Below are 57,227 nucleotides of genomic sequence, written 5' to 3'. Positions count from 1 at the left end.
GATGGTCGGCGGCTACGTCGACGCCCTCAACGCGCGCCTGAACCGCTGGGAGACCATCAAGAAGTGGGACGTCCTGGACCACGACCTGACGGTCGAGTCGGGCGAGCTGACCCCGTCGATGAAGGTCAAGCGCAACGTCGTGGAGTCGACCCAGTCGCAGCGGATCGAGGCGCTCTACGCCTCCTGAGGGGCCTGCACGACACTGGAGGCATGAGCAGCGGCGACGGGAGCAGTGCGGGGCTCGGGATCTACGTCCACGTCCCGTTCTGCGCCACCCGCTGCGGCTACTGCGACTTCAACACCTACACCGCCACCGAGCTGGGCGGTGGCGGTGCGCAGGCCCGCTGGGCCGACAGCGCCGTCGCCGAGGTCGGGCTGGCGGCGCGGACCCTGGCCGCCCGGACCGTGGCGGGCCCGCGGTCCGCGTCGGCGGCCGGCCCCCGGCGGGTCGACACCGTCTTCTTCGGCGGGGGCACCCCGACGCTGCTGCCCGCCGCGGACCTGGTGCGGGCGCTGTCCGCGGTCCGCGACGAGCTGGGTCTCGTCGAGGGTGCCGAGGTCACCACGGAGGCCAACCCCGACTCGGTCACGCCGGCCTCGCTCGCCGAGCTCCGCGACGGCGGCTTCACCCGGGTCTCCTTCGGGATGCAGTCGGCGGTGCCCCACGTGCTGGCCGTCCTCGAGCGCACCCACGACCCCGCCAACGTCGCCCGGGCGGTGACGTGGGCGCGCGAGGCGGGCTTCGAGCAGGTCAGCCTCGACCTGATCTACGGCACGGCGGGGGAGTCGCTGGCCGACTGGCGGACCTCCCTGGAGGCCGCGCTGGACTGCCGGCCCGACCACGTCTCGGCGTACTCCCTCATCGTGGAGGGCGGCACCCGTCTGGCCCGGCAGGTGCGCTCCGGGCTCGTCGCCGCCCCCGACGAGGACGACCTGGCCGACAAGTACCTGCTCGCCGACGAGCTGCTGACCGCCGACGGGCTGGAGTGGTACGAGGTGTCCAACTGGGCCCGCACGCCGGCCGCCCGGTGCCGCCACAACGAGCTCTACTGGGCCAGCGCCGACTGGTGGGGCGTCGGCCCCGGCGCCCACTCCCACCTCGACGGCGAGCGCTGGTGGAACCTCAAGCACCCCACCGCCTGGTCCTCCGCGCTCGCCGAGGGTCGTTCGCCGGCCGCGGACCGTGAGGTCCTCACCTCGGACGACCGACACCTGGAGCGGGTGATGCTCGAGGTGCGGCACCGCTCCGGACTGCCGCTCGACCTCGCGCCGACGACGGCCGTCGACGACGTGGTCGCCCGCGGTCTCGCCGTACGACGGGGGGAGCGGCTGGTCCTGACCCGGGACGGGCGACTGCTCGCCGACGCCGTGGTCCGCGACCTCCTGCCCTGACCCACCGGCGCCGTCGCGAGCGACGGCGAGTGACGCCGTGGGCGCCGACCGGCAGGTCGGACTGCGGCTCCGGGTCGGGACTCGGGGGTGTGCAGGACGGTCTCGCTACCGGGGTCGGGTGTCGGTGGTCGCGTCTAGGTTCAGGTCCATGGTCACCAGCGCGGCGCTTGAGGCGAGGTGGGGCGGGGGCTCCCACCCGCTGGTCGGTGGCGTGCAGACCATGATCGCGACGCTGGATGAGATGACCACCGCCCTGGCGGCGGGCTCGGACCCGTCCTGGCTGCCCACGGCCGAGCAGGGCTACTACCTGGCCTCGCTGCAGCAGATCGCCGACCGGGTGACGACGATGAAGCAGGCCGCGCTGGCCGCGCTCGACGCGGCCCATCATGCCGGTGACCCCGATGGGCTCGCGGCCTCCACGGGTGCCCGGTCGGCGGCGGACTGGTTGGCGCATCGCACCTGCGCGGACCCCCGCCGCCTGGCCGCGGAGGCCAGGCTCGGCGCCCGCATCACGAGACGGATCCACCTGTCCGCCGCGATGCTCGACGGGCTGGTGTCCCCCGAGCACGCCCGGGTGGTCGTCGAGTGCCTCGACGCGCTGCCGGTCGACCTCCTCACTACCAACACCGACCCCTCATGCGAGGAGTCCTCGGACGAGGAGTCGTCGGGTGAGGAGTCGTCGTGCGCGGACGCGTTGAGTGCGGATGCGTTGAGTGCGGATGCGTTGAGTGCGGATGCGTTGAGTGCAGACGACCTGGTCGAGGCGGTCGAGCTGCAGCTGATCGAGTACTGCGCTCAGTTCTCCCCGGCCGAGGTGGCGCGTCTGGCGCGTCACGTGCTGGAGGTCGTCGACCCCGACCGGGCCGAGCAGATGGAGGCCGAACGCCTCGCCCGTGCTGAGCGTGAGGCGTGGCGGCGCACCAGGCTCACCACCCGCGGGATCGGGGAGGGGTTCATCCGGGTCACCGCCGACGTCCCCGCCCTGCACGCGAGCATCCTCGACACCGTCCTGGACACCCTCACCCACCACCGCACCACGACCAGCCGGACCAACCCCGACCACGAGAAGGCTGAGGCTGACAAGTCGGACGGTCAGACGTCGGACGGGGAGAAGCCGGACGACGGGCAGTACCTGTCCGGTGCGCAGCGGCGGGGTCAGGCGTTCTGCACGCTGCTGGAGAACCTCGACACCACCACCCTGCCCCAGCGGCACGGCACGTCGGTCGCCGTCACCGTCGTCGTCGACGAGGACCGGCTGCGCCGCGAGGCCGCCGAGAACGGTCTCGCGACCACCACCACCGGGGTCGACCTCTCCCTCGAACAGGCCCGCCGGCTGATGTGTGGCGCCGGGATCTGGCCCGCCGTCATGGGCGGCGCCTCGGTCGTCCTCGACGCCGGACGCACCCGGCGGTTCGTCGACGGCAGGCTCCGCGCCGCCCTCGAGGTCGCCCACACCGTCTGCCAGGCCGTCGGGTGCACCATCCCCGCCGCCTGGTGCGACGGCCACCACCGCACCCCCTGGGCCGCCGGCGGCACCACGACCGTCACCGACGGCGCGCTGCTGTGTCCCCACCACCACCGCCGCGTCCACGACACCCGCTACGACACCCACTGGAGCGCGTCCGGCGAGGCCACCTTCCACCGACGCCAATAGCCAAAAGCACGGCCGTTCACGTCACCGGGTCCCGGAGCCCACCCGCCCGCACCTCGCGGGCTCACGCCTCGACCACCGGTGCTGTCCGCACGTCGACCGGCAGTGCCGTCCGCTTGTCGACCACCGACGGGGCGTGCGCGCGCCCGAGCCCGGCGTCAGTCCTCGGCGGTGACGAAGTCGATGAGCTCCTCGACGCGGCCCAGCAGGGCGGGGTCGAGGTCCTGGAAGCCGCGGACGCCGCCGAGGATGTGCTGCCAGGCACGGGCGATGTCGGCCTGCCCGCGGTGCGGCCAGCCCATCCGCTGGCAGACGCCCTTCTTCCACTCCTCGCCGCGGGGCACGTCGGGCCAGGCGTCCCGGCCGAACCGCTGGGGCTTGACCGCGGCCCAGATGTCGATGAAGGGGTGGCCCACGATCAGGACGTGGGGGCCCACCTCGGAGCGGCGCACGGCGTCGGCGATGCGGCTCTCCTTCGACCCCCGCACGAGGTGGTCGACGAGGACACCGACCCTGCGCCGGGGCCCGGGGCGGAAGTCGCGCAGCTCGGCGGCGAGGTCGTCGACGCCGCCGAGGTACTCCACGACGACGCCCTCGACGCGCAGGTCGTCGCCCCACACCTTCTCGACGAGCTCGGCGTCGTGGCGCCCCTCGACGAAGATGCGGCTGGCCCGAGCCACGCGGGCCGGGGCGTCGTGGACGGCGATCGAGCCCGAGGCGGTGCGCGCGGGGCGCTCGGGTGCCCGCTGCGTGACCGGGGCCGTCAGCACGACCGGCTTGCCCTCCAGCAGGAAGCCGGGGCCGAGCGGGAAGGTCCGCCGGGTGTGCCGGCGGTCCTCGAGCGTCAGGGTGTCGAGGTCGCGGTCGACGGTGACGATCTCGCCGCACCAGCCGGTCGTGACCTCCTCGACGACGAGACCCCTCGTCGCGGGGGTCTCCACCGCGCGGCCGTTGCGCGGCGCGCGCCAGTCGGTCGAGAGGACGTCGGTTCCGTAGCGGTCGGGCACCCGCCCGAGGCTAGGGCCGGGCCCGCGGCCGGGCGGGGCGGCACGCCGGGGTCAGCCCCGGGCGTCGTCCTCGTCGTCGTCCTCGCCGCCGATGTGGTGGTCGGGGTCGGCCAGCGGGTTGTCCTCGGCGGGCCGCACGTCCTCCGGGAGCGCCTCGTCGGGGATGCCGTGCTGGGTCTCGCCGGACGACTGCTCGCTGCTCGACTCGCTCATGGACGTGACGCTAGACCCTCCCGCCGGCACCCGACAGGGGGCGGCGACCCTCAGACGAGGGGGAGCCGCTTCTGCGCGCGGGGCAGCTGCTCGTAGGCCCGTCGTACGGCGTGGGCGAGGTGCTCGGCGGGGAAGGGCCACTCGGCGGCGGCGAGAGCGTCCTCGACCCGCACGCCGCGACCGGCGAGGTCGCGGAGCGTCTCGGCGACGACGCCGAGGTCGGCGCGCTGCTCGAGCACGAAGCCGCGGTCCACCGTCGGCCCGTGCCCGGGCACGACCACCGTGCCGGGTCCGAGCAGCTGCAGCACGAAGTCGAGGGTCAGGGGCCACTCGAGCGGGAACGAGTCCGGCCCCAGCCCGGGGGTGGCGGTGTCCCGGTCGGAGGACTCGACCAGGTCGCCGGCGAGCACGACGTCGGCGTCGGGCACCACGACCACGAGGTCGCCGGCGGTGTGGCCGCGGCCCGGGTGGACGAGCTCGAGCGCGCGGTCGCCGAGGTCGACGACGGCCACCGACGAGAACGTCCGGTCCGGGAGCACGGGCTCGGCGAGCGACGCCAGCAGCTCGTCGCGGTGCGGGGTGTCCGCGGGCGAGGCCGCGACCTCCGCGCGCACGGCCGCGAGCGCGCCGGGCATGGCCGCGGCCGCGGCCTCGTGGGCGTGGACCGGCACGCGGGACCCGGCGGCGCCGGCCAGGACGGCGTTGCCGAGCACGTGGTCGTGGTGCTCGTGGGTGTTGACGACCGCGACGACCTCGCCGGCGGGTCCGTCCGCGAGCGTGCGGACCTCGGCGAGCACCTCCCGGGCCGCGTCCGCCGAGGCGTGGGTGTCGACGACGACCAGGCCGCGGCTCCCGCCGACGACACTCACCGAGACGTCGTACCACTCGTGGCGGCGCACCCAGACGCGGTCGGCGACCTCGGTGAATCCGCGCGCGGGGGTGGGCATCCGCCGACCCTACGGGCCGCGGCGGTCAGACCCGCGCAGCGCCGGATCGGGTCGGCGTCAGATCAGGCCGGCGTGCAGCTCGCGCCGCAGGAGGTTGGACAGCTCGACGGGGGTGCGGGCGACGCGGGAGAACCAGACGGTCCGGGTGTGGGCGCCGTCGAGGTCGATCCAGCAGACCTCGACGCCGGCGGGCGTCAGGTGGTCGAGCGAGGCGGCGATCATCTCCGAGCGGGGAGCGCCCGTCGCGAGCGCGAGCGCCTCCGTGAGCTCGGCGCCGTGGCACTCGTTGGCGTGGCGCAGGGCGCGGCGCAGGTAGCCCTCGTTGAGCCGGTGGGCCGCGTCGCGGTAGCAGTCGAGGGGCACGGTCTGGCGCCGGTCCGCGTCGTCGGGGGCGTGGGGGTCGAGGACCACGACCAGCGACGGTGCCAGGGAGACCACGCGGGCGTCCTCGCAGCAGCCGCCGCTGCGCTCCTCGGTCAGGCGACCGGCGATCACCACGGTCGCGCCCGGGCCGCCGTCCGGGTCGGGCACGCCGCTCGTCACCCGCAGCAGCGCGCTGCGGCCCTCGCGGGCCGCCTGGGCGACCGGGGCCTCGCGGTGGCACCAGAACGTCGGCACGCCGTCGATCTCCGACAGGCTCAGCCCGTCACCGTCGAGCAGGTGCTCGGTGCCCTCCACGACCATGCTGGCCGAGGCCGGGCAGGACAGGGTGCTGCGAGCGATCCCGGCGAGCTCGACCGGGTCGGCGGTGCCGACGGTGATCGACATGGGTACCTCCTGGCGCACGGTGGAGCGACTGCTCCGCGATTTAGGCAAGCCTAACCTATGGTCGCCCCCGGAGGGCAAGGGTCGCACGCCACGCGATGGGTGCAGACCCCACGGAGCGCGTACGATTGGCACTCGGCAGGCACGAGTGCCAGGGTCGTCATCTCCGGACCGCCGGGTCCGGGGAGCGAGGGCCCCGGGCGGCGATCGAGAGGAGGACGGCGTGGTCGAGGACCGCAGGCTCGCCGTGCTGCGGGCGATCGTGGAGGACTACGTGCGCACCGAGGAGCCCGTGGGCTCCCGCGCCGTGGTCGAGCGCCACGGGCTCAACGTCTCGCCCGCCACCGTGCGCAACGACATGGCCGCGCTGGAGGAGGAGGGGCTCATCGCCCAGCCCCACACCAGCGCCGGTCGTGTGCCCACCGACAAGGGCTACCGGATGTTCGTCGACCGGCTGACCACGCTCAAGCCCATGTCGGGCGCGGAGCGACGGGCCATCTCGACCTTCCTCGACGGGGCGGTCGACCTCGACGACGTCGTCCAGCGCAGCGTGCGGCTGCTGTCGCAGCTCACCCGCCAGGTCGCCGTCGTGCAGTACCCGACGCTGACGCGCAGCACGGTCCGCCACGTCGAGCTGGTCACGCTGACGCCCACCCGGCTGCTGGTGGTCCTGATCCTGTCGACGGGACGCGTCGAGCAGCGCGTGGTGGAGCTGTCGCGCTCCGAGCTGCCCGACGCGGACGCGCTGGCCGGCGGGGGAGGCCCCGAGGTGTCGGCCGGCGACGAGCCCGCGCGCGTCGTCGACGCGGTGGTCGCCGACCTGCGCCCGCGCCTGCTCGGCGCCGTGGTCGGCAAGCGCATCGCGGAGGCCGGGGCGGCGCTGGCCGACCTGCCCGCCGCGGTCCCGGACGCCTCCCGCACCCTCGTGCGACGGGTCGCGGAGGTCCTGGGCGAGGCGATGTCCGACCACCACGCCGACGAGCGGATCGCCGTCGGCGGCGCGGCCAACCTGGCGCGCTACGGCGACAGCTTCGACTCCGCCGTCCGACCGCTGCTCGAGGCCCTCGAGGAGCACGTCGTGCTGCTCAAGCTGCTCGGCGAGGCGACCGCGGGCGGGGCCGTCACCGTCCGCATCGGCACCGAGGGCCCCTACCACCAGCTGGCGTCGACGAGCGTCGTCGCCACCGGGTACGGCCCGGCCGAGGCGCCCGCCACGCTGGGCATCGTCGGCCCGACGCGCATGGACTACCCGGGCACGATGGTGGCGGTGCGCAGCGTCGCCCGCTACGTCTCCCGCATCCTCGACGACGCGTGAGCCCCCACCGGTCCGGCCGGACCCCGCGCGGCGCAGGCCACGCGCCCCCCGACCCGGACCTGCACCCCGACCCGCCCCACCACCACGAGAGCCAGGAACCACGTTGAGCCAGGACCTCTACGAGCTGCTGGGAGTGCCGCGCGAGGCGGAGCCCGACCAGATCAAGAAGGCGTACCGCCGCCTCGCCCGTCAGCTGCACCCCGACGTCAACCCCGACGCGACCACGCAGGAGCGCTTCAAGGAGGTGACGCGCGCCTACGAGGTGCTGTCGGACCCCCAGAAGCGCGCGGCGTACGACCGGGGCGGGGACCCGTTCGGCGGGGGCGGCGCGGGCGGCTTCGGCCAGGGCCCGGGCTTCTCCTTCACCGACATCATGGACGCCTTCTTCGGTGGCCAGGGCGGTGGCGCGGGCGGTGCCACCGGGGGCGGTCGCGGACCGCGGCCCCGCACCCGGCGCGGCCAGGACGCCCTGATCGGCCTCGAGGTCGAGCTGGCGGAGGCGGCGTTCGGCGTGACCCGCGAGATCACCGTCGACACGGCGGTCACCTGCGGCACCTGCCACGGCGACGGTGCGGCGGAGGGCTCGTCGCCGAAGACCTGCGAGACCTGCCGCGGCCACGGCGAGGTCGCCCACGTGCAGCGCTCGTTCCTCGGCGAGATCCGCACGCTGCGCCCCTGCGCGGCCTGCCGGGGCTACGGCTCCATCATCCCCGACCCCTGCCGGGAGTGCTCCGGCGACGGGCGCGTGCGCTCACGGCGCTCGCTGACCGTCAAGATCCCCGCCGGGGTCGACGACGGCACGCGCGTCCAGCTCTCCGAGCAGGGTGAGGTCGGTCCGGGCGGGGGACCCGCCGGCGACCTGTACGTCGAGGTGCACGTCGGCTCCCACGACACCTTCGTGCGCCAGGGCCAGGACCTGCACTGCCGGGTCACGGTGCCGATGACCGCGGCCGCCCTCGGCACCACGCTGACGCTGCCGACGCTCGAGGCCGACCTGGTGCGGGGCAAGGCCGAGGCGGACACCGAGCTCGAGACGACCTTCGAGCTCGAGCTGCGGGCCGGCACCCAGTCCGGTGCCGAGCACGTGCTGCGGGGCCGCGGCGTGCCGTCGCTGCGGGGCACCGGGCGCGGCGACCTCGTCGTCAGCGTCGCGGTCGAGACGCCGACCCGCCTCGACGCCCGGCAGGAGGAGCTGCTCCGCGAGCTCGCCGCCCTGCGCGGCGAGGAGGAGCCGGACGGCGCCGTGCGGGCCGAGCACAAGTCGGTCTTCGGGCGCCTGCGCGACGCCTTCAGCTGACGGCAGGACCGGGCCCGCCGCCGGTGGACACCGGTCGGCGGGGCCCGGTCGGGGCCTCACTCGAGGGTGAAGGCCTTGGTGTCGGCGGAGTCGCCGATGCCCTCGGTCCCGCCGGTGGGGTCGTCGTTGCGGACCACGAGGGTGTAGTCGCCCGGCTCGAGGTCGGCGACGTCGACCTCGAAGGACCACGGGTACAGCGCGTCCATCCAGCCCTCGGCGGTGGCGGAGCCCTCCTCGACGACCTCGCCGTCGGCGCCGCCCGCGCGGACCTCCCAGACCACGGTGGCCTCGAACCCGCTGCTGCGGCCGTCGGCGCGCAGCGTGTCGCCGCGGACGACCTGGCCCTCGACCGGGTTGGTGATGTTCATCAGCGCGAGCGCGTCCAGCTCGTCGGCGGCCTCCACGGGGCCGGAGGTGCCGCCCAGCAGCGGGCCGCCCTCGCCGCCGTCGGAGGCCACCAGCTCGATCGGCGGGCGCTCCTGCAGGACCGCCTGCAGCGTGTAGACCAGCTGCTGGCGCATCGTCTCGGCCGTCCCCGGGTCGGTGCCGTCGGGCACGGCGCGCAGGTCGGTCTCGGCGCTGGCGACGGTGACCAGCCAGTCGTCGCTGCGGCGCACGACCTCCACGGACGCGTCCGAGGGCCAGCCGGTGGTGTAGTCGGGGTCGGCCGGGGCGAGCCCCACCGCGGCGTCGAGCGCCGCCGTGGCCCGGTCCTCGGCGCTGTCGCCCGCGGCGCCGACGCGGCGGAACTCCCGCACCAGCCGCGCGCCCTGGGGCGTGTCCACGGTGTAGTACACCGGGACGACGACCTCCACGCCGCCGCCGTCGCCGGTCTCGGCGCCCTGGCTCGGCCCGGGCTCGGGGGCGCTCGACGCGGGCGGCGTCGGGCGGGGCGCGCTGCTGGCCGTCTCGGACGGCCGCTCGCTGGGGCTCGCCGAGCTCGTCGGGTCGCCCGCGGTGGGCGCGGTGTCGTCGTCACCGCCGCCGACCACGGCCAGGGTCACGATGACGGCCGCCGTCGCGATCACGGCGCCGGTGGCGCCGACGAGCCAGGTGCGGGCGTTCTTCTTCATGGGGCCCTCCTCGGGGGAGCCTGAGCGGGGGTCGCTCCGGGTGCGGGTACGGATCCGGTCCAGTCGGTACGACGGCTCGACGTCGGCGACCGCGCGCTGCAGGGCCTCGCGCAGGTCGTCGTCGGCGTCGCGGCGGGGGTCCTCGGGGGTCACGACGCCTCCCCGAGCAGCGTGCGGAGGCGGGCGGCGCCGCGGGAGGCGTGGCTCTTGACGGCGCCGCGGCTCACGCCGAGCACCTCGGCGATCTCGGCCTCGGAGAGCTCGGCGTAGTAGCGGAGCACGAGGACCTCGCGCTGGCGGCGGGGGAGACGTGCGAGGGCGTCGACGACGGTGCGGCGCTGCTCGGTGAGCAGCGCGTGCTGGTCGGGGTCGCCCGGCCTCGCGGTCCCGCCGGGGTCGGGTCGTCCGGCCTCGGAGGCGAGGCGGCGGGCGTGGCGGTCGACGACCACCGCGTGGCGCAGCGACGACCGGGACCGGTTGACGACCGCCTGGCGGAGGTAGGCCAGCGCCGCGTCGGGGTCGCGCAGCCGCGACCAGCGGCCGTGGGTCGCCACGAACGCGTCCTGGACGACCTCCTCCGCCACCCCGGTGTCGCGCACGAGCAGCACCGCCAGGCGCACCAGCGGGCGCCAGTGCACGGCGTACAGCTCCTCGAGCGCGCGGTCGGCGCTCCAGGTCGGGGGCGCGCCCGTCGGGAGGGGACGCCCGCGCTCGTCGCTCGGCGTCACGGTCCTCCTCGGCGCTCGCTGGGACGTGATCACGCTAGTGGGACGCGTGGGGCGGGTGAGCGGTTGACACGACCCCGGGCGCGTCGTCGGCCTAGGGTCGGGGCCATGAGCGACCCGGACTGCCTGTTCTGCTCCATCGTCGCGGGGGACGTGCCCGCCGAGGTCGTGGCGACCTCGGAGCGCAGCGTGGCGTTCCGCGACGTCAACCCCCAGGCCCCCACCCACGTGCTGGTGGTCCCGCGCACGCACCACCGCGACGCCGCGGCGCTCGCGGCCGCCGACCCGGCCGGGACGGCGGACCTCGTCACCCTCGCCGCCGAGGTCGCGGCGGGGGAGGGTCTGTCCGGCTACCGGCTCGTGTTCAACACCGGCGCCGAGGCCGGCCAGACGGTCTTCCACACGCACCTGCACGTCGTGGGCGGCCGGGACCTCGGCTGGCCCCCCGGCTGAGCACTCGCGCCGGGTCGGGCTCCACGGGGCGGGGATACGATGGCGAGCACCACCGTCCCCGTCCCCGGAAGGCCGCAGCAGCCACTCCATGAGCGACTCCCACCGTCCCGACGACGCCGTCCTCGGCGCGGCCGTCGACAGCCCGGACCGTCCTGCCGAGGTCGACGGAGCCTCCGGCGGGACCGACGAGGGCCTGCGCGTCCGCCAGGCCGTCACCGTGCCCAACAGCATCGACATGGTGCGGCTCCTGGGCGCCAACGACGAGCACCTCGGGCTGCTCGAGCAGGCCTTCGACGCCGACGTCCACGTGCGCGGCAACCGGATCACCCTCGAGGGCGCGCCGGCGGAGATCGCCCTCGCCGAGCGCCTGCTCGGCGAGCTGGTGACGATCCTGCGCACCGGCCAGGGCGTCACCGCCGAGACGGTCGAGCGCGCCATCGCGATGATGCGCGAGGAGACCACCGAGCGCCCGGCCGACGTGCTGAGCCTCGACATCCTCTCGAGCCGCGGCAAGACGATCCGGCCCAAGACGCTGAACCAGAAGCGCTACGTCGACTCCATCGACAAGCACACGATCACCTTCGGCATCGGCCCCGCCGGCACGGGCAAGACCTACCTGGCGATGGCCAAGGCCGTGCAGGCGCTGCAGCGCAAGTCCGTCACCCGGATCATCCTGACCCGGCCCGCGGTCGAGGCCGGCGAGCGGCTGGGCTACCTGCCGGGCACGCTCAGCGAGAAGATCGACCCCTACCTGCGCCCGCTGTACGACGCGCTGCACGACATGATCGACCCCGAGACGATCCCCAAGCTGCTGGCCGCCGGGACCATCGAGGTCGCGCCGCTCGCCTTCATGCGCGGCCGCACCCTCAACGACGCCTTCATCATCCTCGACGAGGCGCAGAACACCTCGCCCGAGCAGATGAAGATGTTCCTGACCCGGCTCGGGTTCGGCTCCAAGATCGTCGTCACCGGCGACGTCACGCAGGTCGACCTCCCCGGCGGCGTGAAGTCCGGGCTCAAGGTGATCCAGGGGATCCTCACCGGCGTCGACGACATCGTCTTCAACCAGCTGACCACCCGCGACGTCGTGCGTCACCGGCTCGTCGGCCAGATCGTCGCGGCCTACGACGCCTTCGACGCGGGTGCCCCCGACGACGCCGCCTCGGGCCCGACGCGGCGCCGGACGCCGTGAGCGCCGGGCAGGAGCAGGCGGAGACGATCGAGGCGATCGACGAGTCGGGCACCGACCTCGACCTCGCCCCGCTCGTCGCGCTCTCCCGCTTCGCGATCGACCACCTGCGCGTGCACCCGCGCGCCGAGCTGTGCATCACCGCGGTCGACGAGTCCGCCATCGCCGAGCTCAACGGGCGGTGGATGGAGAAGGAGGGGCCGACCGACGTGCTCGCCTTCCCGATGGACGAGCTGCGTCCCGCCGTCGCCCCCGAGGAGCCGGAGGAGGGCGTGCTGGGCGACCTCGTCCTGTGTCCGCAGGTGGCCGAGCGCCAGGGGGTCGAGGCCGGCCACGGCCGCGACGCTGAGCTGGAGCTGCTGACCGTGCACGGCCTGCTGCACCTGCTCGGCCACGACCACGCCGAGCCCGAGGAGCACCGGGTGATGTTCGCGCTGCAGGACGAGATCCTCGGCGCCTGGCGCTCGCGGACGGGGGACCTCCGTGGCTGAGGCGCTCGCGGCGGAGGACGCCAAGCTGCTGACCCTCGCCAAGGCCACGCGGGCCCGCACCCGGGCCGCGGAGGGCGCCGCCGTGCGGGACCTCGACGGCCGCACCTACGCGGCCGCCAGCGTGGACCTGCCGTCGCTGCGCCTCTCGGCGCTGGCCGGCTGCGTCGCCATGGCCGTCTCGTCCGGTGCGGCCGGTCTCGAGGCGGCCCTGGTGCACACCGCGGCCGACGACGTCGCCCCCGCGGACCTCGACGTCCTGCGCGACCTCGCCGGTCCCGGCGTGCCGGTCCACCGCGCGGGGCCGCGCGGGGCCGACGGCGTGTCCGCCACCACATCGACCTGACCTGTCGCCGACCCCGTCGCGCACGACCCGCACGCGGGAGTAACTTGCGGGGAGTGAGTCTTCCCGTTGGCGAGGCCAACCACTCCGCGGCCGTCGACCGGCTGCGGGCGTCCTACGCCGCGCTGCCCGCGGGGTCCGCCGTCCGCCTGGCGAAGACCACCTCCAACCTGTTCCGGCCGCGGGCCACGAGCGGCCCCGGTCTCGACGTCTCCGGCCTGGCCGGCGTGGTGTCCGTCGACCCGGTCGCGCGGACCGCCGACGTGCAGGGGATGTGCACCTACGGCGACCTGGTCGACGTCACGCTGCCCCACGGCCTCGTGCCGCTGGTCGTGCCGCAGCTGCGCACGATCACCCTCGGTGGCGCCGTGGCGGGGCTCGGCATCGAGTCGACCAGCCTGTGGCACGGCCTGCCGCACGAGTCGGTCCTCGAGATGGACGTCTTCACCGGCGCCGGCGAGGTCGTGACCTGCCGGCCCGGCGACGAGCTGTTCGACGCCTTCCCCAACTCCTACGGGTCGCTGGGCTACGCCACCCGGCTGCGGATCGAGCTCGCCGCGGTCCCGCCGTACGTCGGGCTGCGGCACCAGCGCTTCTCCAGCCCCGGTCTGCTGGCGGCCGCGGTCTCCCGGATCGCGGCCCAGGGCACCTGGAAGGGCGAGCCGGTCGACGCCGTCGACGGCGTCGCGTTCTCGCCGACCGAGCTGTACCTCACGCTCGCCCGCTGGACCGACGAGCCCGGTCCCACCTCGGACTACACCGGGGAGCGCATCTTCTACCGGTCGCTTCAGGAGCGCGCGACCGACCGGCTCACGACCCACGACTACCTCTGGCGCTGGGACACCGACTGGTTCTGGTGCTCGGGCGCCTTCGGGCTCGACGACCCGCGGGTGCGGCGGCTGTGGCCCCGGCGGTGGCGCCGCTCCGACGTCTACCACCGGCTGGTCGGTCTCGACCGGCGCTTCGGCGTGGTCGACCGCCTCGACGCCCGCGCCGGCCGACCCGCCCGCGAGCGGGTGATCCAGGACGTGGAGGTGCCGGTGGCCCGGCTCGCGGAGTTCCTCACCTGGTTCGACGCCGAGGTCGGGATGCGACCGGTGTGGCTGTGCCCGCTGCGCCTGCGCCGCACGCCGGAGCAGCCCACGGGCCGCGCCTGGCCGGCGTACCCGCTGGAGCCGGGCACGACGTACGTGAACGCGGGCTTCTGGGGCACGGTCCCCGTGGGGCCCGACGCCGCCGACGGCCCGGTGAACCGGGCCATCGAGGACCAGGTCCTCGAGCTCGACGGCCACAAGTCCCTCTACTCCGAGGCGTACTACGACCGGGAGACCTTCGACCGCCTCTACGGCGGCGAGCACCTCGCGGGCGTGAAGCGACGCCACGACCCCGACGGCCGGCTGACGGCCCTCTACGACAAGGCGGTGCGACGACGATGACCCTCCAGCAGTCCCGCGAGCGGACGACCAGCATCGGGGAGGCCGTCGAGAGCCTCCTGCGCGACGGGCTCCCCGTGCGCTTCACGGCGTACGACGGGAGCAGCGCGGGCCCGCCGGACGCTCGGATCGGGCTCGAGCTCGCCACCCCCCGCGGGCTGGCGTACCTGCTCACGGCCCCCGGCGACCTCGGCATGGCCCGCGCCTACGTGTCCGGGGACCTGAGGGTCCACGGCGTCCACGAGGGCGACCCGTACGCCGCGATGTCGCTGCTGCAGAACCACCTGGTCTTCCGACGCCTCGGGCCGGGCGAGGCCGTGCGGATGGTGCGCTCGCTGGGCGTCTCCCACCTGCGGCCCCCGCCGCCCCCGCCGCAGGAGCACCTGCCGCGCTGGCGCCGCGTGGTCGAGGGCGTGCGCCACTCGATGCTGCGCGACGCGGAGGTGATCGGGCACCACTACGACGTCTCCAACCGCTTCTACGAGCTCGTGCTCGGCCCCTCGATGACCTACACCTGCGCGCTGTACCCCCACGACGGGGCGACCCTCGAGGAGGCGCAGGCCGCGAAGTACGACCTCGTCTGCCGCAAGCTCGGGCTGCGGCCGGGGATGCGGCTGCTCGACGTGGGCTGCGGCTGGGGCGGCATGGTCCGCCACGCGGCCCGCGAGTACGGCGTGCAGGTGCTCGGCGTGACGCTGTCCCGCGAGCAGGCGGCCTGGGCCGCGGAGGCGGTCGAGCGGGAGGGGCTGGGCCACCTCGCCGAGATCCGGCACTCCGACTACCGCGACGTGGCGGAGGACGGCTTCGACGCGGTCAGCTCGATCGGGCTCACCGAGCACATCGGCGTCGACCAGTACCCGGCGTACTTCTCGTTCCTGCGCAGCCGGCTGCGCCCGCAGGGGCGGCTGCTGAACCACTGCATCACCCGCCACGACAACCGCTCGACGCGCACCGGGGCCTTCATCGACCGCTACGTGTTCCCGGACGGCGAGCTGATCGGCTCCGGCCGCGTCATCACCGACGCCCAGGACGCCGGCCTGGAGGTGCAGCACAGCGAGAACCTGCGGGTGCACTACGCCCGCACGCTCCAGGGCTGGACCGCCAACCTGGTCGAGAACTGGGACGAGGCCGTCGCCGAGGTCGGCGTCGGCACCGCCCGGGTCTGGGGCCTCTACATGGCCGGGAGCCGCCTCGCCTTCGAGCGCAACGAGATCCAGCTCCACCAGGTCCTCGCCACCCGCACCGACGACGCCGGTGACTCCGGCTACCCGCTGCGCCACGAGTTCTGAGGCCGGGCCGGTGGTGGTGCGCGCCCCCCGCGCCGACTCGGCGCGGGGGGCGGCAGCGGTGACGACTAGCCTGGGTCGACGATGACCAGGCGGGCCGAGCAGTACGACGCGCAGGTGCTCCGGCGCGAGGCGCTCGGCGAGCACCTGGTCCGGCTGCACCTCGGCGGTCCCGGGCTGGCGGACTTCCGCAGCACCGGCGTCCCCGACGAGTGGGTCGGGCTGGTCGTGCCGGGGCAGTTCCAGCACCGCTACTACACGGTCCGGGCGGTCACCGACGAGACCGTCGTCGTCGACGTCGTCGTGCACGCCGAGGGCCTGGTGACCGAGTGGGCCGAGCGCGACTGCACCGGTGAGACGGTCACGCTGACCGAGCCGAAGGGCTCGTTCACGATGCCGCCCGACGCGGCCTGGCTGCTGCTCGTCGCCGACCTGACCGGCCTGCCGGCCATCGCGCGGATCGCGGAGTCCCGTCCCGCCGGCCTGCCGTGCCGGGTGTGGGTCGAGTCGGCCGACGACCTGGGCGACTACCTGCCCGACGGGGACGGCCTCGAGGTCACGTGGCTGCGCCCGCCCGTCGGCGTGACGAGCGCGCTGGCCGACGTCGTGGGGGCCATCGACTGGCCCGCCGGCGACGGGTACTTCTGGATGGCGGGGGAGTCCGCGCAGATGCGGGCGATCCGCAAGCACCTGCGCCACGACCGCGGCCTCGCGGCCTCGGCGTACGACGTGATGGGCTACTGGCGCGACCAGGCCCGGCAGCGCCGCTCCGTCGACCCCGGCCCCATCTGGCGGGCCGGCAAGGCGGCGGGCAAGACCGACGAGCAGATCTGGGCCGAGTACGACGCGGCGCGCGAGGAGGAGACCCGATGAGCGTGTTCGGCGAGGTGCCGGAGGGCTACCGGAGCGGGTTCGCCTGCTTCGTGGGCCGTCCCAACGCGGGCAAGTCGACCCTGACCAACGCCCTGGTGGGCAGCAAGGTCGTGATCACGAGCTCGCGGCCGCAGACCACTCGCACGGTGGTGCGGGGCATCGTCCACCGGCCCGACGCGCAGCTCGTCCTCGTCGACACCCCCGGGCTCCACCGCCCGCGGACGCTGCTGGGCGAGCGCCTCAACGACCTCGTGCGGGCCACGTGGTCCGAGGTCGACGTGGTCTGCTGCTGCTTCCCGGCCGACCAGGAGATCGGGCCCGGCGACGCCTTCCTCGCCGGCGAGGTGGCCAAGGTCCGCGGCACCGTCTTCGTCGCGCTGGCGACGAAGACCGACCTGGTCGACGGCGAGCGCCTCGCCCGGCACCTCATGGCGATCGACGCGCTGGGTCGCGAGCTGGGCCTGGACTGGGCCGAGATCGTGCCGGTCTCGGCCGTCTCCGGTGACCAGGTCGGGTTGCTCGCGGACCTGCTGGTGGCGCGGATGCCCGAGGGGCCACCGCTCTACCCGGAGGGCGACCTCACCGACGCGCCCGAGGAGGTGCTGGTCGCCGACCTCGTGCGCGAGGCCGCCCTGGAGGGCGTCCGCGACGAGCTGCCGCACTCGATCGCGGTCGTGGTGGAGGAGATGATCCCCCGCGAGGGGCGACCCGAGGACCGTCCGCTGCTGGACGTCCACGCCTCCCTGTACGTCGAGCGCGACTCGCAGAAGGGCATCGTCATCGGCCACCGCGGCTCACGACTGCGCGACGTCGGCTCGGCGGCCCGCAGCCAGATCGAGGCGCTGCTCGGCACGCCGGTGCACCTCCAGCTCCACGTGAAGGTCGCCAAGGACTGGCAGCGCGACCCGCGTCAGCTCCGCAAGCTGGGGTTCTGACCCGCCGGCCCACCCCGGTCGTCCGACGGGCGAGTCAGGCCGGCGCCCAGCACAGGCCGTAGCGCTGGCCGGCCTCCCACTGCTCGGCCGAGGGCCACTCGTAGCCCCACCGGAAGTTCAGCGGGTCGGCCGCCGCGTCGCGGGCGGCGTCCTCGCAGGTCCCGTCGCCGGCCGAGGAGACGGCGTCCTCGCCCGGGTAGGCCCCGTCGTCGCCCCCGGCGTCGGCGAGGTCCACGACCGACAGGGCCCGCCAGGAGTGCTCCTCGGAGCAGGCGACCCGCTCGAAGTCGTCGGCGCCCGGCTCGGCGGTGCCGCACACGCGCCACCGCTCCGCCTCGTCGGGGCGCGCGAGGACGCCCTCGAGCCGTCCCGCCAGCGGGGCCAGCTCCTCGTCGCGGGCGAGCGCGATGACGTCGCAGCGGAACCAGTCGGCGCCGGCGTCGGACTGCTCGACCGTGGGCGAGTACCAGACCGGGCGGAAGACGCTGAGCCGCAGGTCGTCGGTGGTCCCGCCCAGGAACTCCGTCAGACGACCGGGGCAGCGCTCCGCGGGCTGCGCCTGCGCGGCGACGGAGTCGACGGCCAGCAGGTGTCCGTCGACGACGAGGTCGAGCTCGCCGACCGCGTAGGTGCGGCTGGTGTGGGTCGCGGAGCACGCGACCGGCCCGGCCTGGGAGGTGGGCTCGAGCACGGCGTCGTAGCCGAGGTCGTAGCACGCACGCTCCCGCGGGACCGCGGGCGCCGCGGCGGCGTCCGTCGAGCCGGACGCGTCCGCCGACGGGGAGGGGGCCGCGGACGAGGCGGACGCGGACGCCGAGGGGGAGTCCTGCGCCGCGGGGTCACCGTCGTCGCCGGAGGAGCACCCGGCGCCCAGGAGGGCGAGGGCGGCGAGGGCGCCGGCGAGGCGTCGGCGCGCCGTCACCGGTCGGTCCTGGCCCAGCAGATGGAGCGGCGGTTGCCGGCCTCCCACTGGCCCTCCCCGAAGGCGGTCCAGCCGAACTCGTAGTCGAGCGGGTAGTTCAGCCAGGCGCCGACGGAGGAGGAGCAGAAGTCGCGGCTGGTGACCTCGACGAGACGCTCGCCGGGCCAGGCGTCGGCCGGCTCGCCGACCTTGATGGTGGTGACGGCGCGCCAGGTGTGCGGCTCGGTGCACGGCACCTTGTCGGCCTCGGCCACGGTCTCGCCGTCCGCGCACACCGTCCAGCGGTCCTCCGGGGCACCGCGCAGCATGCCGCGCGCCGTCCGGGGCAGCTCGACGTAGGAGGCGCTCGCCTCACCGCCGCCGACCGCGTCGCAGCGGTACCAGCGGGCGCCGTCCGCCCAGGCCTGCTCGGAGGGCCGGAACCAGGCCCAGCTGACGACCGAGCGCATCACCCGGCTCTCGTCGACGCCGAGGAAGGACTGGAAGGCCTCGCCGCAGGTGCCGTAAGCGAACTTGCCGAGCTCGGGGGAGTCCCAGGCCTCGTCGTGGAGCTCGTCCGGCAGGTCGCCGACCGCGAACGTCTCGGCGGTGTGGGGCTCGGCGCAGTCGACGACCTCGGTGGCGTCGCTGGGCCGGGCCACGTCCTCGGGCGTCAGCACCCGGCAGGCGCCCAGCTCGGGCGTCTCGACCGAGTCGGCGGCCGCCTCGTCGACGTCGCCCCCGCCGTCGCCCGCCGCGCCGCCGCACCCCGTGAGGAGGGCGGCGAGCAGCAGGGCGGGCGCGAGGAGCGCCCGGCGGGAGGTGCCCGGGCGGGCGCGCGAGCGCGGGTGCGCCACGGCTGTCCTCCCGGTCACGTCGTCGACACCAGTGCCGCGATCGTAGCGCCCAGCTCGTAGGCCGCCTCGTCGTGCGCCGGGCCCACCTCGCCGAGCACGCCGACGACCTCGGCCGAGCGCCGCCAGCCCAGCGCCCCGACGATCGGCTCCACCGAGCGCACCGCTCCGGTCACGTCGTACCGGCCGCGGACCAGCAGCCCGTAGGGCCGGCCCGCGGTGCCCCCGGCCGCGCCGTCGGCCGACCCGTCGTCGGACAGGGCGCCGCCGACGTCGGTGAAGACGGTGTCGAAGAAGTGCTTGAGCGCACCGGACATGTAGCCGAAGTTGGCGGGCGTGACGAGCACGTAGCCGTCCGCGGCCCGGACGTCGTGGGCGTCGGCGTCGAGCGCCGCCCGGACGCGGACCCCGACGCCGCCGATCGCGTCGTCGCCGGCGCCCGCCACGGCGGCGTCGGTGAGCCGCCGGGTGCCGGGGGTGGGGGAGTGGTGGACCACCAGCAGCGTCGGCACCCGCGCAGTCTAGGAACCGGACGGCCACCGGGCCGACCGACCCGGGGCGCTATCGTGGCCCGCGATGCTGCGCCAGCGACTCCTCCTCGGCTGCCGCAACGAGGTCTGAGAGCCGGACCCCTCGTTGCGGAGGTAGTGCTGCGCCGGTGCCCCAGCCGCACCCGAGCCCACGAGGAAGTCCCACGATGCCGTTCCAGACCCCCCGCGCCCACCAGAAGCCCAGCGGGATGCCCGTCGAGCGCTACCGCGCGTTCCCGCCGATCGACCTGCCCGACCGGACGTGGCCGTCGCAGACCGTGACCCACGCGCCGCGGTGGCTGTCGACCGACCTGCGGGACGGCAACCAGGCGCTGATCGACCCGATGACGCCGGCCCGCAAGTCGATGATGTTCGACCTGCTCGTCGCGATGGGCTACAAGGAGATCGAGGTCGGCTTCCCGGCCGCCTCCGAGACGGACTTCGCGTTCGTGCGGCAACTGATCGAGGGCGACCGGATCCCGGACGACGTCACGATCTCGGTGCTGACCCAGGCCCGCGAGGACCTGATCGAGCGCAGCATCCAGTCGCTGGTCGGCGCCGACCGCGCGACCGTGCACCTCTACAACGCCGTGGCGCCGCTGTTCCGCCGCGTCGTGTTCCGCGCGGGGCGCGACGAGGTCAAGGACATCGCGGTGCGCGGCACCGAGCTGTTCGTGAAGCACGCCGAGAGCCTGCTCGCCACCACCGACATCGGGTTCGAGTACTCCCCGGAGATCTTCACCGGCACCGAGCTGCCGTTCTCGGTGGAGGTCTGTGAGGCCGTCGCCGACGTCTGGCAGCCCGACGACGACCGCGAGATCGTCCTGAACCTGCCGGCGACCGTCGAGATGTCGACGCCCAACGTCTACGCCGACCAGATCGAGTGGTTCTCCCGCCAGCTCACCCGCCGCGAGCACACGGTCATCTCGCTGCACCCCCACAACGACCGCGGCACGGCGGTCGCCGCGACCGAGCTCGCGCTGATGGCCGGCGCCGACCGCGTCGAGGGCTGCCTGTTCGGCCACGGCGAGCGCACCGGCAACGTCTGCCTGGTGACCCTGGGGCTCAACCTGCTCACCCAGGGCGTGGACCCGATGATCGACTTCTCCGACATCGACGAGATCCGCCGCACGGTCGAGCACTGCACCCAGCTGCCCGTCCACCCCCGTCACCCCTACGCCGGCGACCTCGTGCACACCGCCTTCTCGGGCTCCCACCAGGACGCGATCAAGAAGGGCCTCGAGGCGCTGGAGGCCGAGGCGGCCGAGGCCGGGCACGACGTCTCGCAGCACCCCTGGGAGGCGCCGTACCTCCCGATCGACCCGAAGGACATCGGTCGCTCCTACGAGGCCGTGATCCGGGTCAACAGCCAGTCCGGCAAGGGCGGCGTCGCCTACCTGCTGAAGGCGGAGCACAAGCTGGACCTTCCCCGGCGTGCGCAGATCGAGTTCAGCCGGGTCGTGCAGGAGCGGACGGACGCCGAGGGCGGGGAGCTGACCTCGGCCGAGATCTGGAGCGTGTTCTCCTCCGAGTACCTCGACCGCACCGGCCCGCTGCAGCTCGACTCCGTGCACACGAGCTCGGCGGCCGGCGAGCGCGACGCCCTCACCGTCGGCGTCCGCGTCGACGGCGAGCCCCGCACGCTGGAGGGCTCCGGCAACGGCCCGATCGCGGCGTTCGTCGACGCGCTGGGCCGACTGGTGGCGGGCAACGGCGAGCAGTACGACGTCCGGGTCCTCGACTACGCCGAGCACGCCCTGTCCGCGGGCGGCGACGCCATGGCGGCGGCCTACGTCGAGTGCACCGTCGGCGAGAAGGTGCTGTGGGGCGTCGGGCTCGACGCCAACATCGTCACCGCGTCGCTGAAGGCCGTGGTGTCGGCCGTCAACCGCGCCTGAGGTCGGCGGTCCGACCGGTCGTCGGGGGAGCGGGCAGGGCCCGCTCCCCGGGCCGCTCACCAGCCTCGGCGTGGACAGCGGAGGCCGGGGCGTCCGCGCCCTCCTGACCGGGCCGCGACGGCGCCTCCTGCAGCGGCAGCCGGACGGCGACGGTCGTGCCCGCGAGGTGCGCGGAGCGGACGAGGATCCGCCCGCCGTGGGCGGCGACGATCGAGTGGACGATCGACAGCCCGAGGCCGGTGCCCTGGATGGCCCGCTCCTGCGCGGTCGAGGAGCGGAAGAACTTCGTGAACAGCCGGGCCTGCTCGCCCTCGGGGATGCCGATGCCGGTGTCGCGGACGGTGAGGACCGCCTCGCCGTCCTCGGCGTGCAGCGACACCTCCACGCGCCCGCCGTCGTCGGTGAACTTCACGGCGTTGCTCACGAGGTTGACCAGGACGCGGTCGAGGTGGTCCGGGTCGCCGTGGACCAGGACGGGCCCGTCGGGCAGGCGGTAGGACGTCGTGAGGTCCCGGCCGCGCATCAGCGGCTCCAGGTTGTCGCGGCCGCGCTCGAGCAGCCCACCGAGGTCGACGCGCTCCCGCCCGAGCTCCGCGGTGCCGGACTCGAGGCCCGACAGCGTGAGGAGGTCGTCGGCGAGGCCGATCAGCCGGTCGGCGTTGCGGGCGATCGCGGCGAGGAACGGTGCCTGGTCGGGTCGGGGCTCGTCGACGGTGCCGTCGCGCAGCATCTCCGCGTAGCCGACGATGCTCGTCACGGGCGTGCGCAGCTCGTGGCTCACGGTGGAGACGAAGTCGTTCTTGGCGTGGTCGAGGGCCTGCAGCCGCTCCACCGCGGTGCGCTCCTTCTCCAGGGCCGCCATCAGCAGCTCCTGGGTCTGGCGCTGCTCGGTGACGTCGCGGCCGATGCAGAGGATCCCGACGCCGAGGTCGGGGTCGGACACGGCGCTCAGCGTGGTCGAGACGGTGCGGGTGCTGCCGTCGGCGTGGCGCCAGGTCAGGTCCTCCGGCACCGGCGGGCGGCCGGGCTCGATGTCGAGGGTGAGGCGGAAGAACGCCTCCTGCGGCGTCTCGCCGGCCACCGGCTCCCCGAACCGGCGGGACCGCTCGCCGGGGTCGAGCACGTCGACGAACGGGGTGCCGACCGCCTCGGCGGCGGGCCGGCCGAGCAGCCGGCTGGCGCCGGTGTTGAAGAAGGAGATCCGGCCGTCCTGGTCGGCGCCGATGATCGCGGTGGTCATCGCGGCCTCGAGGAGCTGGCTCACCAGGAGGCGCTGACGGCGCTCGTCGGTGACGTCGATGCCGGTCATCACCAGCATCGTCGGCGTGCCGTCCGGGTCCCGGGCGAAGTCGGTGCTCCACAGCAGGCGTCGCCGGCCGCCGTCGCGGCACAGCAGGTCGGCCTCGGACGACGGGGGCAGCTGGTGGGCGGGGAGGTCGGCGACGGCGCGGCGGAACGCGCCCTGGCGGTCCGCCGGCAGCAGCTCCCAGACGAAGCGACCGACCAGCTCGTCCTCGGTCCAGCCGAGCATCGCCTCGGCGGCGGGGTTGGCGGCGACCAGGACGCCCTCCATGTCGACCAGGAGGATCAGGCACGCCGCGCTCTCGGCGACGGCGCGGCTGAGCTCGCGCTCGCGGTCGGCGAGCTGGGTGGCCTCGTGGGCCGGGGTGAGGTCGACCAGCTGCGCGGAGACGTGGTCGCCGGGACGCGACAGCGAGCCCGCCGACACGGCGACACCCACCCGCGTGCCGGGCCGACCGGCGATGCTGACCTCGCCGCGCCAGGGCTCGCCCCCCGCGACGGTCCGGCGGACCTCGGCCGCGGGGAGGTCGAAGACCTCGGCCAGCCGACGGCCCAGCACCCCGTCACGGCGGTCGGCGAGCATCCCGACGGCCACGTCGTTGACGTCGACGATGCGCAGGTCGTCGCCGTCGTCGGCGAGCTCGAGCAGCCCGACCACGGACTCGGCGAAGCCGCGGCGCAGGACCCGCTCGCTGGTCAGCAGGCGCTGCAGGAGCCCGCGTCGCTGGTCCATGGTCACGGCGAGCGGCAGCGCGGTCAGGACCGCGCAGATCACGTAGGACTGCACCAGGGCCCCGAGCAGGTAGGCCCGCGCCGGGTCGTCCGCGGTCCCGGTGAAGGGCCCGCTGCCGATCCGGGCGGCGACGGTGATCGTCACCGCCAGCGCGACGACCTCCCAGATCACCGTGCGGGTCCCGAGGCGCAGCGCGGCCCAGACCAGGAGCGGCACGGGGGCCAGGGCCAGCAGGCCGCCGCCGGGGCCGACGAAGAGGGTGACGACCATCGTCGCGCCGAGGAGCACGACCTGGGCGGCGGTCTCCAGGAGCGCCCGCTGCGAGCCGCGGGCCGGGCCCCGGCGCCGGGAGACGGCGACCGCCGCCGGCACCGCCACCAGGGTGCCCGCGGCGTGGGAGACGACGACGTTGCGCAGCGCCTGCAGACCGTCGCCGTACCCGCCGAGCGTCAGGGTGAGGCTGACGATGCCGGCGCCCAGCGCCGCGCCGATGACCGCGGTGAGCCCCAGCCACCACAGCTCCTCGAGCCGGGCGAGCGGGGCGGTGTCGTCGGTGCCGTCGGTGGGGTCGTCGTGGCGCCCGCGCGCCCGGTCCGCCGCGCGGCGCAGTAGGAGCCCGGCGACGGCGGCCTCCGCGGCGTTGGCGAAGCCGAACGCGATCGCGATGTCGCCCGAGCGTCCGCCGAGCCAGGCCCCGACGGCGACGAGGACCCAGGTCAGCACCGGGACGGCCACGGCGACGCGCCGCGGGGCGAGGGCGGTCAGCGCGATCGCGATGCCCGCGGCCGGCCACCACGCGGCGGTCGGCGACCCCGGCGGGGCGAGGGCGACGGCGGACCACGAGGTCGCCAGGATCAGCAGGAGGGCGCCGGGCACGGCCAGCGACCCCCGTGCGCGCGACGACACCTCAGCCCGGGACATGGGTCGAGTCTGCGGGCGCCGCGGCGGTGTGATCCTCAACTTGCACAAGACTTGCGGAAGTTTTCGCTCCTTCTGTGCACTTTCCGGCCCGCGCACCTCCTCTAGGGTGTCGAGGGTGTCTGCCGAGACCCCGCCCACGCTCGTCTCCGAGCGGATCGGCCAGTTCTTCGTCGACCAGGACGGCTCACGCGACCGCCTCGAGTTCACCGAGTACGGCGCCGGTCCGGCGTGGGTGGTGCTGCTCCACGGCCAGCTGATGCCGCGCCGGATGCACCAGCCGCTGGCGCGGGCGCTCGCCGCGCGGGGTCTGCACGTGGTGACCCTCGACCTGCTGGGCCACGGCCGCTCGGACCGGCCGGCGGACCCGCTCGCCTACTCGATGACCGCCTTCGCCGCGCAGGTCGTCGCGCTGCTCGACCACCTGGGCGCGGAGCAGGCGGTCGTCGGCGGCACCTCGCTCGGGGCCAACGTCTCGCTCGAGGTGGCCGCCGCGGCACCGGACCGCGTGCGGGGACTGCTGCTCGAGATGCCGGTGCTCGACAACGCGCTCGAGGCGGGGCTGATCGCGTTCTCGCCGCTGATGCTCGCGGCCCGGTTCCTGCCGTGGACGGTCAGCGGCGTCCGCCGGGTGACGCGACCCGTGCCGCGGGGCCTGGTGGGGTTCTGGACCGGGATCGCCCTCGACACCCTCGACCAGCGGGCCGACTCGCTGGCCGCGGTGATCCACGGCATCTTCTTCGGCCGCATCGCCCCGCCGTCCTCGGAGCGCCGGCGCATCACCGCCCCGGCGATGGTCGTCGGCCACCCCTCGGACCCGATCCACCCCGCGGCGGACGCCGCGATGCTGGCCGCGGAGATGCCCGGGGCCCGCTTCGTGCGGGCACGCAGCATCCTGGAGTGGCGGCTGCGCCCCCGGCGCCTCGACGCGCTGGCCGCCGAGTTCGCCCTCGGCTGCTGGGAGGGCGTCGGGGCCACGGGGAGCGCGACACGGCGACGTCCGCGCGCGGGTGCCTGAGCGGGCCCACCCGCCGGGCATGATGGGGAGGTGCCCGTCTACCGCGACGAGGCGGTGGTCCTGCGGAACCAGAAGCTGGGCGAGGCCGACCGCATCGTGACCCTGCTGACCCGTCGTCACGGACGGGTCCGTGCGGTGGCCCGCGGGGTGCGGCGCACGACGTCGCGCTGGGGCTCGCGCCTGGAGCCCTTCACGCACGTCGACCTGCAGCTGGCCACCGGCCGCTCGCTCGACGTCGTCACCCAGGCGGTCACGATCGCGCCGTTCTCCGCGGGCCTGGGGGCCGACTACGACCGCTACACGGCCGGCACGGTGATGCTCGAGACCGCGGAGCGCCTGGTCGCCGAGGAGAAGGAGCCCGCGGTCCAGCAGTTCCTGCTGCTCGTCGGCGGGCTGCGGGCGATGACCTCCGGCGAGCGTCGTCCCGGCGAGGTCCTCGACTCCTACCTGCTCCGCTCGATGGCGGTGGCCGGCTACGCGCCGTCCTTCGAGGCGTGCGCGCGGTGCGGCGAGCTCGGCACCCACGGCTGGTTCGCGCCGGCGGCCGGCGGCGTGCTGTGCCGACGGTGCCGGGTGCCCGGCTCGGCGACGGTCTCCCCGGCCGCGGTCGCGCTGCTGGGCGCCCTGCTCGCCGGCGACTGGCCGGTCGTCGCGCTCGCCGAGGACCGGCACCGCCGGGAGGCCGGGGGCCTGGTCGCGGCGTACGTCGCCTGGCACCTGGAGCGCGGGTTGCGCTCGCTGGCCTACGTCGAGCGCTGAGCCCAGTCGGCGACGTCGCGGTTGAAGCGCGACAGCAGCCGCAGGAAGGTCTCGCGGTCGGACTCGGTCCAGGTGTCGATGAGGTCGCCCAGGACCTCCTGGCGCGACTCGCGCACCTCCTCCACGGTGCGACGTCCCAGCGGGGTGAGGTCGAGGATGGTCGCGCGGCGGTCGGTGCTGTCCTGCGCACGCTGGACCATCCCCAGGCGCGCGACCGTCTGCACCTGCCGGGTCACGGTCGAGGGGTCGAGGTCGAAGGCCTGGGCGATCCTGCCGATCCGCTGGGGCCCCTCGTCGGCGAGCAGGCACAGGATCGCGTAGCTCGAGCGCTCCAGCTCGGCGCCGCCGTCACGACCGGTCCGGATGCGCGAGTTGCGCCGGACCAGGGTCAGCAGCTCGTGCTCGAGGTCCGCGGTGATCGGAAGCACTCGTCCTCCTCCTCCTGGGCCCGAGGTGCGGGAGCGCACTGACCGAGCGTCAACGTGCTGGATTCAACCATCTCGAGGGGCCGTGGTCACGTCCGCGGCGACCCCGGTCGGCGGGACGCACCCCCGTGAGCCACTAGTGTCGCGCACGTGAGCGCCGTCCCCCGGCCACCGGACCCCCACGTGTCCGGGGCTCGTCCTCCCGAGGTCCCCGCCGACCTCGTCCCGCGCCACGTCGCGATCGTGATGGACGGCAACGGCCGGTGGGCGCGTCAGCGCGGACTGCCGCGCACCGCGGGCCACGAGCGGGGCGAGGACTCGCTGTTCGACGTCGTGCAGGGCGCCATCGAGGTCGGCGTCCGCGCGATCTCGGCGTACGCCTTCTCGACCGAGAACTGGTCGCGCTCGCCGGAGGAGGTGCGCTTCCTCATGGGCTTCAACCGCGACGTGATCCGGCGGCGCCGCGACCAGATGCACGAGCTCGGGGTCAGGGTGCGCTGGGCGGGGCGCCGGCCGCGGCTGTGGCGCTCGGTCGTCTCCGAGCTGCAGCGCGCCGAGGAGCTGACGCGCGACAACGACGTGCTGACGCTGACGATGTGCGTCAACTACGGCGGACGCGCCGAGCTCGCCGACGCCGCCCGCTCCATCGCGACCGAGGTGGCCGCGGGCCGCCTGCGGGCCGACCGCGTCGACGAGAGGACGCTCGCGCGCCACCTCTACGTGCCCGAGGTCGCCGACGCCGACCTGGTCTGGCGCACCTCGGGGGAGCAGCGCCTCAGCAACTTCATGCTCTGGCAGGCGGCGTACTCCGAGCTGGTCTTCACCGACGTGCTCTGGCCCGACGTCGACCGGCGTCACCTGTGGGCCGCCGTCGAGGAGTACGCCGGGCGCTCGCGCCGCTACGGCGGCGCGACCTAGACGGTCAGCGCGCCGCACCGTCGGTGCGGTCGGCGCTCCGGTCGGCGCTCCGGTCGGCGCCCCGGTCGGCGCAGTCCGCGCAGGTGCCGAAGAGCTCGAGGGTGTGGGCGACGTCGACGAACCCGTGCTCGGAGGCGATCGCGTTGGTCCAGCGCTCGACGGCGGGGCCCTCGACCTCGACGGTCCGCCCGCACGCCCGGCACACCAGGTGGTGGTGGTGGGTCGTGGAGCAGCGGCGGTAGATGGCCTCGCCGTCCTCGGTGCGCAGCATGTCGACCTCGCCGGCCGCCGACAGGCGCTGCAGGGTCCGGTAGACGGTGGCCAGGCCGACCTTCTGCCCCGCGCGCCCGAGCAGCTCGTGGATCTCCTGGGCGGAGCGGAAGTCGTCGAAGGAGTCGAGGGCCTCGGCCACAGCCCGGCGCTGCCGGGTGGGCCGGCCGGCCGGGGCGGGTGTGCTCTCGTCGCTGTCAGTGCTCGTCATAGTGACCTCCGTGGGCGGCGTGACGGTGCCCGTCGTGAAGGTAGTCGACGTGGTCCCCGTGCTCGACCGCCGGATGCCCGCAGCCGTCGCCGTGCCGGTGCTCGGCGTGGTCGTCCGGGTGGTGGTCGTCGACGGCGACGTGCGGCACGGCGCCCACGCCCTCGTGGGGGAACGGGGTGCGCTGCGCCCGGCGCCGGCGCATCCACACGCCCACCGGCCAGGTGACGGCGAACCCGGCGAGCGCGACCAGCACGATCGTGGGGCCGGGGGACACCCGGGCCGAGAACGACAGGTACGCCGCGAGCAGCAGGCCGCCCGTGGAGGCGCCGAGCCCCAGGACCATCGCCACCCACACGGTGCGACGGAACGAGCCGACCACCTGCTGGGCCGTCGCGACCGGGATGACCATGAGGGCCGAGACCAGCAGCAGCCCGACGGTGCGCATCGCCACCGTCACCGTGACGGCGGCGAGCACCGCGATCAGCACGTGGTACAGCCGCACCCGCAGCCCCGCCACCCGCGCGAACTCGGGGTCGTGGGTGACCGCGAAGAGCTGGGGGAGCAGCCCGACCGCCACCACGACCACCACCGCGGCCAGCACCATCGTGAACCAGACGTCGGCGACGGAGATCGTGGTGATCGCGCCGAACAGGTACTCCTGCAGGCGGCTGGCGCTCTCCCCGGCGACGCCGGTGATGAGCACGCCGCCGGCCAGCCCGCCGTAGAACAGCAGCGCGAGGGCGACGTCGCCGTTGGTGTGGCCGAACTCCCGGATCAGCTCGATCGCGATCGCGCCGAGCACCGCGACCCCCACGGCGGTCCAGGTCGGGGAGGCGCCGGTGAGCAGGCCGAGCGCGACCCCGGTGACGGCGACGTGGCCGATGCCGTCGCCCATCAGCGCCAGACGACGCTGCACCAGGTAGACCCCGACGAGGGGCGCGGCGATGCCGACGAACACCGCGGCGATCAGCGCGCGCTGCATGAAGTCGTACGACAGCAGCTCGATCATCCGCGGGCTCCGCTCGCGCCGGGGTCGCCCAGCCCGTCGACCGGCGCCCCGAGGTGGGGGGCGTGGTCGTGCCGGGTCGGCCGGGTGTGGTGGTGGTCGTGGGGGTGGCCGTACGGGTCGGAGGCGCCGACGCGGTCGTCGACGATCCGCCCCTCGCGCACGGTGACGGTGCGCTCGACCAGGCGCGAGAGGGGCCCGAGCTCGTGGGTGACGAGCACGACGGTGGCGCCGGTGGCCGACAGCGTGGCCAGGGCGTCGGCGAGCGCCAGCTGGTTGGCGGCGTCGACGCCCGCGGTGGGCTCGTCGAGCACGAGGAGGTCGGGGCCCGACACGAGGGCCCGGGCGATGAGGACCCGCTGCTGCTGCCCACCGGACAGCGTGGAGACCGGGTCGGCGGCGCGGTGGGCCAGGCCGACCACCTCGAGGGCGTCGGCGACGGCCCGGCGGTCGGTGCGGGTCAGTGGGCGCAGCAGCCGGCGGTGCACGAGGCGGCCGGAGGCGACGACCTCCCAGACGGAGGCCGGGACGCCGGACCCCGCACCGGCCCGCTGCGGCACGTACCCGACGCGCCCCCAGTCGGTGAACTCGCGCTGGTCCACCCCGAAGAGCCGCACCCGGCCCGAGGTGACCGGCCGGAGGCCGACGAGCGCGCGGATCAGGGTCGACTTGCCGGACCCGTTCGCGCCGACGACGGCGACGAACTGACCGGCGGGGACGGTGAGGTCGACGTCGCGCAGCACGGGACGTCCTCCCAGCACGACACCGCCGCCGAGGACCTCGACGACGGTGCCGGTGGAGCCGGTCGGACCCCCTGCGGGGGCGGCGGGGGACCTCAACAGCCGTTCGCCGCCTGCAGGGCCTCGAGGTTGGAGCGCATGAGGGAAAGGTAGTCCTGGTCGGCGGTCTGGTCGCTCAGCCCCTCGACCGGGTCCAGGGTCGCCATCTCGACGCCGAGGTCGTCGGCCAGCGACTGCGCCGCCTCCGGGCTGACGAGGGTCTCGGAGAACACCGTGGTGACGCCCTCCTCGCGCGCGAGGAGCTCGATCTCGGCGCGGGCGGCCGGGGTCGGCTCGGCGTCCGGGGTGAGGCCGGTGATGGCCTCGAAGGACAGGCCGTACTTGCCGAGGTAGCCGAACGCGCCGTGGTTGACCACGACGACGTCGCGCTCGCAGGAGGCGAGGCCGTCGGCGTACGCCGCGTCGAGGTCGGTCAGCTCCTCGCGCAGGGCCGCCGCGTTGTCGGCGTAGGTCTCGGCCCCGTCGGGGTCGATCTCGCCCAGCGAGTCGGCGACCGCGTCGGCGAGGTCGGCCATGCGCATCGGGTCCTGCCAGAAGTGCGGGTCGGTGTCGCCGTGGTCGTGCTCGTCCTCGGAGTGCGCCTCGTCCTCGGAGTGCGCCTCGTCGGCGTGCTCCTCGCCCGCGTGGTCGTGCTCGCCCTCGGCGTGCTCCTCGCCCTCGTGGTCGTGGTCGTCCTCCTCGGAGGCCGGGATCAGGTCGACCACCTCGGCGGCGTCGAGGGTCCCGCCGGAGGCGTTCTCGGCCACGGCGTCGTCGACCGCCGCCTGGAAGCCGGCCTCGTAGACGACGAGGTCGGCCTCGCTGAGCTCGGCGGTCTCGCCGATGCCGAGCTCGAGGTCGTGGGGCTCGGCGCCGGGCGAGGTCAGGTTGGCCACGTCGACGCGGTCGCCCGCGACCTGCTGGGTGGCCCAGGCGAGCGGGTAGAACGCGGCCACGACCTGCGGGCCGCCCCCGTCCGCGGCGGCCGCGGAGTCGTCCCCCGACCCGGTCAGCGCGCCACAGCCGGAGAGCACCAGGACGGCGGCGGCGGCGAGGGCCGGCAGGGCGGAGCGGGAGCGGAGACGACTCATATGCATGACAATCATTCTCAGCGTCGCTGAGAACCGATGTCAAACCGGGGCGGGTCCTCGCGGTCTGCTTGGCTGGGCCGGTGATCGTCGTGACCAGGTTCCGTGTCGAGGCGGGCGACGAGTCCGCCTTCCGCGCCGACGCCGAGGCGGCCCACGCGCTGCTCGCGGCGCGACCCGGCTACACCGGCGGCGAGCTGGGTCGCAACGTCGACGACCCGGGCCTGTGGGTGCTGGCCACGCGGTGGGAGCACGTGGGGGCCTACCGTCGCGCGCTGTCGTCCTACGACGTCAAGCTCGGGGCGGTCCCGCTGCTCTCGCGGGCCGTCGACGAGCCCAGCGCCTACGAGGTCCTCGAGCCCGGTGCCACCGGCAACGACCCCGGCGCGCGCTCGATAGGCTGACCCCTTCGGAGGTCCGGCAGCCGGTCGGTCCCCGCCCGCGCCCACCGGCGCCGTACGGAGCAGGAGCCCCACCCGTGGCGAAGCCGCCCCCCAGCACCCTCGACCAGGTCGTCTCGCTCGCCAAGCGCCGGGGGTTCGTGTTCCCCAGCGGCGAGATCTACGGCGGGACGCGGTCGGCGTGGGACTACGGCCCGCTGGGGGTCGAGCTGAAGGAGAACATCAAGCGCCAGTGGTGGCGCTCGATGGTCCACGCCCGCGAGGACGTGGTGGGCCTCGACTCCTCGGTGATCCTGCCGCGGCGGACCTGGGAGGCCAGCGGCCACCTCAAGACGTTCACCGACCCCCTGGTCGAGTGCCAGTCCTGCCACAAGCGCTTCCGCGAGGACCACCTGCAGGAGGAGTACGCCGGCAAGAAGGACATCGCCGACCCCGACTCCGTCGACATCAACGCGTCGGTGGCCTGCCCCAACTGCGGCACCCGCGCCGCGTGGACCGAGCCGCGGCAGTTCAACATGATGCTGAAGACCTACCTCGGCGTCATCGAGGACGAGTCGGGCCTGCACTACCTGCGCCCCGAGACGGCGCAGGGCATCTTCCTCAACTTCGCCAACGTGGTGACCTCGAGCCGCCAGAAGCCGCCGTTCGGGATCGCCCAGATGGGCAAGAGCTTCCGCAACGAGATCACCCCGGGCAACTTCATCTTCCGCACCCGCGAGTTCGAGCAGATGGAGATGGAGTACTTCGTCAAGCCGGGCGAGGACGAGGAGCTGCACCAGCACTGGATCGACGTCCGCACCGCCTGGTACACCGACCTGGGCATCGACCCGGCCAACCTGCGGCACTTCGAGCACCCGAAGGAGAAGCTGTCGCACTACTCGAAGCGCACCGTCGACATCGAGTACCGCTTCGGCTTCTCCGAGCGCGACTTCGAGGAGCTCGAGGGGATCGCGAACCGCACCGACTACGACCTGACCCAGCACAGCGAGCACTCGGGCGTGGACCTGTCCTACTTCGACCAGGCGGCCGGCGAGCGCTACGTGCCCTACGTCATCGAGCCCGCGGCCGGTCTGACGCGCAGCGTGATGGCCTTCCTGATGGATGCGTTCGAGGTCGACGAGGCCCCCAACACCAAGGGTGGGGTCGACAAGCGCACCGTGCTGCGCCTGGACCCGCGTCTCGCGCCGATCAAGGTCGCCGTGCTGCCGCTGTCGCGCAACGCCGACCTGTCGCCGAAGGCGAAGGCGCTGGCCACCGAGCTCCGTCGGGTCTGGAACGTCGACTTCGACGACTCGGGTGCCATCGGCCGTCGCTACCGCCGCCAGGACGAGATCGGCACGCCCTACTGCGTGACCGTCGACTTCGACACCCTCGAGGACGGCGCGGTCACGGTCCGCGAGCGCGACACCATGACCCAGGAGCGGGTCAGCCTCGAGGGCATCTCCTCCTGGTTCGCGCAGCGTCTCGTCGGTTGCTGACCCGGCCCCCTCGTGCGCTGCGGCATGATGACGCCGTGAGAGGTCGACGTTTCGCCGCTGGGGTGTCGGGTCTGCTGCTGGCCTCGGCCGTCCTCGCCGGGTGCTCCGGCGACGGGGCCGAGGACGGCGCCGACGACGGGGCGGCCGGGGGCGACCCGAGCGCCGGCGCCGGCGCCGACGCGGCGGGTTCCTCCTCCACGCCGGTCCCGGAGCTGCCCGAGGGTGTCGAGCTGACCGAGCAGGGCACCGAGCTCGCGCTGGGCGAGTCGGCCGAGGTCGTCTGGTCGCCGCGCGAGGGCACGACCGGCGTCCTCGACCTGACGGTCGAGGAGGTCCGTGAGGTCTCGCTCGACGAGTTCTCGGCGTTCCGCATCAGCGAGGCGGTGCGCCGCTCGACGCCGTACTTCGTGACCGCGCGGATCGAGAACATCGGCGAGACCCCGCTCGGCGGGGTCGGCGTGCCGCTCTACCTGCTGGACGACTCCGACACCCTCGTGGAGCGCTCGACCTTCGGGAGCAGCTTCGAGGCGTGCCCCAGCGAGCCGCTGCCGGGCCGCTTCCGGCCGGGCGCCCGCACCACGGCCTGCCTGGTCTTCCTCGCCCCCCGCCGCGGCGAGGCCGAGGCCGTGAGCTTCCGTCCGAGCGAGGACGTCGAGCCCATCACCTGGGTCGGTGAGATCACCGGCCCGGGTGGCCAGGGCGGCCAGGGCGGCCAGGACGGTGGCCAGAACGGCGGCCAGGGCGGCGGCCAGAACGGCGGCCAGAACGGCGGCGGTCGGGGCTGACCCCCGGCCCGGGCGGCAGGGTCAGCGGGTGCGACGCCCTGCGTCGTGGTCGCCGATGCGCCCCGCGGCAGGCGCGGGGCCGGCGGGGTCCGACCGGCGGGGTCCGACCGGCGGGGGGCCTCCGGGTGCGGCGGGTGCGGCACGGGGTGGGCGACGATGAGAGAATCGGCCCATGAGCACCGCCCTCGCGCCGCACCCCGGACTGACGCTGGGGCCCCTCCACGTGGACACGCCCGTGGTGCTGGCGCCGATGGCCGGGGTCACCAACGCGGCCTACCGTCGGCTGTGCGCGGAGCAGGGCGCGGGGCTCTACGTGTGCGAGATGATCACCTCGCGCGGCATCGTCGAGCGCGACGACCACACGCTGCGGATGCTCGTCTTCGACGAGGCCGAGACCACCCGGTCGGTGCAGCTGTACGGCACCGACCCGACGTACGTCGGGAAGGCCGCGGAGATCCTCTGCGCCGAGTACGGCGTCGCCCACGTCGACCTCAACTTCGGCTGCCCGGTCCCCAAGGTGACCCGCAAGGGCGGCGGCGGGGCGCTGCCCTGGAAGCGCGGGCTGCTCGGGGAGATCCTCGACGCGGCCGTCGCGGCCTGTGCGCCCTACGACGTCCCGGTGACGATGAAGACCCGTCTGGGCATCGACGCGGACCACCTCACCTACCGCGACGCCGGTCGGATCGCGCAGGAGTCGGGGTGCGCGGCGATCGCGCTCCACGGCCGCACCGTCGAGCAGGCCTACGCCGGGGAGGCCGACTGGGCGCCCATCGGTGAGCTGGTCGCCGACCTCGACATCCCCGTCCTCGGCAACGGCGACGTCTGGGAGGCCGACGACGCACTGCGGATGGTGGAGCAGACCGGTGCGGCCGGGGTCGTCGTGGGGCGCGGGTGCCTGGGCCGCCCGTGGCTGTTCGCCGACCTGGCGGCCGCCTTCGCCGGAGCGCCCCGCCCGGCGCTGCCGACCCTCGGGGAGGTCGCCGACATGATGCGGCGCCACGCCGAGCTCCTCGGCGCGATCATGGGGGAGACCCGCGGCTGCGTCGAGCTCCGCAAGCACGTGTCCTGGTACCTCAAGGGCTTCCCGGCCGGGGGCGACCTCCGTCGCGCGCTGGCGACCGTGGAGGACCTCGCGGGCCTCGACGCGCTGCTCGCCCGCCTCGACCGGAGCGCGCCGTACCCGGTCTCCGAGCTCGGCTCGCCGCGGGGTCGCCAGGGCTCCCCGCGCCGTCGGGTCGCCCTGCCGGAGGGCTGGCTCGAGGACGCCGACGGGTCCGGGACGGGCGTCTCCGAGGACGCCGCCGAGGCCTCCGGGGGCTGAGGGCGCGGGCGGTCCGCCTGTGCACCGCGGATTTCACCTGCCCGCCACCGTGTGCTTGACTGCCGACGCTGCGCCGGACCCTTCCCCCCTCGCGATCCGGCCCGTCCCCCGTCAGCAACAGCTAAGGAACCCCGCGCTGTGGCCAAGCACCGCGCCGCCAAGCACCGTGCCGAGAAGAAGCGGCCGGTCCGCAAGCACGGAGTCGCCCTCGTGGCCGCTCCCGTCGCCGCGACCATCACCCTGTCGACCGTCGGGGTGGGCTACGGCACCGCCCAGGACCCGGTCGAGCAGGTCGTGGTCTCGCAGAGCGTCGGCCTGGAGCGGCTGAGCGAGCGTGCCGTCGGCACGAGCCGCTCGGCCAGCCGTGCCGACGCGGCCGCCGCCGAGGCGCGCGAGGCCCGGGAGGCCCGTCAGGCGGCCGCCGAGCAGGAGGCCGCCGAGCAGGCCGCCGCCGCGCGCGCCGCCGAGCTCGAGGACGCGCGCGCCACCGAGCGGGCCGTCGCACAGGCGGACACGCGGCTGTGGACCACCGAGGAGCTCAACCTCTGGTCCGAGCCCGGGGAGTCCGCCGCGCAGCTCGGCACCGTCCCCGAGGAGGAGAAGGTGCTGGTCACCGGACGCTCCGAGGCCGGGCGCGACGAGATCGTGGTCGACGGCGAGTCGCGGTGGGTCACCGCGGGCTACCTCTCCGAGGAGAAGCCCGCCGAGACCGGCCTCGACGTGTCCTGCGAGAACGGGTCGACGATCGCGACCCCCGTGAGCCCCAACATCGTGAAGGTCCACGAGGTGGTCTGCGGCAACTTCCCGGACATCACGACCTACGGCACGCTGCGCAGCGACGGCGAGCACGGCCAGGGCCTGGCCATCGACATCATGGTCTCGGGCGACCGGGGCTACGAGGTCGCGGACTTCCTGCAGGCCAACTACGCCGAGCTCGGCATCAACTACCTGATCTACTCCCAGCGGATCTGGTCGGTCGACCGCAGCAGCGAGGGCTGGCGGGCGATGGAGGACCGTGGCTCGACCACGGCCAACCACTACGACCACGTCCACGTCACGACCTACTGACACCTCCCGGGGCCCCCGCGGCCTCGGTCGCGGGTCGCGGGTCCCACCCGCGGAGCGGGCGTCGGCGGGCACCCGTAGTGTCCGCCCGGTGCACGTCGAGGACCTCTACGACGACGCGGACCGCGCCCGCGTCGTGCCCGAGCCGCCGAAGCGGGTCGACGCCCCCGAGCGCACCGCCTTCGAGCGCGACCGTGCCCGCCTGGTGCACGCGGCCTCCTCGCGCCGTCTCGCGGCCAAGACCCAGGTGGTCGGTCCCGGCACCGACGACTTCGTCCGCAACCGCCTCACGCACTCCCTCGAGGTCGCCCAGGTCGCCCGCGACCTGGCGCGGGCCCTCGGCTGCCACCCCGACGTCGCCGAGTCCGCGGCCCTCGCCCACGACCTCGGGCACCCCCCGTTCGGCCACAACGGCGAGCGCCTCCTCGACGAGCTCGGTGGCGACGCCGGCGGCTTCGAGGGCAACGCGCAGACGCTGCGGCTGCTGACCCGCCTCGAGGCCAAGACCGTCGACGCCGCCGGGCGCTCGGTCGGGCTGAACCTGACGCGCGCCGTGCTCGACGCCTGCACCAAGTACCCCTGGGACCGCGGCGGGGCCCTCGAGGCCGGCGGCGCCCCGGTCGGGGTCCACGGCGACGGCTCGCCGCGGGTGGGGCTCAAGTTCGGCGTCTACGACGACGACCGCGAGGTCTTCGACTGGATGCGCCGGGGCGTGGCCGACACGGGCGCGGGGGCCCGACGGCTCAGCGTCGAGGCGCAGGTGATGGACCTCGCCGACGACGTGGCCTACTCCGTGCACGACGTCGAGGACGGCGTGGTGGCCGGGCGGGTGGACCTGGCGGTGGTGCTGGCCGACCCGTCGCCGGTGTTCGAGACGGTCCGCGCCTGGTACCTGCCGGAGGTCGAGGAGGACGCGCTGGCCGGCGCGCTGGCCGACCTGGGGCGGGTCGGCGGCTGGCCGCGCGCGCCGTACGACGGGTCGCGGGCCTCCCTGGCGTCGTTGAAGAACCTGACCAGCGACCTCATCGGACGCTTCTGCGGGGCGGTGCAGGGCGCGACGCGGGCGGCGGCGGACGGCGACGTGCTCGTGCGCCACGGCGGCGACCTCGTGGTGCCCGCCGCCACCCGCACCGAGATCGCCGTGCTCAAGGGCATCGCCGCCCACTACGTGATGCGGGCCGACGACCGAGTGGCCCTGATGGCCCGTCAGCGCGAGCTGCTCGCCGAGCTCGTGGAGGTGCTCGTCGCCGGCGCGCCCGGGTCGCTCGACCGTCCGTTCGCCGACGACTGGCGCGAGGCCGGGGACGACGGTGCCCGCCTGCGGGTCGTGCTGGACCAGGTCGCCTCCCTCACCGACGCCAGCGCCGTCAGCCGCCACCGCCGCCTCGTAGGGTGCTCCGCGTGAGCGACGCGAGCGAGAAGGCCCCCCTGGTCTGGCTGCCCTACCCGGTCGAGACGCTGGGGGAGGTGCCCGCCGGCCTGCGCTACGAGGAGGTCGACCCCGAGACGGTCGACGACCTGCCGGCCTCGAAGGACGAGGTGCGCTTCCTGGTGCCGACCTACATCGGCGGGGGCCGTCGCGCCGGCCTCCTGCTGGAGCACCTGCCCGCCCTGGAGGTGGTGCAGACGCAGACCGCCGGCGTCGACGACATCCGCGGCTTCGTGCCCGAGGGTGTGACCCTGTGCAACGGCCGCGGCATCCACGACGCCTCGACCGCCGAGCTCGCCGTCACGCTCACGCTGTCGTCGCTGCGGGGCATCCCGGTCTTCGTGCGCGACCAGGACCGCGGCCACTGGGAGCAGCGGTGGCGGCCCGCGCTGGCCGATCGTCGGGTCCTGATCCTCGGCTACGGCGCCATCGGCGAGGCCATCGAGGCCCGCCTGACGCCGTTCGAGGTGGAGGTGGTGCGGGTGGCCCGGAGCGCCCGCGAGGGCGTCCACGCCTTCTCGGAGCTGCCGGGGCTCCTGGGCGACGTCGACGTGGTGATCGTCGTGGTGCCGCTGACCGGGCAGACCCGGGGGCTGGTCGACGCGGGCTTCCTGGCGCGCATGAAGGACGACGCGCTGCTGGTCAACGTGGCCCGGGGGCCCGTCGTCGACACCGACGCGCTCCTCGCCGAGCTGCGCGCGGAGCGGCTCCACGCCGCCCTCGACGTGACCGACCCCGAGCCGCTGCCCACCGACCACCCGCTGTGGTCCGCGCCGAACGTGCTGGTCACCCCCCACGTGGGCGGCACCTCCAGCGCCATGGAGCCACGGGCGCACGCCGTCGTCCGGGCGCAGCTGGAGCGGTACGCCGCGGGGGAGCCGCTGCACAACGTCATGTCCGGCGAGTACTGAGCCGGGCTGGGGACGGTCGGCCCGGCGCCGCCCCGGACGCCCGTAGAGTGACGACGTGGTGGGGCGGATCAGGGACGAGGACATCGCGGAGGTCCGCGAGAAGGCCCGCATCGACGAGGTCGTCTCCTCCTACGTCACGCTCCGCAACGCCGGGGGCGGCTCGCAGAAGGGGCTGTGCCCCTTCCACGACGAGAAGTCGCCGTCGTTCCACGTCAACCCCTCGCGCGGCTTCTACCACTGCTTCGGCTGCCAGGCCGGCGGTGACGCGATCGCGTTCCTCCAGCAGATCGACGGGCTCGGGTTCGTCGAGGCGGTGGAGCGGCTCGCCGAGACGTTCGGCGTGCAGCTGCGCCGCGAGGAGGACGACGGGCGGCCCCAGGCTCCCCGCGGTCCGCAGCGTGGTCGGCTCGTCGAGGCCAACAAGGTGGCCGAGGCCTTCTACCGCGAGCAGCTGACGACCCCGGACGCGGTGGAGGGCCGACGGTTCCTCGACGGCCGCGGCTTCGACCAGTCGGCGGCCGACCGCTTCGGCGTCGGGTTCGCGCCCCGCGACGGCGAGGCGCTGCTGCGCCACCTGCGCGGGCGGGGCTTCACCGAGGAGGAGGTCGTCGCGGCCGGGCTGGTCGCGGTCGGTCGTTCGGCGTACGACCGCTTCCGCGGTCGCCTGCTGTGGCCGATCCGCGACGCCGGCGGCGACGTCATCGGGTTCGGTGCGCGACGGCTCTTCGACGACGACCGGATCGACGCGAAGTACCTCAACACCCCCGAGACCAGCCTCTACAAGAAGAGCCGCGTCCTCTACGGGCTGGACCTGGCCCGCAAGGACATCGGCCTGAGCTCGCAGGCGGTGATCGTCGAGGGCTACACCGACGTCATGGCCTGCCACGTGGCGGGCGTGCCGACCGCGGTCGCGACCTGCGGCACGGCGTTCGGCGACGACCACGCCAAGGTGCTGCGCCGCTTCATGCACGACCACGAGGAGTTCCGCGGCGAGGTGGTGTTCACCTTCGACGGCGACTCGGCGGGCCAGAAGGCGGCGATGCGGGCCTTCGCGGGCGACCAGAACTTCGTCTCGCAGACCTACGTCGCGGTGCAGCCCGACGGGCTCGACCCCTGTGACCTGCGGCTGAAGGAGGGCGACGGCGCCGTGCGCGAGCTCGTGGCCTCCCGCACCCCGCTGTACCGGTTCGTGCTGTCCAACATCGTCGCGCGCTACGACCTGGACCGCGCCGACAGCCGCGTCGACGCGCTGCGCGAGGCCGCCGGGCTGGTCACCAGCGTCCGCGACCGCTCCAAGGTCGACGCCTTCATCCGCGAGCTGGCGCAGATGGTCGGCGTCGACCCGGAGGAGGCCCGCCAGGAGGTACGCCGGGCGGCCGCCCGCGGCCCGAAGGAGCCGTCGGGGTCCACCCGTCGGGACGCGCCCGCCGCGCCCGCCGAGCCGACCGCCGGGGCGCCCGAGCGTCGCCCCGCCCTGCCCGACCTCCGCGACCCGCGCTTCACGATGGAGCGGGAGACGCTGAAGCTGGTGGTGCAGGTCCCCGGGGTGCTCGGCCGGCTCGTGGACGACCTCGACGGCGAGGACTTCACCCACCCCACCTACCGCGGGGTGTGGGACGCGGTCGTGGCCTCCGGGGGCCCCCGCGCGGGCAGCGGCGACGCCTCGTGGGCCTCCCGCGTCGCCGAGGCGGCCACCGACCCCGCCGCGCGGGCCGCCGTCAGCGCCCTGGGGGTCGAGCCGGTGCCGAGCGCGACGGCCCCGGACGCGGCGTACGCCAACGCGCACGTGGTGCGCCTGCAGGAGCTGACGGTGCTGCGCCGGATCGCTCAGCTCAAGTCGCGCCTGCAGCGCACCAACCCCGTCGAGCAGCAGACGGAGTACAACCGGATGTTCGGCGAGCTCGTCGCGCTCGAGCAGCAGCGCCGGACCCTGCGCGACCGGCTGGTGAACGAGTCGTGAGGTGGACCCGGGGTCGCGAGGAGCGGCCCGTGGTCGCCACGGCGGCGGGGGAGCGGCTGCTCGCCTGGGGCCGGACCCCCGACGGCGAGGTCGTCGCGGGCACGCGCGACGCGCTGCACCTGCCCGGGGACGTCCGGATCGGCTGGGAGCGGGTCGAGACCGCCGACTGGGACGAGGAGTCCGACACGCTCCACGTCGTCGAGGTCGGCGGGCTCGAGGGACCGGGCCGCGAGCACCGGGTGGTGCTGGGACCCGCGACGGTGCTCCTCGCGCTGGTCCGCGAGCGGGTGACCGCGACCGTCGTGCTGCAGCGCCACGTCGCCGTGCGCGGCCGCGCGGGCGTGTTCGTGATCGCCCGTCGTGCCCCCTCCGGGGACCGCGAGGTGCAGTGGGTCCACCGCTTCGACGCGGGTGTCGACCCGGCCGACCCCGAGGTGCGACGGCTGGCGACGGAGGCCCTGGCCTCCGCCCGTGCCGAGCTCGGTCTCGGTGCGGGCCGATCCGATTGGTGAGGCGCTCGGGACGGTTGCTATCGTGATCGCCGCCGCGGGGTGATCCGCGGAGCGGTCCCCTGTAGCTCAATTGGCAGAGCATTCGGCTGTTAACCGGAGGGTTGCTGGTTCGAGTCCAGCCGGGGGAGCAGAGGCACACCGGTCGACGACGTCGGCCCCGCAGGGCCCCGACCGACCGGTCGGGGCCCTGCGTGCTGCGGGGGGTGTGCGGGGCCGGTCATAGGGTGCAGGCGTGGTCGTCGAGCGCACCGCCTGGGAACGGCGGACCGAGTGGCCCCTGGTGGCCGCCGCCTTCGCCTTCCTCGCGGCCTACGCCTGGCCGATCCTCGACCCGGACCTCGGGGGGAGCGCCCGCGCCGCCGCGAGCGCCGTGACGTGGTCCGTCTGGATCGTCTTCGGGGTCGACTACCTCGTGCGGCTCGCCCAGGCGGGCGACCGCCGTCGGTGGTTCGCCCGGCACCTGCCGGACCTCGCGATGCTCGTGCTGCCGCTCCTGCGGCCCCTGCAGCTGCTGCGGCTGGTCACCCTGGTCCAGGTGCTGAACCGCTCGGCGGCCGGTCGGTTCCGGGGCCGGGTGGCGCTCTACGTCGCCTGCGGGGCCGCGCTGCTGGCGCTCGTGGCCGCCCTGGCGGTGCTCGACGCCGAGCGCGGCGCTCCCGGGGCCCTGATCACGACGTACGGCGACGCCGTGTGGTGGGCCTGCACGACGATGTCGACCGTCGGCTACGGCGACCTCTACCCGGTGACCACGGCCGGACGGGTGGTGGGCGTGCTGCTGATGGTCGGCGGCATCGCGCTGCTCGGCACGGTCACGGCGACGTTGGCGTCGTGGCTGGTCGAGCGGGTGCGTGACGAGACCGACGAGACCGACGAGGAGCTCGGCCGGCTCCGTGACGAGGTCGCCCGGCTGACCGCTGCTCTCGAGCGTCCCGGCGAGGTGGCCGGCGCGGACGGTGAACCGTCGATCGTGCCAGGTCAGGGCCCCGGCCGCTGAGAATCCGGGAAACCCAGCGGGAGCGCCACGGGCACCTCAAGATTTCCTCAAGCCCGACCTCGCGGGCCCTTGAGCCGGAGAAGTCGCCCCATGTCCGTTCCCCCCAGCACCCGCACCGTCCTCGGTCCGCGTCGTCGTCTGCGACGGCTGGCCACCGCCCTCACCCTGACCGCCGTCGCGATCTCCGGCACGGCCGTCGTGGCCACGACGAGCACGGCGTCCACCGCGGCTGCGGGGAGCGCCGGCTCCGGGGCCGGGTGGGACCTCGTCGACACCGAGGACTTCTCGCGTCTCGACCGTGACCGCTGGCACGTCTACGACGGCCGCACGATGGCCGGCAACGACACCGCCCGGCCCTGGCGGGTGCGCGTGCACGGTGGGGCGCTCCGCCTGACGAGCGGCCGCGACGGGGCCGCCCGCTGGTCCACCGGCACCGTCGGCGGCTGGTCCTGGGCCGCCGCCAACCGGAGCTCCGGACGGATCGACATGCGCGTCATGACGGGGCGCGGCTCCGGGGTCGCCTCGAACCTGATGATGTGGCCCGACGCGCAGGTCGGCCCGCCGGCCCTCGAGCTGTACGCCAGCCCGCCCACCTGGGCCGCGCGCAAGCGGGCGCAGCAGGCGACGCACTTCGTGGACGCCGAGGGCGTCAACCGCACCCGTGCCACCACCCGCCGCGCGAACTTCACCACCTGGCGCACCGTCAGCGTCCGCTGGTCGGCCGAGTCGGTCACCTACCTCGTCGACGGTGTCGTGACCCGCGTCGACACCGCCCCGGAGCTCCTGCCGAAGGGCCGCCTGTGGCCGCTGCTGCGCAGCAGCGTGCACCGCGACGCCCGCGGCCGGCTGCCGCGGGGGGCCGCCGGTCCGACCACGAGCGTCGACTGGATCAGGGTCTACGAGTGGAACCCGGGTGAGGACACCCCGATCGAGCCGGAGGGCCCCACGACGCCTCCCACGACGCCTCCCACGACGCCTCCCACGACGCCTCCCACGACGCCTCCGACCGCGGAGCCGACGCCGGAGACCCCGACCACGCCCCCGACCACGCCCCCGACCACGGAGCCGACTCCGGAGACCCCGACGACGCCTCCGACGACGCCCCCGACGACGCCCCCGACGACCCCGCCCACGCCGGAGCCCGACCCGGAGCCCGGGTGGCAGAGCGTCGGTCGCGACGACTTCGACGGCACCAGGCTCGACACCAGCAGGTGGACGACGTTCTCCGGCACCCCCGGGTGCTGCCGCGACACCGTGTGGGCGGGCGACCAGGTCGAGGTCAGCAACGGTGAGCTCGTGCTCCACAACCGCCTCACGCCGAACGGCTGGCGCAGCGGCGGGGTCGGCGGCTGGAAGTGGAAGGCGACCGTGCAGCAGTACGGGCGCATCGACGCCCGCATGCGGTTCGACAAGGGCCGGGGCTTCAGCGCCGCGGCCCTCACCTGGCCGGCCGACAACACGTGGCCGCCGGAGCTCGACTTCTACGAGATCTACGAGACCCGCGGCGAGCGCGACATGATGGCGCAGAGCACGCACTACAAGAAGCCGAGCTCGTCCACGGGCCGCGGCGTCGACCAGAAGTTCAACTCCGGCTACGACTTCAGCAAGTGGCACACGATCAGCGTCCGCTGGTCGGCCGACGAGCTGACCTACTGGATCGACGGCAAGAAGACGCACACGGTGACCGACCGCGCGATGATCCCGCACACCGCGATGTGGATCGGCTTCCAGACCCACACCCACCAGATCGCCGGCGCGTGGCCGACGATGCCGTCCGGTCAGGACACCGTCGCCTTCCGCGTCGACTGGGTCGAGGTCTTCACCAAGAAGTGAGCTCGGGGGGTGGAGAAGGGCCCTCGGTCTGCGTCGTCCGCGGGGGGGACGACGCGGACCGGGGGCACGCTCCGTCTCCCCGCCGTCCGGCGCTGGAGGCACGACGGCTCCGGTGGTCGAGGCTCGACGAGCGCCGGTGTGCCGTGCTGAGCCTGTCGGCGTGAGGAGTCCCGCGACACCGGGACCCGGAGGCGGGCGGGGTCACTCGCCCCAGCCGGTGGGCCAGACCTCGAAGGCCGCGCCGTACGTCGTGCCCAGCCTGGCACCGGTCGGACGGGAGGTGCCCTCGAGGAACTCGTGGGCGTCGAAGTCCGCCCACCCGAGCCCCTCGATGTAGGCACGGTGCGCCTCGAGCGAGGCGACGCCGCGCGCGAAGGTCGCCGTCGTGTCCACCGCGTGGGTGGCCGCCGGGGACCCGAACAGCCAGACCTCGCGCACCCCGTCCCACCGCTCGAGGCCGTCGACCAGCTGCTCGCGGAAGACCCAGCGGTTGCCGGCGTCGGGCACCGCGTCCAACACTGCGCGGCCCACGGCGACGTGGTCGGCCTGGTTGCGGCTCCGGCCACCCCAGGTCTCGCGGTGGTTGCCGGTGATGACGACGTCGGGTCGGTGTCGGCGGATCACCTCGGCCAGGCGGCGGCGCAGGTCCACGCCGTACTCCACCACCCCGTCCGGCAGGCCGAGGAACTCGACGACGTCGACCCCCACCAGCCGGGCGGACTCGACCTGCTCGGCCTCCCGCACGCGGCGGCACTCCTCGGGCTCGAGCCCGTCGATCCCGGCCTCGCCGGAGGTCACCATGCCGTAGACCACCCGCTTGCCCTGCTCGGTCCATCGGGCCACCGCGGCGGCGGCGCCGAACTCCATGTCGTCGGGGTGGGCGACCAGGCACAGCGCGGAGTCCCAGTCCTCGCGGAGCGGCTCCAGGGGGGTCGGACGGTCGGAGGCGTCGGTGCTCATGGGTCGAGGGTGCCGAGGATCCGTCCGTGGTGCCAGGGGCCCGACCGCTGTCCGTCAGAACCTCAGCACGAGACGACCCCGCACACCGCCGGCCTCCAGCCGGCGGTGCGCCTCGGGGGCCTGCTCCGCCGGGAGCTCGTCGGCCACCCGCAGCGTGACCACGCGGTCCTCGGCCTGGCGGCGCAGCCGGTCGAGGGCGCTGCGCTCGCGGGCGTAGTCGACGATCCAGACCGGGTGGAAGCGCAGGCCGCGGGTGCGGGCGTCCGCGTCCCCGGTCCCGTCCCAGCCGCGGATCGTCGCGACCTGGCCGCCGTCGCGGACCGCGGGGGTCGCGGCCTCGCCGAGCAGCGCGCCGTCGGCCAGCGCGTCGACACCGTCCGGCACCACCTCACGCACCCGGGCGGCGAAGCCGTCGCCCCGCGGCAGGACCGTCTCCGCGCCGAGGCCGCGCACCAGCTCGACGTCCGCGTCGGAGGCGTCCGCGACCACCCGCAGCCCGTCGGCGCGCGCGAGCTGCACGACGTACCCGCCGAACGCTCCGGCCGCGCCGGTCACGGCGATCGTGTCGCCGGGCTCGAGCGCCAGCCGGTCCAGCGCGAGCCGCGCCGTCAGACCGTTCATGGGCAGCGTGCTCGCCTCCGCGTACGACGCGCCGGCGGGCGCGGCGGCGACGGAGTCGGCCGGCAGGACCACCTTCTCGGCGTAGGCGCCGTGCGAGCCCTTGGGCACGACGACGGCCATCACGTCCTGACCGACCTCGACGTGCTCGACGCCCTCGCCGACCTCGTCGACGACCCCGGCGGCGTCCATCCCCGGCACGTACGGCGGTGGGTCGACCCGCTGCTGCTCCGCCCGGTCCCCGTTGCGCACGAAGGTGTCGGTCGGGCTCACCGCCGCGGCCCGCACGGCGACCCGCACCTCGCCGGGCCCCGCGTGGGGCTCCTCCACCTCGACGACCTCGAGGGCCTCGGGCCCTCCGTACCGGTTCACTCCGATGACTCGCATGAAGCGTCAACCATCCGGACCGCGACTCGTGTTCCGTCGCGGCCGGATAGGGTCGGCGCGCCCGGCTGCGGCCGGTCGGGGGCGTTAGCTCAGTCGGTCAGAGCAAGCGACTCATAATCGCTCGGTCGTCGGTTCAAGCCCGACACGCCCCACCCGCTCCCAGCCCGACGTAGGTTCTCCCGCGTGCACCCGACCACCCGCCGACGCGTCTACCTGACGCTGATGCTCACCTGCGTGGCGCTGATCCTGCTCGCCTGGAACGTGGTCCGGCTCTGGTCCGTGCCCGTCGCCGTCGGGATGAGCGTCGTCGCCGCGGTCCTGCCGCCGGTCGCGGCCTTCGTCGCCAACGCGGGCGTGACCCGGGAGCGCGGCGGCCCCGGGCTCGAGCGGCGCAGCTGGGACCGCCGGCCCCCGCCCGACCCGGACCGCTGAGTCCCCGCCCGTGACCCCGGCTGGTACGACTGGGACATGAGCCACCGACTGAGCCGTGTCATGTCCGTCCTGACCGCCGGGTACGCCGGGTACGCCCTCGCCCGACCCCGCCACCTCGGCGCCGCCCTCGACGCAGGGCCGCTCGAGCAGTCCGGCTGGGACAACGTGGCCCGTGTCTTCGGGGTGCGCGACCTGGTCGTCAGCACGGTCGCCCTCACGGGCCGCGAGCCCGAGACCGTCGAGGCCGCCATGAGGGTCCGGATCGGGCTCGACGTGGCCGACGGCCTGCTCCTCGCCTGGCAGGCCGACGACCCGTCGGTGCGGTCGAAGGTGCTCGGCGTGACCCTCGGCTGGGCCTCGCTGAACCTCCTGGCGCTCCGCGTCGACCGCCGCCGCGCCGGCCGCTGAGCGGCCGCCGCGACGGCGGCGGTCAGGACGCCCCGACGATCACGACCCGGTGGTCGTGGCGTCGCTGCCGAGCGTGACGTCGGTCGTCGCCTGCTCGTCGTCGCGCAGGTAGGTGAGCGTCACCGTCGTCTCGGGCCGCTCGCCGCGGACGGTGGCCACGAGGCTCTCGGCCCCGGTGATCGCCGTGTCGTCCAGCGCGGTGACCACGTCCCCCTGCTGCAGGCCGGCCTCCTCGGCGGGCGAGCCGGGCTCGACCGACTGCACCTGGGCGCCGCTGACGAGGCCGTCGCTGCTGGTGGCGTCCCCGACCCCCACGCCGATCTGGGCGTGCGTGGGGGTCTCCCCGGCCCGGAGCTGCTCGACGATCGGCCACACCTTGCTCATCGGGATCGCGAACCCCAGCCCGATCGACCCGCCCTCACCGGAGCTGCCGCCGGACCGGATCGAGGAGTTGATGCCCACGACCTCGCCCGCGAGGTTGACCAGCGGGCCGCCCGAGTTGCCCGGGTTGATGGCGGCGTCGGTCTGGATCGCGGGGTAGGTCGTCTCGTCGACCCCCTCGCCGCCGCCGACCGACACCGGACGGTCGAGCGCGGAGACGATCCCGTCGGTGACTGTGGCCTCGAGACCGAACGGGGAGCCGATCGCGACCACGTCCTGGCCCACGTCGACCACGTCGTCGGTCGCGATCGTCGCCGGCGTGAGGTCGGACACGCCCTCGGCGCGGATCACCGCGAGGTCCGTGACCGGGTCGGTGCCGACGACCTCCGCCGGGGCCGCCGTGCCGTCGTCGAAGGCCACGGTGAGGCGGGCGCCCTCGCCGACGCCGCTCACGACGTGGTCGTTGGTGAGGATCTCGCCGTCGGAGCTCAGGATCACCCCGGACCCGCTCGCGGCGCCCTGGGCGGTGGTGACGTCGATCTTCACCACCGACGGCAGCACCTCCGCGGCCACGGCCTCGGTGGTCCCCTCGGTCGCGTCCTCGTCGGTCCCCGACGTCACGGTCGCCCGCGTCGGCGAGGAGGTGACGGTGTCGGTGCCCGACCACGCGCCCGTGCTGGCACCGACCACGGCGGCCCCGCCGGCGCCGGCCAGGCCACCGGCGACGAGCGCCGCGGCCACGAGCCCGGCGACCAGCGGCCGACGGCGTGACGGCCGCGGTGCCGCCGCGGAGGGACCCCACGGCGGGGTCTGGCCGTACGGCGGGCGCGGACCGCCCGGGCCCCAGCCGGGCGGCGTACCTCCGGCGGACGGCCCGGCGGACGGCCCGGCGGACGGCCCGGCGGACGGCCCGGCGGACGGCCCGGCGGACGGAGCCGCGAAGGGCGCCGCACCCGAGCCGGGCGGGGTCGGGGCGGGGCTGCCGGGGTGCCGGTAGGGGTCGACCGGCCGGTCGGCCGGGGTGCGCTCGTCGGTCATGGCTCCACCGTCGCGCGGCGATCTGAGAGGACGGTGAGACCGACCTGGGAGCGCGGCAAGAATCGCGGCCGGGGTCCGTGCCCGACCGGCGTCGACCTCAGGAGCCGTGCGAGGCCCGGTAGGCGAGCACGGCGTCCCGGCCCACCTCGAGGGCCGCCGCGAGATCGCGGACGACCTCGACGGCGCCGCCGAGGTCGCCTCGCTCGCCGGCGAGCTCGAGCTCCAGGGCGATCTCCGCGACCCGCGGCACCCCGAGGTTGAGGGCACTGCCGCGCAGCCGGTGCGCGACGGCGCTGAGGGCGGCCGGGTCGCCCGCCTCGACGGCCGCGGCGACCGCCTCGTGCAGCGCGGGGGTGCGGGCCACGAAGTTGCCCACCACCCGGTCGACGTAGGTGGTGTTGCCCGGGTCGAGGTCGCGCAGCATGTCGAGCCGCTCGAGGTCGAGGTGCACGGCGAGCTCCGCCGGCACCGGTGGACCGGCTGCCCCCCCGTCGGCGCTCGGCCCGGACGACGCCGCGACACCGCCCCCGCCCTCGTCCGCGGTCACGTCCGCGTTCCCGTGGACCAGCCGGGCCGGGTCGCCGTCCGCCCGGGTCCGGGTGGTCCGGTCGGTCGCCGAGGGGGACAGCCGGTCGGCGAGGACCGTGGCGAGGCGGGCGGGGGAGACCGGCTTGGTGAGGTAGTCGTCCATGCCGGCCGCGAGGCACCGCTCGCGCTCGCCGGTGACGGCGGCGGCGGTCATCGCCACGATCGGCAGCCGCGGGACCCCCCGGGCCTGCTCGCGCTCACGGATCGCGCGGGAGGTCGCGTAGCCGTCCAGCCGGGGCATCTGCACGTCCATGAGCACCAGGTCGAAGTCGGCGTCGGCCGCGTCGAGCCGGGCCAGGGCGTCCACGCCGTCGCCCACGGACTCCGACGCGTAGCCCAGCGCCGAGAGCAGCCCCTCCGCGACCATCTGGTTGATGGGCGTGTCCTCCACGACCAGCACCCGGCCGCGGTCCGCGCCGGCGGGGGCGCCGTCCGCCCCACCGGGATCGCTGGTCGTCGCGGCCGGCGGCCGGTGCGGGCCCCCGACGGGTTCCGGCGCCGCCTGCTCCCCGCGCGCCGCCGCGGCCACGACCTCGCGCAGGCGGGCGGCGGGGACGGGCCGCTCGAGGCACTGCACGCCGGGCTCGGGGGCGGTGCGACGCCCGGGCCCGTCGAGCACGACGAGGGGGGCGACGGCGCGGAGCGCGGCGAGGGCCGACTCCTCGGCGACGCGGTCGGCGGGCTCGGCGTCGCCGCGTCCCAGCAGGGCGACGTCGGGTGCCCCGTGGGCGCGGAGCTGCGCCGCGACGCCGTCGGGAGCGATCCCGACGACCTCGAGGCCCCAGTGCGCGAGGGTCTCGACGTCGGCCTGTCGGCGACCCGGGCACGACTCGACCACGAGGGCGGACCGCCCGGCGAGCCCCGGGGCGGGCTCCGGGTCGGGGCCCTCGGCCGCGGCGAGCGGCACGCGGAAGCGGAAGGTGCTCCCGACCCCGGGCTCGCTGGCGACCCTGACCACCCCGCCGAGCGCGTTGACGATCTCGCGGACGATGGCGAGGCCCAGCCCGGTGCCGCCGTACTCGCGGGTCGTCGACGCGTCCGCCTGGATGAAAGGCTCGAAGATGCCCTGGAGCCGCTCGGGGGCGATCCCGACCCCGGTGTCGGTCACCGCGACGTCCAGCACGTACGCCGCCTCCGTGGACCCTGCCTCGTCCGCCGGCCGTGCGTCGTCCGACGGACGGTCGAGCGAGCCGGGGGCGCCGAGCCCCGCGTGGACGAGGACCTCGCCGCCGGGCTCGGTGAACTTCACCGCGTTCGAGACCAGGTTGGCGAGCACCTGCGTGAGCCGGGCGCGGTCGCCCCGGGCCCGGGAGGGCACCTCCCGGGCGCAGTGCACGACGAGCCGGACGCCGCGGGCGCCGGCGGCCTGCGCGGTCATCGCGGCCACGTCGTCGAGCACCTGGCGGGGGTCGAGGTCGAGCGCCTCGATCTCGAGCAGGCCCGCCTCGATCTTGGAGAAGTCGAGGATGTCGTCGACGATCGCCAGCAGCGCGCGGCCCGAGGCCGCGACGCCCGTGGTCAGGCGGTGCTGGTGGGCGTCGAGGTCGGTGGCCCGCAGCAGGTCGTTGAGCCCGATCACCCCGTTGAGCGGGGTCCGGATCTCGTGGCTCATCGTCGCGAGGAACTCCGACTTCTGCCGTGAGGCCTCCATCGCGGTGTCCCGCGCGGCCGCCAGCTCGCGGGCCCCCGCCTCGCGCTGGGCCACCGTCGACAGCTGCAGGACGACCTGCTCGAGCATGCTCGTGATGATCGCGTGGCGGTACAGGGGCGGCTCGGAGGAGATCGCGATCACGGCGACCGGCTCGTCGCCGAGCATGACGGGCGAGGCCAGGGTGAGCTGCTCCTCGTCGTCCCAGGTGCTCACCCCCGCGTCGTAGGCCCGCCGGGCGGTGCGCAGCTCGCGCGCCGTCAGCGCGGGGTCGGGCTCGCCGAGCTCCGGGCGGCCGATCGCCGGGCCCGGCTCGAGGTCCCCGCTGCCGTCCTCGGCCGGCCAGAACGCCCGGGCGTGGGTCCAGTCGTCGTGCTCGACGACCAGCTCGCCGGTCGCGAGCAGGGCGTCGACCAGGGTCGGCGACTGGTTCGCCGCGACCGCGACCCGCTGCATGAGGGCGTTCTGGTGGGCGAGGTCGCGGAGCGCGTCCTCCTCGAGGTGGGTCTGGGTGACGTCCTGCAGGGTCCCGGCGAGGCCGCGCACCACCCCCTCCCCGTCGCGGTCGGGGACCGCGCGCACCCGGAGCCACACGGGCCCGTCGGCGCCGGTGGTCGCGACCTCGAAGTCCGAGGACTCGGCCTCCCCCTCCAGCAGGGGGGCGTTGAGCGTCCGCAGGCGCTCCCGCTCGGGCTCGTCGAAGAGCTCGAGCGCCTGCTCCAGGCGCATCGGGAAGACGGCCGGGTCGTGGTCGAAGAGGTGGCGCAGCGCGGGGGAGACGGTCAGGGAGTCGGCCACGGCGTCCCAGGCCCAGCTGCCGAGCCGGGCGATGCGCTGGGCCGCGAGGAGCTCCCCGCGGCTGCGGGCGAGGTCGTCGAGGGCGCGGCGGCGCTCGTCGTGCTCGGAGAGGCTCAGCAGCAGCCCGCCCGGTGCGCCGTCGTCGTCGGCGAGCTGCGCCTCGGTGACGAGGAACCAGGCCGCGGAGCCGTCGGCGCGGACGAACCGGCACTCGACCGGCACCCGGGAGACCCCCTCCTCGGCGAGCCGGGCCCGCCGCAGGTGCCACTGCGTGCGGCCCGCGTCGTCGAGGAAGTCGGCGTGGTCACGACCGACGAGCTCGTCGCGGGGCACGCCGAGCAGCTGCGCCAGCCGGGGGTTGGCGAAGACGGTGCGACCGTCGTCGTCCAGCACCCACAGGCCCTCGGCCGACTGCTCCACGAGCGTCCGGTAGAGCTCGGACGAACCCACGTCTCCTCCTGTACGACGCCCCCCGACGCTGCGAGGACGACAATAGGGCCCGCCCCGTGCGCGCCGTGCGGGAACCGTGCTCAGGACTCGCCGGAGATGAGGTACTGCCCACCCTCGTAGGCCAGCTGCAGCGTCACCTGGTCGGTGTCCTCGCGACCGTCGGCCAGGACGTAGTCCACGGTGTAGGAGACGGTGAGGGCGTCGGGGTCGGCCGAGACGTCGCGCGGCGTCGCCGACGTGTAGTTGGACCAGAAGCCGCTGTACTGCCCGAACCCGCCACTGGCCTGCTGGAAGGCCGGGGTGAGCTGCTGCCAGCTCGACGACGGGTCCGCCACGACGGTGCCGAGGTAGTTGTCGACGAAGGTCGCCATCTCCTCCGCGTCCGGCTCCTGGGACGGCGAGGGCGACGGCGTGGGCGACGTCGGCCCCGGGTCGGAGGGGGAGGGCGCCGCGCTCGTCGGGGTCTCCGAGGGCGCGGTCGCGTCCTGGTCGCCGTCGTCCCCGCCGAGCACCACGAACCCCAGGCCGAGGAGCACCACGAGCAGGATCGCGACCCCCACCAGCAGCGCGGGGAGGGTCCGCGAGCGGTCGTCGGGCCGGTTGCGTCCGCCGCCCGGCGGCGGCGAGGCCGGCGGCCGTTCCTCCTGGCGACGGGCCGCCGACTCCAGGAACGTCGGGGGGACGGCGGCGAGGGTCTGCGTGGGCGGGGCGGTCCGGTCGGTGGTGGCCGCGGGCCGGTCGCGGACGGGGGCGGCGGAACCTCGCAGGAAGTCGCGCACCTCGGTCATCGACCACCGCTGCGAGGGGTCGAGGGCCATCGTGTGCTCGAGCAGGGGCGCGAGGCGGTCGCCCGGCCCGAGACGCGGCGGCTCGGAGTTGACGATGCGGTAGAGCGTGCCGAGCACGTTGTCGTCCACGGCGTACGGCGTGCGCCCGGTGAGGGTGTGGAACAGCGTCGCGCCGAGCGACCACACGTCGCTGGCGGCGGTCGCGGACTGGCCCGACGCGACCTCGGGAGCCAGGTAGGCCGGCGAGCCGGTGACCATGCCGGTCCGGGTCAGCGAGGCGTCCTCGAGGCCCCGCGCGATGCCGAAGTCGGTGATCTTCAGGGTGTCGTCGGGGGTGACGAGCATGTTCGACGGCTTCACGTCGCGGTGGACGATCCCGGCGTGGTGGGCCGCGGCGAGCGCGTCGGCGGCCTGCGCGAGGAGGTGGGCGGCGCGGTCGGGCGCGACGGCGCCCTGCGTGTCGAGGATGGTCGACAGGGCGGTCCCGTCGACGTACTCCATCACCAGCCACTGCCGCTCGTCGTCCTCGACGAGGTCGTAGACCGAGACGATGTGCGGGTGGTTGATCATCGCCGCGAGGCGCGCCTCGCGCTCGGCGCGCACGAGGTCGGAGGAGTCGTCGACGCCGCCGGTGGGCGCGAACCCGATCCGCTTGATGGCCACCGGTCGGTGGAGCAGCTCGTCCTCGCCCCGCCAGACGGCTCCCATGCCTCCGCGCCCCACCTCGCGGTCGAGCGTGTAACGGCCGGAGATCACCTGCTCACGTCTCCCTGGTCTCTCGGTGGTCCCTGCCACGGGGCGGTCCGGGCCACCGGCGCCGGGGCGCACCGCACCACGGCGCTGACGCGCCCGGGCCGATCGTAGGTCCACGGCGCAACCGGCAGCCACCTCGTCGGCCGGGGCCCCGGCGCTCAGGCCGGGTGCCCCCGCCGCGGCGCCCGGGCGATCCCGCCGAGCAGCAGGACCGCGACCGGCAGCAGCGGCAGCCACCAGTTCACCACCGTGCCGCCCGCGACGGCGGCGACGATCCCGACGTCGGCGAGCACGCCCAGCGAGGCGCACAGCCCGACGACCGCGAGGACGGGGCGCAGGGGAGCGGGGGCGGGCCGCGGGTCGGCCCCGGGCTGCTCGAAGGTGCCCATCACGGCCACCACGGCCAGCGTGACCGCCGTCAGGACGAGGAGCCACAGCGGGCGGGAGGTCCACCACCCGGGGCTCAGGGTCTCGCGGTGCAGTCCGACGCCGCCGAGCAGCAGCGAGCCGGCGAGCACGAGCCCCATGGCGGTGAAGTGCCACAGGTAGAGGGTCATGATCCGGGCGTTGACGACGATGACCGCGGTCCACGCGGCCCGGTGCGCGACCAGCGCCCGCAGGAGGGGCTCGGCGAGCAGGACGACGCCCGCCTGGAGCAGGCCGAGGGCGAAGAGCGTCACCCGGGTCGGGTAGGCGTTGTTCACGCCGTGCTCGGTCACCCCCACCATCGAGACCGCGTAGGGGCCCCACACCACCAGCGCGACCAGGACGACGGCACCGAGGGCGGCCAGGCCGCCCCGCCGGGCGCGGGAGTCGAGCGCGCCGTCGAGCCACGCGTAGCCGAGCTGGTGGACGCCGGCCCACACGAAGACGTAGTTGAGGAACCCGACCGCCGGCAGGTCCCCGGCGATGCTCACGAGGTCGGTGAGCGCGGCGGCCCCGAGGGCGGCGCCCACCGAGAGCCAGCGCAGGCGCTCCCAGGCCGCGAGGGTCACGGGCACCAGGGCGACCACCACCACGTACGCCGCGAGGAACCACGTCGGCACGAGCGCCGCCGCGGTGGTCGTCCGCAGGAACCCGTCGCCGAGCCCGACCGCGGAGGCCAGCGGCGCGAACGCCGCCCAGAACAGCATCAGCGGCACGACCGGGAGGGTCAGCCGGCGCAGCCGGGCGCGCAGCCACCCGCCGTACGTCTCGCCGCGGGAGCGGGCGGAGCGCCAGGACAGGGCGTTCGCGTAGCCGCCCACGAGGAAGAAGACCGGCATCACCTGCAGCACCCACGTCAGGGGGTGCAGCCAGGCGGCCATCTCCAGCACGTCGTCACGCACGAGCTGGCCGTCCTCGACGCGCATGCCGGCCATCAGCCAGTGGCCGGTGACCACCACGAGGATGGACGCGGCGCGCAGCAGGTCGACGACGCGGTTGCGGTCCGCGGGGGTGGCGTCGGCCATGGCGGCGGCGGTGGCGAGCAGGCCGGTACGGCGGCGGGTCCCGGGACGCGGGAGGGCTGTCGTGGTCATGACCACGAGCCTCGCCGCGGCGCGCGGCCGGCGCCTGAGCACGCGTACCCAGCTCGGACGCGGCGGGTACTCGTCCCGGCGGTGGGGCAGACTCGGGGCGTCAGCCCGACCCCGACCCCGAAGGACCGACGTGACGACCCCCAGCCTCCTCGACGACCTCGAGTGGCGCGGCCTGATCGCGCACTCGACGGACCGCGACGCCCTGCGGGCGGCGCTGGACGGCGGGGGAAGCGTGCGGTTCTACGTGGGCTTCGACCCGACCGCGCCGAGCCTGCACATGGGCCACCTGGTCCAGGTGCTCACCGCGCGCCGGCTCCAGCAGGCCGGCCACACGCCCTACGCGCTGGTCGGGGGAGCGACCGGCATGATCGGCGACCCGCGCGACAGCGGGGAGCGCACCCTCAACCCGGCGGAGACCGTCGCGGAGTGGGTGGGCCGGGTGCGCGCGCAGATCGAGCCGTTCCTGTCCTTCGAGGGCGACAACGCCGCGACGATGGTCAACAACCTCGACTGGACCGAGGGCCTGTCGACGATCGACTTCCTGCGCGACGTCGGCAAGCACTTCCCGGTCAACCGGATGCTCGCGCGCGACACGGTCAAGCGACGGCTCGAGGCCGGTGGCATCAGCTACACGGAGTTCAGCTACGTCCTGCTGCAGTCGTGGGACTTCCTCAGCCTGCACCGCCGTCACGGCGTGACGCTGCAGTTCGGCGGCTCCGACCAGTGGGGCAACCTCACCGGCGGTGCGGAGCTGGTCCGCCGCGCGGACGGCGCGACGGTGCACGCCTTCGCGACGCCCCTGCTGACCAAGGCCGACGGCACGAAGTACGGCAAGACGGAGGGCGGAGCGCTCTGGCTCGACCCGCGGATGCTCTCGCCGTACGCCTTCTACCAGTTCTGGCTCAACGTCGAGGACGAGAAGCTGCCCGAGCTGCTGCGGGTCTTCACCTTCCTGTCCCGCGAGGAGATCGAGGCCCTCGACGCGGAGACCGCCGAGCGCCCCTTCCGGCGCGCGGGGCAGAAGGCGCTCGCCGAGCACGTCACCACCCTGGTGCACGGCGCGGAGGAGACGGCGCGGATCCAGGCGGCCTCGGCCGCCCTGTTCGGAGGCGGCGAGCTCCAGGCCCTCGACCCGGGCACGCTCGGCGCCGCCCTGACGGAGGTCGGTGCGACGTCGGTGCCCGGCGGGCCGATCCCCCCGGTGGTCGACCTGCTCGTCGCCAGCGGGCTCTCGCGCAGCAAGGGCGAGGCGCGGCGCACGGTCGGGGAGGGCGGGGCCTACCTCAACAACACCAGGGTCGAGGACCCCGAGCTGGTCCCGACCCCCGCCGACCTGCTGGGCGGCCGGTGGCTGGTGCTGCGGCGCGGCAAGAAGAACCTGGCCGCCGTCGAGGTCGGCTGAGCCGTGTCCGACGCGGCGGGGCAGGACACGGGGCGGGGCGCACCGAGCACCCCCGGTCCCGCCGTGCCCCCGGGCGTGCACCCCGCCGTCGGGGAGTACGTCGAGCAGGGGGCCGGCGCGGGCGTCAGCCTCGCGGAGGCGACCCGGGCGTGGCACGACTGGCGGGTGGTGCCGCGCCTGTTCCGCGACACGACGCACGTCGACCTGGGCGTCGACCTCCTCGGGTCCCGGTACGGCGTCGGCGTCGGCGCCGCGCCGACCACCCTGCAGCGCGAGATCCACCCCGACGGCGAGCTCGCCGTCGCGCGGGCGCTCGCGGCGGCCGGGGCGCCGATGGTGGTGTCCAGCAACGCGGCCACGACCTTCGCGGAGATCGGCGCCACCGGTGTGGGGTGGTGGCTGCAGGCCTACGTGCCCCAGGACCGGGGCCTGGCGCGGGGCCTGCTCGGGCGCGCGGTGGCGGCCGGGGCCCGCGCGGTCGTGCTGACCGTCGACACCCCGGTGGTGAGCACCCGTCGTGCCGGACCGTCCGGCTCGGTGTGGGACGCGGTGGACCCGGCGTCCGTCCGGGTCAACTTCGACCGCGGCTACCTGGAGGCGCGAGGCTCCGAGAAGGCCACCGACCTCGGCCCCGCGGACGTCGCCTGGCTGGGCGAGACCACCGGGCTGCCCGTGGTGGTCAAGGGCGTCCTCGACGCGGACGGGGCGCGGGCCGCCGTCGACGCCGGCGCGGCCGCGGTCTGGGTGTCCACCCACGGTGGACGTCAGCTCGACCGGGTGCCCGCCACCGCCCACGTGCTCGGGGAGGTCGCGTCGGCCGTCGGCCACGACGCCGAGGTGTACGTCGACGGGGGACTGCGCGACGGGGTCGACCTGCTGCTGGCGTGGGCCCTCGGCGCGCGGTGCGCGTTCCTCGGGCGCCCCGTCTCGCGAGCGCTCGCGGACGGCGAGGAGGGGGTCGCGAGCTGGCTGCGCGGCCTGACGACGGCGGCGGTGGAGGCGGTCCGGCTGGCCGGCTGCACGGGGGTCGAGGACTGCCGTGGGCTGCGTCTGGAGCGGGCCGTGGGCGGCTGTGGCGGGGGTCACGCCCGATCGATTTGACCCTGGCCGCGGACCTGCCTAATGTTCTATCTCGTTGCCCCGAACGACGGGGAGCAAGGCCGATCCGGCCGGGCTCCCGGGAACGGGCAGCCGGCTTCACTCCGAAGGTCCGACGCTGAGGTTTTGACCTCACCACCGAGATCAGGTCAGAGTGGAGCACACGATGCGGCCTCGTCGGCCGCGTCACCTCAGGGTGGCGTTCGACGTGGGTGTGTTGCTTGAGAACTCAACAGTGTGTCTTTATGTCGATGGAATTAGTTTGTATGCCTTC

Annotated in this window: 52 protein-coding genes, 2 tRNA genes and 1 pseudogene (1 of these 55 running past the window's edge); 34 read left to right on the top strand and 21 right to left on the bottom strand. The window is 74.9% G+C overall.

Annotated features, from left to right (window positions below; translation table 11 throughout):
• From ABD158_RS17640 to ABD158_RS17630, 3 genes and pseudogenes are all read left to right on the top strand, one after another.
• Window positions 1-187 (top strand): annotated as a pseudogene (locus ABD158_RS17640) (long-chain fatty acid--CoA ligase) (its annotated part extends 519 nt beyond the left edge of the window); the annotation flags it as partial.
• A gap of 23 nt (window positions 188-210) precedes the next feature.
• Window positions 211-1,392: a radical SAM family heme chaperone HemW gene (gene hemW, locus ABD158_RS17635; RefSeq protein WP_344009022.1), complete on the top strand. Its 1,182-nt coding sequence runs from the start codon at window positions 211-213 to the stop codon at window positions 1,390-1,392.
• 148 nt (window positions 1,393-1,540) lie between these two features.
• Window positions 1,541-3,046 (top strand): HNH endonuclease signature motif containing protein, encoded by a 1,506-nt coding sequence (locus ABD158_RS17630; protein WP_344009020.1) that lies wholly within the window; start codon window positions 1,541-1,543, stop codon window positions 3,044-3,046.
• A 155-nt stretch (window positions 3,047-3,201) separates the two neighbouring features.
• Here the strand turns inward: ABD158_RS17630 and ABD158_RS17625 are convergent, their stop codons facing one another.
• Genes ABD158_RS17625 through ABD158_RS17610 form a run of 4 tightly spaced genes read right to left on the bottom strand, consistent with a single transcriptional unit; the run spans window position 3,202 to window position 5,978 of the window.
• Window positions 3,202-4,050, bottom strand: a complete 849-nt coding sequence (locus ABD158_RS17625) for a DUF3097 domain-containing protein (RefSeq protein WP_344009018.1) — start codon at window positions 4,048-4,050, stop codon at window positions 3,202-3,204.
• A 51-nt stretch (window positions 4,051-4,101) separates the two neighbouring features.
• The gene (locus tag ABD158_RS17620) at window positions 4,102-4,263 is read right to left on the bottom strand and encodes a hypothetical protein (protein ID WP_344009016.1); all 162 of its coding nucleotides are present in this window, start codon (window positions 4,261-4,263) and stop codon (window positions 4,102-4,104) included.
• 50 nt (window positions 4,264-4,313) lie between these two features.
• Entirely contained in the window at window positions 4,314-5,210 is an 897-nt protein-coding gene (locus ABD158_RS17615; RefSeq protein WP_344009014.1) for an MBL fold metallo-hydrolase, read from the bottom strand.
• Between the two features lie 57 nt (window positions 5,211-5,267).
• Window positions 5,268-5,978 (bottom strand): hypothetical protein, encoded by a 711-nt coding sequence (locus ABD158_RS17610; RefSeq protein ID WP_344009012.1) that lies wholly within the window; start codon window positions 5,976-5,978, stop codon window positions 5,268-5,270.
• Window positions 5,979-6,198: 220 nt separating this feature from the next.
• Between ABD158_RS17610 and hrcA the strand changes: the two genes are divergently transcribed.
• On the top strand, window positions 6,199-7,290 hold the full coding sequence (gene hrcA / locus ABD158_RS17605) for a heat-inducible transcriptional repressor HrcA (protein WP_344009010.1): 1,092 nt from the start codon (window positions 6,199-6,201) through the stop codon (window positions 7,288-7,290).
• Window positions 7,291-7,393: 103 nt separating this feature from the next.
• Window positions 7,394-8,587 (top strand): molecular chaperone DnaJ, encoded by a 1,194-nt coding sequence (gene dnaJ / locus ABD158_RS17600; RefSeq protein ID WP_344009008.1) that lies wholly within the window; start codon window positions 7,394-7,396, stop codon window positions 8,585-8,587.
• Between the two features lie 56 nt (window positions 8,588-8,643).
• On the opposite strand, the gene ABD158_RS17595 is transcribed toward dnaJ, so the two are convergent.
• Entirely contained in the window at window positions 8,644-9,813 is a 1,170-nt protein-coding gene (locus ABD158_RS17595; protein ID WP_344009006.1) for a Gmad2 immunoglobulin-like domain-containing protein, read from the bottom strand.
• Complete coding sequence (locus ABD158_RS17590; RefSeq protein ID WP_344009004.1) at window positions 9,810-10,388, bottom strand: SigE family RNA polymerase sigma factor; 579 nt, start codon at window positions 10,386-10,388, stop codon at window positions 9,810-9,812. Before ABD158_RS17590 ends, ABD158_RS17595 begins: the two co-directional genes overlap by 4 nt.
• Before the next feature lie 105 nt (window positions 10,389-10,493).
• Between ABD158_RS17590 and ABD158_RS17585 the strand changes: the two genes are divergently transcribed.
• From ABD158_RS17585 to era, 8 genes are all read left to right on the top strand, one after another.
• A complete protein-coding gene (locus ABD158_RS17585; protein WP_344009002.1) occupies window positions 10,494-10,838 on the top strand; it encodes an HIT domain-containing protein in 345 nt (114 codons plus the stop codon).
• A 235-nt stretch (window positions 10,839-11,073) separates the two neighbouring features.
• Window positions 11,074-12,030 (top strand): PhoH family protein, encoded by a 957-nt coding sequence (locus ABD158_RS17580; RefSeq protein WP_344009459.1) that lies wholly within the window; start codon window positions 11,074-11,076, stop codon window positions 12,028-12,030.
• Window positions 12,027-12,518: an rRNA maturation RNase YbeY gene (ybeY, locus tag ABD158_RS17575; protein ID WP_344009000.1), complete on the top strand. Its 492-nt coding sequence runs from the start codon at window positions 12,027-12,029 to the stop codon at window positions 12,516-12,518. Before ABD158_RS17580 ends, ybeY begins: the two co-directional genes overlap by 4 nt.
• The gene (locus ABD158_RS17570) at window positions 12,511-12,861 is read left to right on the top strand and encodes a cytidine deaminase (protein WP_344008998.1); all 351 of its coding nucleotides are present in this window, start codon (window positions 12,511-12,513) and stop codon (window positions 12,859-12,861) included. Before ybeY ends, ABD158_RS17570 begins: the two co-directional genes overlap by 8 nt.
• Window positions 12,862-12,914: 53 nt before the next feature.
• Window positions 12,915-14,294, top strand: coding sequence for an FAD-binding oxidoreductase (locus ABD158_RS17565; protein WP_344008996.1), 1,380 nt, complete (start codon window positions 12,915-12,917; stop codon window positions 14,292-14,294).
• A complete protein-coding gene (locus tag ABD158_RS17560) occupies window positions 14,291-15,580 on the top strand; it encodes a class I SAM-dependent methyltransferase (RefSeq protein ID WP_344008994.1) in 1,290 nt (429 codons plus the stop codon). Before ABD158_RS17565 ends, ABD158_RS17560 begins: the two co-directional genes overlap by 4 nt.
• A gap of 81 nt (window positions 15,581-15,661) precedes the next feature.
• The gene (locus tag ABD158_RS17555; RefSeq protein ID WP_344008992.1) at window positions 15,662-16,450 is read left to right on the top strand and encodes a siderophore-interacting protein; all 789 of its coding nucleotides are present in this window, start codon (window positions 15,662-15,664) and stop codon (window positions 16,448-16,450) included.
• Window positions 16,447-17,385 carry a GTPase Era gene (gene era / locus ABD158_RS17550; protein ID WP_344008990.1) on the top strand — a complete coding sequence of 313 codons (939 nt, stop codon included), beginning with the start codon at window positions 16,447-16,449 and terminating at the stop codon, window positions 17,383-17,385. Before ABD158_RS17555 ends, era begins: the two co-directional genes overlap by 4 nt.
• 34 nt (window positions 17,386-17,419) lie before the next feature.
• On the opposite strand, the gene ABD158_RS17545 is transcribed toward era, so the two are convergent.
• From ABD158_RS17545 to ABD158_RS17535, 3 genes are read right to left on the bottom strand one after another with little or no spacing between them, the layout of a single operon-like run.
• Window positions 17,420-18,307, bottom strand: coding sequence for a septum formation family protein (locus tag ABD158_RS17545; RefSeq protein WP_344008988.1), 888 nt, complete (start codon window positions 18,305-18,307; stop codon window positions 17,420-17,422).
• Complete coding sequence (locus ABD158_RS17540; protein WP_344008986.1) at window positions 18,304-19,143, bottom strand: septum formation family protein; 840 nt, start codon at window positions 19,141-19,143, stop codon at window positions 18,304-18,306. The genes ABD158_RS17545 and ABD158_RS17540 overlap by 4 nt, the downstream gene beginning before the upstream one ends.
• 14 nt (window positions 19,144-19,157) lie before the next feature.
• On the bottom strand, window positions 19,158-19,652 hold the full coding sequence (locus ABD158_RS17535) for an NAD(P)H-dependent oxidoreductase (protein WP_344008984.1): 495 nt from the start codon (window positions 19,650-19,652) through the stop codon (window positions 19,158-19,160).
• A gap of 185 nt (window positions 19,653-19,837) precedes the next feature.
• Here ABD158_RS17535 and leuA point away from each other — a divergent pair, with 185 nt between their 5' ends.
• Window positions 19,838-21,568: a 2-isopropylmalate synthase gene (gene leuA, locus ABD158_RS17530; RefSeq protein WP_344008982.1), complete on the top strand. Its 1,731-nt coding sequence runs from the start codon at window positions 19,838-19,840 to the stop codon at window positions 21,566-21,568.
• Here leuA and ABD158_RS17525 read toward each other — a convergent pair.
• Entirely contained in the window at window positions 21,555-24,524 is a 2,970-nt protein-coding gene (locus ABD158_RS17525; RefSeq protein ID WP_344008980.1) for an ATP-binding protein, read from the bottom strand. The two genes, leuA and ABD158_RS17525, sit on opposite strands and share 14 nt — an antisense overlap.
• Before the next feature lie 115 nt (window positions 24,525-24,639).
• Between ABD158_RS17525 and ABD158_RS17520 the strand changes: the two genes are divergently transcribed.
• Together ABD158_RS17520 and recO are read left to right on the top strand one after the other, a co-directional pair.
• Window positions 24,640-25,539, top strand: a complete 900-nt coding sequence (locus ABD158_RS17520; RefSeq protein ID WP_344008978.1) for an alpha/beta fold hydrolase — start codon at window positions 24,640-24,642, stop codon at window positions 25,537-25,539.
• A 30-nt stretch (window positions 25,540-25,569) separates the two neighbouring features.
• Complete coding sequence (gene recO / locus ABD158_RS17515) at window positions 25,570-26,298, top strand: DNA repair protein RecO (protein WP_344008976.1); 729 nt, start codon at window positions 25,570-25,572, stop codon at window positions 26,296-26,298.
• Here recO and ABD158_RS17510 read toward each other — a convergent pair.
• On the bottom strand, window positions 26,283-26,726 hold the full coding sequence (locus ABD158_RS17510) for a MarR family winged helix-turn-helix transcriptional regulator (RefSeq protein WP_344008974.1): 444 nt from the start codon (window positions 26,724-26,726) through the stop codon (window positions 26,283-26,285). The genes recO and ABD158_RS17510 overlap by 16 nt on opposite strands.
• Before the next feature lie 147 nt (window positions 26,727-26,873).
• Between ABD158_RS17510 and ABD158_RS17505 the strand changes: the two genes are divergently transcribed.
• Entirely contained in the window at window positions 26,874-27,641 is a 768-nt protein-coding gene (locus ABD158_RS17505) for an isoprenyl transferase (RefSeq protein ID WP_344008972.1), read from the top strand.
• Between the two features lie 4 nt (window positions 27,642-27,645).
• Here ABD158_RS17505 and ABD158_RS17500 read toward each other — a convergent pair whose 3' ends face one another.
• The 4 genes from ABD158_RS17500 to ABD158_RS17485 are packed head-to-tail and all read right to left on the bottom strand — an operon-like array spanning window position 27,646 to window position 30,998.
• On the bottom strand, window positions 27,646-28,122 hold the full coding sequence (locus ABD158_RS17500) for a Fur family transcriptional regulator (protein WP_344008970.1): 477 nt from the start codon (window positions 28,120-28,122) through the stop codon (window positions 27,646-27,648).
• Window positions 28,109-29,131 (bottom strand): metal ABC transporter permease, encoded by a 1,023-nt coding sequence (locus ABD158_RS17495; protein WP_344008968.1) that lies wholly within the window; start codon window positions 29,129-29,131, stop codon window positions 28,109-28,111. Before ABD158_RS17495 ends, ABD158_RS17500 begins: the two co-directional genes overlap by 14 nt.
• Window positions 29,128-29,967 carry a metal ABC transporter ATP-binding protein gene (locus ABD158_RS17490; RefSeq protein WP_344008966.1) on the bottom strand — a complete coding sequence of 280 codons (840 nt, stop codon included), beginning with the start codon at window positions 29,965-29,967 and terminating at the stop codon, window positions 29,128-29,130. Before ABD158_RS17490 ends, ABD158_RS17495 begins: the two co-directional genes overlap by 4 nt.
• Window positions 29,964-30,998, bottom strand: a complete 1,035-nt coding sequence (locus ABD158_RS17485) for a metal ABC transporter substrate-binding protein (protein ID WP_344008964.1) — start codon at window positions 30,996-30,998, stop codon at window positions 29,964-29,966. The genes ABD158_RS17490 and ABD158_RS17485 overlap by 4 nt, the downstream gene beginning before the upstream one ends.
• A gap of 80 nt (window positions 30,999-31,078) precedes the next feature.
• On the opposite strand from ABD158_RS17485, the gene ABD158_RS17480 reads away from it, so the two are divergent.
• From ABD158_RS17480 to ABD158_RS17425, 12 genes are all read left to right on the top strand, one after another.
• Entirely contained in the window at window positions 31,079-31,399 is a 321-nt protein-coding gene (locus ABD158_RS17480) for an antibiotic biosynthesis monooxygenase family protein (RefSeq protein WP_344008962.1), read from the top strand.
• A gap of 74 nt (window positions 31,400-31,473) precedes the next feature.
• Window positions 31,474-32,874 carry a glycine--tRNA ligase gene (locus ABD158_RS17475; RefSeq protein WP_344008960.1) on the top strand — a complete coding sequence of 467 codons (1,401 nt, stop codon included), beginning with the start codon at window positions 31,474-31,476 and terminating at the stop codon, window positions 32,872-32,874.
• A gap of 35 nt (window positions 32,875-32,909) precedes the next feature.
• Window positions 32,910-33,659: a hypothetical protein gene (locus ABD158_RS17470; protein ID WP_344008958.1), complete on the top strand. Its 750-nt coding sequence runs from the start codon at window positions 32,910-32,912 to the stop codon at window positions 33,657-33,659.
• Window positions 33,660-33,831: 172 nt separating this feature from the next.
• A complete protein-coding gene (gene dusB, locus ABD158_RS17465; protein WP_344008956.1) occupies window positions 33,832-34,980 on the top strand; it encodes a tRNA dihydrouridine synthase DusB in 1,149 nt (382 codons plus the stop codon).
• 138 nt (window positions 34,981-35,118) lie between these two features.
• Window positions 35,119-36,048, top strand: a complete 930-nt coding sequence (locus ABD158_RS17460; protein ID WP_344008954.1) for a VldE C-terminal domain-containing protein — start codon at window positions 35,119-35,121, stop codon at window positions 36,046-36,048.
• Between the two features lie 88 nt (window positions 36,049-36,136).
• A complete protein-coding gene (locus ABD158_RS17455; RefSeq protein WP_344008952.1) occupies window positions 36,137-37,450 on the top strand; it encodes a deoxyguanosinetriphosphate triphosphohydrolase in 1,314 nt (437 codons plus the stop codon).
• On the top strand, window positions 37,447-38,385 hold the full coding sequence (locus ABD158_RS17450) for a 2-hydroxyacid dehydrogenase (protein WP_344008950.1): 939 nt from the start codon (window positions 37,447-37,449) through the stop codon (window positions 38,383-38,385). Before ABD158_RS17455 ends, ABD158_RS17450 begins: the two co-directional genes overlap by 4 nt.
• Before the next feature lie 55 nt (window positions 38,386-38,440).
• Window positions 38,441-40,345: a DNA primase gene (gene dnaG / locus ABD158_RS17445; protein ID WP_344008948.1), complete on the top strand. Its 1,905-nt coding sequence runs from the start codon at window positions 38,441-38,443 to the stop codon at window positions 40,343-40,345.
• A 29-nt stretch (window positions 40,346-40,374) separates the two neighbouring features.
• Window positions 40,375-40,857 carry a hypothetical protein gene (locus tag ABD158_RS17440; RefSeq protein WP_344008946.1) on the top strand — a complete coding sequence of 161 codons (483 nt, stop codon included), beginning with the start codon at window positions 40,375-40,377 and terminating at the stop codon, window positions 40,855-40,857.
• 55 nt (window positions 40,858-40,912) lie between these two features.
• A tRNA-Asn gene (locus tag ABD158_RS17435) sits at window positions 40,913-40,985 on the top strand.
• 104 nt (window positions 40,986-41,089) lie between these two features.
• Window positions 41,090-41,851: a potassium channel family protein gene (locus ABD158_RS17430; RefSeq protein WP_344008944.1), complete on the top strand. Its 762-nt coding sequence runs from the start codon at window positions 41,090-41,092 to the stop codon at window positions 41,849-41,851.
• Between the two features lie 90 nt (window positions 41,852-41,941).
• Window positions 41,942-43,684: a family 16 glycosylhydrolase gene (locus tag ABD158_RS17425; RefSeq protein WP_344008942.1), complete on the top strand. Its 1,743-nt coding sequence runs from the start codon at window positions 41,942-41,944 to the stop codon at window positions 43,682-43,684.
• A gap of 201 nt (window positions 43,685-43,885) precedes the next feature.
• Here the strand turns inward: ABD158_RS17425 and ABD158_RS17420 are convergent, their stop codons facing one another.
• Both ABD158_RS17420 and ABD158_RS17415 read right to left on the bottom strand, forming a co-directional pair.
• Complete coding sequence (locus ABD158_RS17420) at window positions 43,886-44,644, bottom strand: PIG-L deacetylase family protein (protein ID WP_344008940.1); 759 nt, start codon at window positions 44,642-44,644, stop codon at window positions 43,886-43,888.
• A 54-nt stretch (window positions 44,645-44,698) separates the two neighbouring features.
• Window positions 44,699-45,649 carry a quinone oxidoreductase family protein gene (locus ABD158_RS17415; RefSeq protein ID WP_344008938.1) on the bottom strand — a complete coding sequence of 317 codons (951 nt, stop codon included), beginning with the start codon at window positions 45,647-45,649 and terminating at the stop codon, window positions 44,699-44,701.
• Window positions 45,650-45,727: 78 nt separating this feature from the next.
• On the opposite strand from ABD158_RS17415, the gene ABD158_RS17410 reads away from it, so the two are divergent.
• The 3 genes from ABD158_RS17410 (at window position 45,728) to ABD158_RS17400 (ending at window position 46,489) form a co-directional block, all read left to right on the top strand.
• Window positions 45,728-45,801 (top strand) — tRNA-Ile (locus ABD158_RS17410).
• A 31-nt stretch (window positions 45,802-45,832) separates the two neighbouring features.
• Complete coding sequence (locus tag ABD158_RS17405) at window positions 45,833-46,081, top strand: DUF3099 domain-containing protein (protein WP_344008936.1); 249 nt, start codon at window positions 45,833-45,835, stop codon at window positions 46,079-46,081.
• A gap of 36 nt (window positions 46,082-46,117) precedes the next feature.
• Window positions 46,118-46,489: a hypothetical protein gene (locus ABD158_RS17400; protein WP_344008934.1), complete on the top strand. Its 372-nt coding sequence runs from the start codon at window positions 46,118-46,120 to the stop codon at window positions 46,487-46,489.
• A 39-nt stretch (window positions 46,490-46,528) separates the two neighbouring features.
• Here ABD158_RS17400 and ABD158_RS17395 read toward each other — a convergent pair whose 3' ends face one another.
• The 4 genes from ABD158_RS17395 to ABD158_RS17380 form a co-directional block, all read right to left on the bottom strand.
• On the bottom strand, window positions 46,529-47,908 hold the full coding sequence (locus ABD158_RS17395) for a S1C family serine protease (protein ID WP_344008932.1): 1,380 nt from the start codon (window positions 47,906-47,908) through the stop codon (window positions 46,529-46,531).
• 97 nt (window positions 47,909-48,005) lie between these two features.
• A complete protein-coding gene (locus tag ABD158_RS17390) occupies window positions 48,006-51,392 on the bottom strand; it encodes a PAS domain-containing hybrid sensor histidine kinase/response regulator (RefSeq protein ID WP_344008930.1) in 3,387 nt (1,128 codons plus the stop codon).
• Between the two features lie 80 nt (window positions 51,393-51,472).
• Entirely contained in the window at window positions 51,473-52,936 is a 1,464-nt protein-coding gene (locus ABD158_RS17385) for a serine/threonine-protein kinase (protein ID WP_344008928.1), read from the bottom strand.
• Between the two features lie 155 nt (window positions 52,937-53,091).
• Window positions 53,092-54,453: an acyltransferase family protein gene (locus ABD158_RS17380; protein WP_344008926.1), complete on the bottom strand. Its 1,362-nt coding sequence runs from the start codon at window positions 54,451-54,453 to the stop codon at window positions 53,092-53,094.
• A 130-nt stretch (window positions 54,454-54,583) separates the two neighbouring features.
• On the opposite strand from ABD158_RS17380, the gene tyrS reads away from it, so the two are divergent.
• A complete protein-coding gene (tyrS, locus tag ABD158_RS17375) occupies window positions 54,584-55,855 on the top strand; it encodes a tyrosine--tRNA ligase (protein ID WP_344008924.1) in 1,272 nt (423 codons plus the stop codon).
• Window positions 55,856-55,858: 3 nt separating this feature from the next.
• A complete protein-coding gene (locus ABD158_RS17370) occupies window positions 55,859-56,956 on the top strand; it encodes an alpha-hydroxy-acid oxidizing protein (RefSeq protein ID WP_344008923.1) in 1,098 nt (365 codons plus the stop codon).
• Window positions 56,957-57,227 lie beyond the last annotated feature (271 nt).

The sequence above is a fragment of the Nocardioides lentus genome, assembly GCF_039529515.1.
Classification (GTDB): Bacteria; Actinomycetota; Actinomycetes; order Propionibacteriales; family Nocardioidaceae; genus Nocardioides; species Nocardioides lentus.
This window is presented reverse-complemented; position numbering and strand designations above follow the sequence as displayed.

Bases quoted from the DNA above. Each gene is read 5' to 3' on its own strand.
- hemW (WP_344009022.1), top strand. From the start codon at position 211: ATGAGCAGCGGCGACGGGAGCAGTGCGGGGCTCGGGATCTACGTCCAC.
- ABD158_RS17630 (WP_344009020.1), top strand. From the start codon at position 1,541: ATGGTCACCAGCGCGGCGCTTGAGGCGAGGTGGGGCGGGGGCTCCCAC.
- ABD158_RS17620 (WP_344009016.1), bottom strand. From the start codon at position 4,263: ATGAGCGAGTCGAGCAGCGAGCAGTCGTCCGGCGAGACCCAGCACGGC.
- ABD158_RS17615 (WP_344009014.1), bottom strand. From the start codon at position 5,210: ATGCCCACCCCCGCGCGCGGATTCACCGAGGTCGCCGACCGCGTCTGG.
- ABD158_RS17610 (WP_344009012.1), bottom strand. From the start codon at position 5,978: ATGTCGATCACCGTCGGCACCGCCGACCCGGTCGAGCTCGCCGGGATC.
- ABD158_RS17585 (WP_344009002.1), top strand. From the start codon at position 10,494: ATGAGCGACCCGGACTGCCTGTTCTGCTCCATCGTCGCGGGGGACGTG.
- ABD158_RS17580 (WP_344009459.1), top strand. From the start codon at position 11,074: ATGGTGCGGCTCCTGGGCGCCAACGACGAGCACCTCGGGCTGCTCGAG.
- ABD158_RS17560 (WP_344008994.1), top strand. From the start codon at position 14,291: ATGACCCTCCAGCAGTCCCGCGAGCGGACGACCAGCATCGGGGAGGCC.
- ABD158_RS17555 (WP_344008992.1), top strand. From the start codon at position 15,662: ATGACCAGGCGGGCCGAGCAGTACGACGCGCAGGTGCTCCGGCGCGAG.
- era (WP_344008990.1), top strand. From the start codon at position 16,447: ATGAGCGTGTTCGGCGAGGTGCCGGAGGGCTACCGGAGCGGGTTCGCC.
- leuA (WP_344008982.1), top strand. From the start codon at position 19,838: ATGCCGTTCCAGACCCCCCGCGCCCACCAGAAGCCCAGCGGGATGCCC.
- ABD158_RS17525 (WP_344008980.1), bottom strand. From the start codon at position 24,524: ATGTCCCGGGCTGAGGTGTCGTCGCGCGCACGGGGGTCGCTGGCCGTG.
- ABD158_RS17500 (WP_344008970.1), bottom strand. From the start codon at position 28,122: ATGACGAGCACTGACAGCGACGAGAGCACACCCGCCCCGGCCGGCCGG.
- ABD158_RS17495 (WP_344008968.1), bottom strand. From the start codon at position 29,131: ATGATCGAGCTGCTGTCGTACGACTTCATGCAGCGCGCGCTGATCGCC.
- ABD158_RS17485 (WP_344008964.1), bottom strand. From the start codon at position 30,998: ATGAGTCGTCTCCGCTCCCGCTCCGCCCTGCCGGCCCTCGCCGCCGCC.
- dusB (WP_344008956.1), top strand. From the start codon at position 33,832: ATGAGCACCGCCCTCGCGCCGCACCCCGGACTGACGCTGGGGCCCCTC.
- ABD158_RS17425 (WP_344008942.1), top strand. From the start codon at position 41,942: ATGTCCGTTCCCCCCAGCACCCGCACCGTCCTCGGTCCGCGTCGTCGT.
- ABD158_RS17420 (WP_344008940.1), bottom strand. From the start codon at position 44,644: ATGAGCACCGACGCCTCCGACCGTCCGACCCCCCTGGAGCCGCTCCGC.
- ABD158_RS17415 (WP_344008938.1), bottom strand. From the start codon at position 45,649: ATGCGAGTCATCGGAGTGAACCGGTACGGAGGGCCCGAGGCCCTCGAG.
- ABD158_RS17400 (WP_344008934.1), top strand. From the start codon at position 46,118: ATGAGCCACCGACTGAGCCGTGTCATGTCCGTCCTGACCGCCGGGTAC.
- ABD158_RS17395 (WP_344008932.1), bottom strand. From the start codon at position 47,908: ATGACCGACGAGCGCACCCCGGCCGACCGGCCGGTCGACCCCTACCGG.
- ABD158_RS17380 (WP_344008926.1), bottom strand. From the start codon at position 54,453: ATGACCACGACAGCCCTCCCGCGTCCCGGGACCCGCCGCCGTACCGGC.